Source organism: Streptomyces sp. NPDC104367, from assembly GCF_055583825.1.
Genome location: NZ_JBVJND010000052.1, coordinates 1 through 51175, shown reverse-complemented (window position 1 = coordinate 51175; position 51175 = coordinate 1). Strand labels below are relative to the sequence as shown.

Here is a 51175-nt window from a genome sequence, read left to right as displayed (position 1 = left end):
GCCGGCCCGTTCCTGCTTGAGTTCCCGCGGGGCGTCCTTGGCTGCGGCGGCTGTCCGGAGATGCTTGCTCATGATCCCTCTTCCGTACGGTTCGGCGGTGCCTGGTGCGCATGTCCGCACCCTTGCAAGATACCTCTGCGAAGGTATATTTTCACATCGTGCCACCACGGTATTCCGAACCTGATGGGGGAGAGACCATGGATCAGTTGTACGAACTGTCGACCAGGGTCCCAGGCGGGACGGGCACCGCAGCGGGGGATGTCTCTCTGAACTTTCTCCAGCCGGTCTCCCGGCAGCTGGTCCACCGGGCCGCCGTCGCGGAGGTCTTCATCACGGACGCCCTGCAAGCGGGCGAGGGCCGGTTCCTCGTGGGAGCCCAGTGGCCTCGGGACCACGCGCTGTACTATCCCGACGCTCAGGGCATGTCCGACCCGCTGCTGCTGACCGAGACGGTGCGTCAGGCCCTGGTCTATCTGGCGCACGAGTACTGCGGGATCCCGCTGGGACACCGCTTCGTCGGCAGCGACACCCACTTCGAGATCACGGACCACGAGGCGCTTGTGGTCGGCGACACCCCGTTGCACGTCACCCTGGACGCCCGGTGGTCGTGGGTGACGAACAGGCCGCCCCGGCGCTTCGGTATGCGGGTGGACGCGGTGGTGTCCGTGGCCGGGCGCGAGTGCGCCCGGGCCGGGCTGAGCGTCTACGCCGTCGAGGAGAAGCTGTACCGGCGGCTCCGCTGGCCGGGGACGCGGGGGCAGGGGCGTGAGGAGGGCGCCCGCGTCAGGCGCTCCGCCGCAACTCGCCTGCCGGCGGCCGACGTCGGCCGCCTGCGGGCCAAGGACAGCGTGCTGGGCCGCACGGAGGCGGGGGAGTGGCGACTGCTGGTCGATCTTCACCACGCGGTGCTCTTCGACCACCCCGGGGACCACATACCGCTGATGGTCACCCTGGAAGGCGCCCGTCAGCTGGGCCACCGCCTGGTCCACCGCCGCCACGGCGCTCCCGCGGGAGCGGTACTGCGCGCCGTCCGGGCGGACTGCCCGGCCTTCGCCGACCTCGACGAACCGGTGCGGCTGTGCGCCGAGTTGCAGCCGCCGGCGACCGCGTCGGACGTCACGAGGCTGCGCGTCACGGCCGTACAGCGGGAGGACACCGTCGCCACGGTCACCATGGAGTGGCTGTCCCGGGTCCTGCCCGCCGCGCCCGAGAGGGCCGCCTTCTCCCGTGACGCGGTCGGCTCCGGCGCGGCGCTGTAGCGCTGGGCGCGGACCGGTGGGCCTTCCTCGGCCGCTGCCGTGGACTGCGAGGTACCGGGGAATCAAAGGCCCGCGGCGGCCCGTGGGCTGTGCGGACCGCGTCGGCCGGCCGGCGCCCGAACCCGAAGCGGCGTCGATCGGCGGGCCCTTCACGGCCCCGGGTGCCTCCCGTGCCGGGACGCGCGCCGACGCGTAGGTACGCAGGGAGCGTTCCTGCCCTCGCGGCATCCGCACCTCCGAGTAAGAAACCGTTAAGAAAGTATTTTTCCACATCCCTGTCCAGCTCGACAAGGAGCTGACCGATGCTCGATCAGGCTGAGCCGCAAGAGAAGCAGCGATCCCGCCTTCCCCTTCCGGAGCGAACAGGCGGCGCGCCCGCCCAGGACGCCGCACTGCGTGCCGCCCGGGCGGCAGGGTGTGCCGCCCGGGCGGCGGACCGGGACCGGCGGCTGGCTCCCGAGGTCGTGACCGCGCTCAAAGAGGCGGGTTTCGCACGTCACTTCGTGCCCCGCCGATGGGGCGGCCGGGAAGGCGGCTTTGCCGACCTGATCACCGCCACGGTGCTGATCGCCGAACAGTGCCCCTCGGCCGCCTGGTGCGGCATGCTCTGGGCCGCGCACGGGCGGTACGCAGCCAGGCTGCCCGAAGAAGGACAGCGTGAGCTATGGGGCAGGGGCCCCGACACGCTGCTCGCCGCGGCCCTGGCTCCGCCCGCCGGAACGGCCCGCCCGGTACCGGGCGGCTGGCTGCTGGACGGCCGCTGGGACTGTGTCAGCGGCGTGGACTCATCCCACTGGGTCCTGCTCGCGGCCCCGGTCGACGACACCCCGGTCGAGGCCGGTGCCGCCCCCGCCGGTCCGGCGCGGGCCGCGGCACGGGTCCTGGCGGTGCCGCGCTCCGAGGTGATCGTGCGCGACACCTGGCACAGCACCGGGCTGCGCGGCACCGGCAGTAACTCCGTCGACGTACGCGGGGTGTTCGTCCCCGACCGGCGCGCCTGCCCGCTGGGCGACGTGCTCGCCGCCGTGGTCGAGCCCGGCGCCTCACAGGCACGCCAGGCACCCGCGCATCTGGCCGGCAGCCCGATGCTGTGCGCGCCGGCGCTCGGCGCGGCCCGGCTCGCCCTGCGGTCCTTCACACGCTGGGCGACGACCCCGCCCGCCGGGCGCCCGGCGGGCCTGGGCGACCCGGCCGTCCAGCGGGTGCTGGCGCGCTCCGCCAGCGAGATCGACGCCGTGGCCCTGCTGCTGGACCGGGCCGGAGCCAGCGCCGACGCCGAGCCCACCGCGCCACGCGTCGAGGCGGTCAACCGGCGCGACGCCGCGGTGGCGGCCGAGCTGCTGGTGGAGGCCGTCGAACGGCTGTTCAGGACGGGCGGTGTCCATGCCCGGGACGACACCAGCGAGATCCAGCGGGCCTGGCGGGACACACACACGGTGGCGGCACACGGCGCCCTGCGGCTGGACGCCGCGGCCGGCGCGTACGCCGCCTGGGGCCAGGGCGAGTGGCCGGCGCCGATGCCGTGGGGGCCGCGGTGAGCCGGCCGGCCCGCCTGGTGTTCAGCGACGTCGACGAGACACTCATCGCAGGGAAGTCGATGTTCGACTTCCTCGCGTACTACTTCCGCGGCACCCGCGGAACTCCGGGCGCCCGCCACGCGTCGGACGTCCGCCGGGACCTGTCCCGTCGGACGTCCGCCGGCGCTCCCCGGGAAGCCGTGAACCGCCTGTACTACCGCACCTGGGCGGGCGAGCCCGCCGCCCGGGTCGCGGAGCTGGCCGAGGCCTGGTACGCCGAGAGGTCGGGGGCTCCCGGCTTCTACCTGGCCTCCACGCGCCGGGCGCTGGAACTGCACCGCGACGCAGAAGACACGGTGATCCTGGTGTCCGGATCGTTCCCTGCGGTCCTCGCGCCCATCGCCGCCGAGGTGGGGGCGGCGCGCCTGCTGTGCTCGGTCCCCGGGATCCATGACGGAGTGCTGACCGGCCGGCTCGTGGGCGATCCCTGTATCGGAGAGGCGAAGCGCGCGGCGGTCCGCGACATGCTGCGCAGCCGGCCGGCCGTGGACCCGGCGCAGTGCTACGCGTACGGGGACCACGTCTCGGACCTGCCGATGCTGGCGGAGGTGGGCAACCCGGTCATCGTCGGCGGATCGGCGCAGCTGCGGGCGCGGCTGCCGCGGGCGCGGGTGCTGCACCCGCAGGCCGTGGACGACGTCCCCGCCCTCCTGCGCCCCACGCGGGAGCGGCGCGGGGAGGAGTCCCGCAGGGCCGGTGCCTGACCGGCCCTGCGCGCGGGCGGAGGTCCTGGGCACGCGCCCGCTCCCCTCGGCGCGGCGGGGGAGGGATCCGCCGGCGCCGGTCAGCCCGGCGCCGGCGCGGACACGGTCGCCCACAGGTCGTCGAACCGCCGCGCCGCGTCGGCGTCGTCGCCGGGCACGGGATGGGGGATCCCGAGGAAGACCGACATCAGCAGGCGGGCCACGGCCTGCGGGGGCAGTCCGTCCGGGCCCCCGTCGTCGGCCTGCGTCTGCGCGACGGCACGGGCCAGCGGCAGGCAGATCCGCTCCACCAGCCCGTGGTCGTTGCGGTCCAGACAGGGGACCTCCACGGCGAGCCGCAACGCGGACCGGGCCCGCGCGTCCTGGCGCAGGTGCCGGGCCAGGTCGAGGACGGTCTCGCGCAGCGTGTCGACCGCTGCAGGTCCCGGCTGGCCGGCCCGCGCCGCACGCAGGCTCAGCTCGGCTCCGGCCTCCTCGACCAGCGCCGCCGCCAGCTCCTGCTTGGAGGAGAAATGACCGTACAGCGCGCCCTTGGTCATGCCGGTGCGCTTGACCACATCGAGCAGCGTCGTGCCCGTGTAGCCGTACGCGGCGAACTCCTCAGCCGCCGCGTCGAGCACCTGCTGCCGTGTACGCACTGCACGCTTCTGAACCATGCTGGACCTCCCCGAATGAAAACCTTTCCAAAGGTATGTTCTATGGCGGCGGGCAGCCGAACGCATGGGCGTGATCCTATCCAGGTGTCACCGGAGCGCGGCGGTATCCCGCCATTGCCGCGCTCCGGGCGGCCCGGCCACCGCAGGCCGGGGCGGGCGCGGAGTCCGGCGCCCGCGTCCTGCCCGGGCGGCAGTGCTCCGGTCGGGCCCGGCGGCGGACTCCCGCAGGGGCCCGCGCACTGCGCCGGCGCCTGCGGGAGTCCGCCGCTCCGGGAAGCGGCGCACCGTCACTGCCCGGGGCGGACGGGTTCTACGAGATCAGGCCCAGGTGCCGCAGGTCCGCCACATACTTCTCGATCAGCGGCCGGGACAGGTGCGGGATGTCCTGCCCGGCGCCGATGCCGGCGGTGCGCACCGCCGCGCGGAACCGCTCGGCGGGCAGCGCCGACGTCGTGCGAGGGGTGAGCGGCTCCCGCCAGGCGGCTATCAGCGGCAGCAGGGAGTACGGGCGCTGCACCTGAGGCAGCGTCTGCAGCGCGGCCTCGAACTGCTCGCGCCACTCCCGGTGGCCGCCGACCCGGCGGAGGGTGGTTCCGCTGTCGACCAGCCAGTCGACCACGGTGTCCAGCGAGACTCCGTCGTCGTGCGGGTTGACCACGTTGAATGTCCGGAATTCGGCGTTCCGGTAGCCCAGGGCGGCCACGGCGGCGGCGACGAAGTCCCCCGGCAGCCCGTCGTAGTGTGCCCGCGGGCGCCGGCCGTCCTCCGCGCCGCTGTAGAACGACTCGGGCGCGATCCCCGTGGCGATCAGACTCAGCAACAGGCGGGTGAAGGTGTCCGGCACGTTGAGCTGCCCGGCATACCGGGCGTGCGCCAGGATCATGCCGCAGCGGAACACGGTCACCGGCAGCCCGCACAGGTCGTGGGCCTCGCGCAGCAGCACCTCGCCGGCCCACTTGCTGGTGGCGTAGCCGCCCGCCTGCCGGTCGTCGATCGCGCGCTCCGGGCTGTCCTGCCTGATGTCGGTGGCCTCGGCCGCGGCGGCGGTGCCGTGTGCGGCCAGGGCCACGGTGGACACATACACGACCGGCTTCAGCCGGGCGGTCAGGGCGGCGCGGACGACCTCGGCGGTGCCGGCCACATTGGGTTCGAACAGCTCCCGATACGGCAGCACGTGGTTGACCAGCGCCGCCGGGTGCACGATGAGGTCCGCCGTGGCGGTCAGCTCCTGCCAGTCCCGCTCGCCCAGGCCCAGGCACGGTGCGCCGATGTCGCCCGCCAGCACGCGCAGCGCGCCGTCGGCCGTCAGTTCGGCGAAGCGGCTCTTGAGCGCGGTGTCCCCGCTGTCCAGGGCCTCCTCCAGACGCCGCCGGGCGGCGCTGTCGTCGGCGGCACGCACCAGGCAGAGCAGCGTGCCGCCCACCGGGGCCAGGCGCTCGAGCCATTCCAGGCACAGCAGACGGCCGAGGTAGCCGTTGGCCCCGGTCAGCAGCACCGTGCGCGGCTCGCCGGCCGGCCGGGGGAGTGCCCTGCTCGCGGTGAGGGTCGCAGCGTCGATGAACTTGTCCAGAGTGAGGTCCCCGGTACGCACCGAGGCGGCGTGCTCGCCATGCACGGCGGCGAAGGTGGCCCGCCGTGCCCCGGCGGCGCCGCGCAGCCGCTCCACACGGGCGGCGATCTCGCCCAGGGTGTTGGCCGGTCCCAGGACGGTTCCGGCCGAGACCTCGACGCCGAAGACCTCCCGCAGGAGGTTCGCGAACGACAGCGCCGACAGCGAGTCCCCGCCCAGATCGGTGAAGCGCTGCTCCGGGTCCGGCTCGGCATCGAGCCCCGGCAGCAGCGCCTGCGCGGCGCGGGCGACCGTCTCGGCCACCGGGCGGTCGTGGTCCTGCCACACCGCGCGCAGCTCCGCGGCCTGACCCGCGGCGAGTTCGGCGTAGCGCTGTTCGAGCCGTTCGCCGTACCGCTCCTTCAGCCGCGGACGCAGCTGCTTGGTCGAGTCGGTCAGCAGACCGTTGTCCTGGCTGAACGGCACGGTCTCGACGATCAGGTCGCGCGGGACCTCGTACGGTGCCAGTCCGGCCTGCGCGGCGACGCTGTGCAGCGACCGGCTGACCGCCGCCTTCAGCGCCGCCTCGTCGCCCGCCTGCGCGATCGCCTCGGGGGCGGGCACCACCACGGCGAGCAGGTACGCACGGGAGCTGTTGCCGTACACGAAGATCTGCCGCACCAGCGGGCTGGCGACGAGCGCCGCCTCCACCTTGGACAGCGCGACGAACTCGCCCTGGGAGAGCTTGAGTACGTTCTTGCGCCGGTCGACGTAGACCAGTTCGCCGGGCGCGGTCTCGGCCATGATGTCGCCGGTGCGGTAGTAGCCGTCCTGGTCGAACACCTCGGCGGTGTCGTCGGGGCGCCGGTAGTAACCGGGGGTGATGAGGGCGGTCTTCACCAGCAGTTCGCCGCGCGGATGGGGAGAGTCGGCGGTGGAGTAGCCCAGCTCGGGTACGTCCACGAGCCTGTAGCCGAGCACCGGGGGGCTCTGCACGCGGTGGTCCAGCATGACCAGGCCGGTTTCGGTGGTGCCGTAGCTGTTCAGGAGCGGGACGTCGAGGGCGTCGCGGAGGAAGGCGGCCAGCTCCGGGGCGAGCGGGGCGGACCCGCAAGGGGCGTGGATGACGCGCCCGCCCAGCACGTGGTCGCGCAGGTGCGCGATCACCTCGGCACGGTCGTTCTCGTCCGGCTCGCCGTGCGCCGCGCGCCGGCTGAGCTGGGCGTGGTAGCTCTCGAAGAGCAGCTCGCACACCCGCGGCACCATGGCGATCTCGGTCGGCCGGATCAGTGCCAGGTCCTCCAGGAGGGGGGACAGGTCGCTGCGGGCCACGAAGTGCGCGGTGCCGCCGGTGGCCAGCGTCTTGATCACCAGCCTCCTGGCGACCAGGTGGCTCTGCGGCAGGAAGTTGGCGGTGATCAGCGGGTACTGGTGGTCGGGTCCCGCGGGCGGCCGCCACATGAGGGACACCGTCGACTCCGGGAACATCACACCCTTGGGCGTGCCGGTGCTGCCCGAGGTGTAGATCAGGGCCGACAGCGCGCCGTCCGCGCTCTCGTCCGGCGGCAGTTCGGGCACCGGCGGCAGCGAGCCGGCCCGGCCGACCACGTCCGCCAGCAGCTCCAGCGACATCGGGGCATCCGCCGCGGCCGGCAGCCGCTCGGCGTTCGCCAGCGCCTGCCGGTGCTCGGCGAGCTCGGGGTGGTGGTCGAAGACGAGGATGCGGCGGACGCTGCTTTGCCCGGCCAGCGCTTCCAGCACGGTCGCCAGCCGGTCGGTGCTGGTGGCGAAGACCCGCGGGGCGGCCTCCGCCACCAGGTGGCGGATGTGGTCGACCGAGGCGTTGGTGTGCAGGGGCACGGCGACGGCCCCTACCTGACCGCACGCCAGGTCGACCGTGGTGTAGTCGGTGCCGGCGAAGCCCAGGATCGCGACGAAGTCGCCCTCGCGCAGCGGGTGGTGCGGGTGGTGGTACCAGTCGGCGGCGAGGGCGCTCAGCCGTGACCACAGCTCGCCGTAGGAGACGGTGTCGAACCGGGGCAGCAGCCGTGCGGTGACGCGGCCGTCCACGCTGACGTACTGCCGGGCGCGCTCGCCGAGGGCGGGCCGGTCGGCGTACGCCGCGAGGGCGCGCCGGACGATCCCGGACAGGCGCGGCCCGCGTCCGGCCCGCTCCTCGAAGAGGCCGGCCACCGGCATGCTGTCGGCCAGTTCCGGTTCGGCCCGGAACAATTCGGCAATGCGCTCCTTCCGGGTTTTTCCTGCGGAAGCGCGCACGGTGGTGCCTGGTGAGTCATTACCCATGACCACGCCTTTCGGTGACCGCGAATTCTTTCCGGCACATGAGCCCGGCTGAAAGCCGAAGAGGACCACCACGGGCCGGGCCGGCGCAGGGGAGCAGAGGGCTCCGGTGGCCAAGGCGCGGTCAGCTTAGCGCGCGGAGAGAAATGGACGCCAGGTTGCCGCAGGGCGGTGGGGAAGGTGTGGAGAATTGCGTCGGCGGCGGCCGTTCGGAATTTCTCTCGTGCGGGCGGACGTGACCATTGCCGGGAAATCTCCGTCACCGAGTCCGGGGCGGTGCGCCCGCGTCACCGCATCCCGGACACGGGCGGGGAGCGTGCCCTCGCGTCGCCGCACCGCACCGCACTGCATGCACCGCACCGCGGGCGGGCTCCGACTGCGCCTCCCGGCGCTCCTCGCCCGCCCCCGCCGGGCCTCCGTCCCTGCCCGCCGGCACGGCCCCCGCCGCCGGGCGGTGTGCAACCGCGGATTTCCCCGGTTGCACACCGCCCGGGGGAGGTGCCGGCGACCGCTATAAAAGATACCTTGGCGAAGGTATTCTTGTGCTGGGTCCGCCGGAGTGCACACAGGGCTCCGCGGCCCCTGGCCGGCAGCGGCAGGTGTGGCTGAGGAGTGGTCGAACGTGGCAGAAAGCGAAGCAGTGCTCCAGCGACGGGACGCGCGCATCCACCCCCCGGACCGCGGGGACGCCCAGGCGCGCCCCGCGGGACAGGACGCCGGCGCGGAAACGGAATGGATACCGATCACGGACCTCGACCTGTCCCACTCGCCGCGCTCCGCGGGGGAGAACGGCGAGCACGTACGGGTCCTGGCGGAATCACAGGCCGATCTGCCGCCCATCGTCGTGCAGCGCGGCACCAACCGGGTCGTCGATGGCGTGCACCGGGTCCGCGCGGCCCGGCTGCGCGGGCAGGAGGCCATCCGGGCGCGCTGGTTCGACGGCGACGACGCGAGCGCCTTCGTGCTGGCGGTCCGGCTGAACGTACGGCACGGGCTGCCGCTCTCGCTGGCCGACAGGAAGGCGGCGGGCAGGCGCATCCTGTACGAGCAGGAAGGGTGGTCCAACCGCGCCATCGCGTCGGCCGTCGGGCTCTCGCCCAAGACGATCGCCGCCCTGCGCGAGGCGACCGGGCGGCCCGGCGGGCAGACCAGGCTTGGCAGGGACGGCCGCATGCGGCCGGTCAGCACCGCCGCCGGGCGGGAGTGCGCCAAGGAGATGCTCCTGCGGGACCCCTCCTCCTCCCTGCGGGCGGTGAGCGCGGTGGCCGGCGTGTCCCCGGGCACCGTCCGCGACGTGCGCGACCAGCTGAACCGGGAGACCAGAGCCGTCATCCCCGAACAGCGCCGCCTGCCGCCCGCGCGCCAGGTGAAGGCCGGCCGCGCCCGGGCCGCGCCCTCGCCGCAGGGCAAGCTCGACCGGTCCACCGCGCTGCTGCGCTCCCTGCGCACCGACCCCTCCCTGCGGTTCAACCAGTCCGGCCGCCTGCTGCTGAGCATCCTCGCGGTGGCCGCCATCGACCCGCAGGCACAGGAGGGACTCGTCCTGGACCTGCCCGACCACTGTCTGGACTTCGTCGCCGAACTCGCGCAGGCGAGCGTGCAGGCATGGCAGGACCTTGCCGCCCGCGTGTCGCAGCGCCGGGCGCAGCCGCCCGAGCAGAAGTAGCCCGTGCCAAACCCCGAAAAGCGAGAAAAATGCGGGGCTTGACGAGCCGGAGAACTCCTTGGTTTGGTCGTTGCGGCAACACCGGAAACACCGCAGAGAAACTTCCGAAGAAAGCGCACCGAATGCGCACCGGACAACTGATCTGGTCATCTGGGTTTGGGACAGGGTGTTGATAAAAATGACCGATGCATACGGCTGGAGCGGTAAGGACCGCCGGGTCCGGCGAATGGTCCACCCGGCTTCCGGGACGACGTTCCTGGTTCCGCTCGACCACTCGCTGGCCGACGGCCCGGTGGCTTCCGCTGCCGGATTCGCGACCCTCGTCGAGGAAATGGCCGCCAACGAGGTGGACGGGATCATCGTCCACAAGGGGCGCGTCAGGTTCCTGCCGGCCGACGCGCTCGGCCGGATGGCACTGATCGTCCACCTCAACGGCAGCACCCAGCACGCCCCCGACAAGGACGCCAAGATCCTGGTGGGCGCCGTGGAAGAGGCCGTCGCCCTGGGCGCCGACGGCGTCAGCGTGCACATCAACCTCGGGTCGGACACCGAGGCCGCCCAGCTCACCGACCTCGGCGCGGTCGCCGGCCAGTGCGCACGCTACGGCCTGCCGCTGCTGGCGATGGTCTATCCGCGCGGCCCCCGCATCACCGACCCCAGGGACCCGGTCCTGCTGGCCCACGCCGCGAACGTCGCCGCCGACCTCGGCGCCGACATCGTCAAGCTGCCCTACACCGGCTCGCCCCTGACGATGTGCGAGGTCGTCGAGGCCAGCCCGATCCCGGTCGTCACCGCCGGCGGCGGCGTCCTGGAGGACACCGGGCAGTTCCTCGACCTCATCGACAGCACGATGGAGTCCGGCGTGCTCGGCGTCGCCGTCGGACGCAACGTCTTCCAGGCACCCGACCCGGGCGGACTGGCCCGCCTGGTGGCCCGCCGGGTCCACGCCGGGCCCCGCTCGCTGGAGGACCTGGCCGTCCTTGGCCAGCAACTGTCCGAGGCGACCCTCTGACACACCCCCCACCCGGCCGTCCCCACCGAGCCGGCCGCCTCCACCCCGTACACCGCGACGACCCGTCACCGACAGCCAGGCGCGACCACGACAGCAAGCCACCCACAATCAAAGGTGCGAACATGAAATCCGCTTGGATCGACCTCCGCGGCACCGCTTGCGAACTCGCCACCGCCATCGTCGAGGAAAGCACCCACATCGGCGTCGAGACCGTGGTGCTGGACGACCCCGAACTGGCCGGCAAGGTCCCGCCGAACGTGCAGAAGGCCGCCGTGGTCACCGGCGAGACGCCCACCACCCTCATCGACCAGCTCGTCGACGTCGTCGACCTCCTCATCGCCGACCACAGCATCGCCGAGAAGTTCCAGGGCCTGCGTCCCGGCCTGCGCTCCGGTGTCCTGATCAAGGTGCTGGACGAGCAGAGCCTCGACCTCGCCTGCCGGATCGCCAACGAGGCCGAGCTGACCCTCGTGGAGTTCCGCCAGGACCCCAGCAAGATCCCGCTGGAGATCCTGCTGGCGGCGGCCGACAAGGCCAAGGGCTCCATCGTCACCGTCGTCGAGGACGTCGAGGACGCGGCCACCACCCTCGGCGTGCTGGAGCGCGGCTCGGACGCGGTGCTGCTCGCCCCCAAGCGGGTCGGCGACGCCACCGAGCTGATGCAGGTCACCCGCGGCGAGGCCGCCTCCCTGGAGATGGAGGAGCTGGAGATCGTCCAGCTCACCCACCTCGGCCTGGGCGACCGGGTCTGCGTCGACACCTGCTCCCACCTGCGGCCCAACGAAGGCATCCTCGTCGGCTCGTACTCCACCGGCCTGGTCCTGGTCAGCAGCGAGACCCACCCGCTGCCGTACATGCCCACCCGCCCGTTCCGGGTGAACGCCGCCGCCCTGTCCTCCTACACCCTCACGCCCGGCAACCGCACCCAGTACCTGTCCGAGCTGCACTGCGGCTCGGAGATCCTGGCCGTCAGCACCGACGGCAGCGTGCGCACCGTGGTCGTGGGCCGGATCAAGATGGAGTCCCGCCCCATGCTGCGGATCGAGGCCCGTACCCGCAGCGGCCAGCTCGTGGACATGGTCGGCCAGGACGACTGGCACGTGCGGGCGCTCGGCCCCGGCGGCAGCGTGCACAACTTCACCGAGCTGCGGCCCGGCGACATCATCCTCGGCCACACCATGACCGACCAGCGTCACGTCGGCTACGCGATCCGGGAGTTCCTCCACGAGCAGTGAAAAGCCCGCGCCCTCACACGACCGCCCACGGGACGCGGCGGTCACCGCGGCGCCCGGGCCACGTCCTCCACGGTCCACGGATTTGAAGGAAGAGAGTGCGTGAGATGGCGCTCATAGTGCAGAAATACGGCGGAACGTCGGTCGCCACACCTGAAAAGGTCATCGAAGCCGCACGGCAGATCCGGGCGGCGCGCGAGGACGGCAACCAGGTCGTCGTGGTCGTGTCCGCCATGGGCGGGGCCACCGACGAACTGCTGCGCCTGGCGTCGGCGGTGACCGCCCGGCCCGACGCACGCGAACTCGACGCCCTGCTGTGCACGGGCGAGGCCGCGTCCGCCGGGCTGCTCTCGCTGGCCCTGGGCCACCAGGGCGTCGCCAGCCGCTCGTTCAGCGGTCCCGAGGCGGGCATCCGCACCGACCACCGTCACGGCCGGGCCACGATCGTGGAGGTGGACCCGCGCCGGCTGCGCGAGGAACTCGCCCGCGGAGCCGTCCCCGTCGTCGCGGGATTCCAGGGAGAGTCGATCGCCACCGGGGCCCGCACCACCCTGGGCCGCGGCGGCTCCGACACCACCGGTGTCGCCCTGGCCGCCGCGCTCGGCGCGGACCACTGCGAGATCGTCACCGACGTCGCCGGCGTCTACACGGCCGACCCCCGCACGGTCGCCGGCGCCCGCCGCCACACCTCCCTGCTGTACGAGGAGATGGCCGAACTGGCCGTCAGCGGCGCCAAGGTGCTCGCCTCCGACTCGGTCGACTACGCGCGCACCCACGGCGTCGATCTGAAGGTGCGCTCCAACAGCACCGCGATCGGCCCGCAGACCTGGGTGGGCGACGGCCGGCGCGCCGCCCGGGCCGCGCCGGGGGAGTTCTGGACGCCCGCCGGCCGCCTGCACGCAATCGCCGGGGTCGCCGGGCGCTCCGGCCTGGTGCGCTGCGTGCTGCGGCGGATCGCCTCCGACCACGTCCTGCGCCTGCTCGGCGAACTCGTCGAGCGCGAGACCGAGGTCGAACTGCGCCGCTACGGCAACCTCGGCACCGAGGACGCCGGCGACATCGCGCTCACCCTGCCCGAGGACAGCGTGGAGGAGATACGGGACCTGCTCGCCGACGCCGACCGCGGCATCCGCCTGGACGAGGCGCACTGGACGTCGAACCTGGCCCGCCTCTCCGTCGTCGGCCTGGGCATCGGCCGCCAGCCGTACGCACCGCTGCGCCTGCTGGAAGCCCTGCGCTCGGTCGGCGCCGCACGCACCGACCTGCACGTCACCTCCAACCGGCTCAGCGTGCTGACCGGCCGCAGCGACCTGGCCGCGGCCACCCAGATCGTCCACGACACCTTCCTGTCCGAGCCGGTGACGCCCCTGGTCCACCCGGCGGACACCGACCACGCCCGCGCCGCCTGGCCGCTGGCCGCCGGGCCGGAACAGCACGACGTGGCGATGCCCGCCCTGGCCGCCGCCGAGTGACACCGGCCCCACACCACGAGGGAGAACACCGATGTCCGTCATCCCACTCGACCCCGGGCGTCCGGGCGGCCCGGGGTACCCGGCCGGGGCCGAAGGGCCTTCGACGACCGCCACACCGACCTTCGACCCCACCTGCGACGAGCAACTGGCCGACCCCTACCCCGTCTACGCACAGATGCGCGCCCAGTGCCCGGTGCTCCACGACGCGGGCCGGGACATCTGGATCCTCACCCGCCACGAGGACGTGGCGCGCGTCGTCCACGACCCCGAGGCCTTCTCCTCCCAGAGCGCGGTGCGCATCACCGCGGGACCCGAGCCCGACGAGGTCAAGCAGGTCCTGGCGGAAGGCTGGGCGCTGACGCCGAACCTGACCGAGAGCGACGGCGAGGAGCACACCCGGCTGCGCCTGGCCGTCAACCGCGTCTTCACCCCGCGGCGCGTGGCCGCGCTGGAGCCCTTCGTCCGGGACACCGCCGAGGAACTGATCGACCGGTTCGCCGCGGACGGCCGGGCCGACATCATCGAGGGCTACGCCTGGCCCCTGCCACTGATCGTCATGGCACGGATCCTGGGCATGCCGCCCGGGGACGTGCCGCTGCTGCGGCAGTGGAGCTCCAACTGGCTGAAGCTGTCCGTGGGCACCGGCGAGCCCGCCGAACGCGCCGAGTGGGCCCGCGACGTCGTCACCATGCAGCACTACGTGACGGGTCTGCTGGACGACACCGGCCGGGCCGGCGAGGACTCCCTCGTCTCCGCACTGGCGCGGTACGGCACCGAGCACGGGCTCGACGACGTGGAACTGATGCGCATCGTGATGAACCTGATCATCGCCGGGCACGTCACGGTCACCCGCGCCATCGGCAACGGCCTGGTCACCCTGCTGGAGCACCCCGACCAGCTCGCCGCCCTGCGCGAGGGCGAGGCGTCCGCCGAGGCGATGGTCGAGGAGATCCTGCGCTTCGAGTCCCCGGTGCAGGGCCTGTTCCGCACCGTGACCCGCGAGACGGAACTGGGCGGCAGACGCCTCGTGCCCGGCGACCGCGTGATGGTCCACTGGGGCTCCGCCAACCGGGACGGCTGCGTCTTCGACAACCCCGACGACTTCGCCCTCACCGACCGCCCCCGCCGGCACCAGATGGCCTTCGGCCGCGGCGTCCACGCCTGCCTCGGCGCCTCCCTTGCACGGCTGCAACTGCGCGTCGCCATCCCGCTGCTCTTCGACCGCCTGCCCGGACTGCGCCTGGGCCCCGCCGGCTCCCGTACCCGCGAACGCCTCGTCATCGCCCGCGGATTCGAGGAACTGCAGCTGCACTGGAACCTCCCGTCCCGGCGGGAGGCCGCATCATGACCGCACCAGCACCCGGCCCGCGCCACCCGGCCGGCCGGCCCCGGACCGAGTAGGCGGCCGCCATGACCTACGACGTGATCGTGATCGGCGGCGGATCCGCCGGCTGCGTCCTGGCCAACCGGCTCAGCGCCGACCCGCGGCGCTCGGTCCTCCTGCTGGAGGCGGGCCCCGACTTCGCCACCACCGACGACACACCGCCGGACATCAAGGACGCCACCTACGCCCCCTACACCTACGACTGGGGCTACCACTCCGCCCCGGACGCCTTCGGCAACCAGGTGCCCGTGCCGCGGGGCCGCGTCATCGGCGGCAGCTCGGCCGTCAACGTCTGCGTCGCCATGCGGGCCCGCCCCGCCGACCACGACGCGTGGGCCGCCGCGGCCGGCGACGCCTGGGGCTACGAACGGATGCTCCCCCTGTACCGGCGGATGGAGCACTATCCCTACGGCGAGGAGAAGTACCACGGCCTGGGCGGCCCCTACCGCATGACGCTGCCCGCCCCCGAGGACCTGGGCGAGCACGCCGCCGCCGCCGAACAGGCGGGCCTGCGCCTGGGGCATGCGCAGGTCTCCGACCTCAACGCGCCCGGGGTGCCCGGCTTCGCCCGCACCCCGCTCAGCGCGGCCGACGGCATACGGCTGAGCACCGCCATCGGCTACCTCAACCCCGTGCGCGAGCGGCCCAACCTCCAGGTGCGCGGCGACACGCTCGTCGACCGGGTACTGCTCCGCGGCACCCGGGCCCGGGGCGTGCGGCTGGCCACCGGGGAGGAGATCCCCGCCCGGCACGTGGTGCTCGCGGCCGGCGCCTACAACTCGCCCGCCATCGCCCTGCGGTCGGGCATCGGCGACCACGGCGAGCTGACCGCACTCGGCATCGACGTGGTGGCCGACCTGCCCGGGGTGGGACGCAACCTCACCGAGCACCCCGCCTACTGGAACGTCCACGCGGCCAAGCCCCCCCGGGCCGAGGCCCGCTCGGTGTTCGGCAGCGTCCTCAGCGTCGCCACCGGCCAGGGCGAGCCCGACTTCGACGTCCAGATCCTGCCCTCCGCCGCGGTACCGGCCGGCAGCCTGCCCGAACAGTTCGTGCCACGGGCGGAAAACCACCCCACCGGCTGGGACATGGTCTTCTTCGTCTCCTGCGTCCAGCCCCGCTCCCGCGGCAGCGTACGGCTGGCCTCGCGCGACCCCGGGCACGCGCCGGCCATCGACCTCGGCCTGTACACCGCCGCCGACGACGCCGAACGGGTCGCCGACGGGGTCCGTCTGGCCCGCCGTCTGGCCCGCACCCGCCCGCTGGCCGACCTGCTGGCCGACGAACGGATACCGGGTACGGACATCAGCGACCGCGAACTGGCCGAGGCCGTGCGCCGCGCCCCGGCGCACTACAACCACGCCAGCGCCACGATGCGCATGGGCCGCTGCGACGACCCGGGCGCCGTGGTCGACGCCGACGGCGCCGTGCACGGCGTGGAGGGCCTGAGCGTCGCGGACGCCTCGGTGTTCCCCGCGATGCCCCGCGTCGCCACGAACGTCCCCGCCGTCGTGGTCGCCGAGCGGATCGCCAAGGCACTGTGCGAACGACTGGCCCCGCACACCTGATCCCCACCACCACCAGACCGAGCCGGCGACGCCGGCGCCCTACCAGGAGGAACCCCGTGTCCACGACCGCCGAAGCCGTACAAGTCCTGAGCACCCGCTGGTCGTCCCAGAACGAGGCCGACCGCTTCACCGTGGACGACCCGGCCACCGGCCGGCCCCTGACGGTCATCCAGGGGGCCGACGCGGACCGGGTGGACCAGGCGGTCAGGACCGCCCACGAGGCCCACTACGCGTGGAAGGCCCGCACCCCGCGCGAGCGAGGCCGCTGGCTGTACAAGGTCGCCCAGGTCATCCGCGAGCACGCCGACGAGATCGCGGCCCTGGAGTCCAGCGACAACGGCAAGCCGTTCACCCAGGCGCGCCAGTTCGACCTGGAGGGCGCGGTCACCATCTTCGAGATGTTCGCCGGCCTGTGCGAGGCGATGCCCGGCCAGGTACGGGACGCGGGCAGCATGCTCGACGTCACGGTGCGCGAGCCGTTCGGCGTGGTGGGCGCGATCGTGCCGTTCAACTGGCCCCCGCTGCACACCGCCGGCAAGCTCGCCCCCGCCCTGGCTGCGGGCAACGCCGTGGTCATGAAGCCGCCGGAGCAGGCACCCCTGTCGGTGCTGCGCATCGCCGAACTGGTCCAGTCGGTGCTGCCGGACGACGTCGTGCACATCGTGCCCGGCGGCGGCGAGGTCGGCGCCCACCTGGCCGGCCACCACCTGGTCGGCAAGATCTCCTTCACCGGCGCGCCCACCACGGGCCGGGCCGTGATCAGGACGGCCGCCGACAACCTGACGCCGACGCTGCTGGAGCTCGGCGGCAAGAACGCCCTGATGATCTTCGACGACGCGGACGTGGACTCGGCGCTGCGCTGGGCCGTCGAGGGCGGCTACTTCAACCAGGGCGAGGCCTGCACCGCTTCCTCCCGCGTCCTGGTCCACGCCGACCTGCACGACGAGGTGGCCCGCCGCCTCGCCTCCGCCGTCGCACGGCTGAAGGTCGGCGCCGGCTCCGACGCCGCCACCCACGTCGGCCCCCTGGTCAGCCCCGCACAGCGGCAGCGGGTCCTGGACTACCTCGACATCGGCGTCCGCGAAGGCGCGACCATCGCCGCGCAGGCACCCCTGCCCACCGACCCCGAACTGGCCGACGGCTACTACGTACCGCCGACCCTGTTCACCGCCGTCAGCCCCGACATGCGCATCGCACAGGAGGAGATCTTCGGGCCCGTCGTGTGCCTGATCCCCTTCCGCGACGAGGCCGAGGCCGTCCGCATCGCCAACGGCACCGAGTTCGGCCTGGTCGCCGGCGTGTTCACCCGCGACTCCGAGCGCGCCCTGCGGGTCAGCCGCGAACTGAAGGCCGGCATCGTGTTCGTCAACCACTACAACCGCGCCTTCACCGGCACCCCGTTCGGCGGCGTCGGCGCCAGCGGATACGGCCGCGAACACGCCCTGGAGACCCTGCAGGAGTACAGCTTCAGCCGCAGCCTGCGCCTGCCCTCCGGCCGCGAGGAGATCCCCCGCTGGGCCCCCTCCCTCGACGTCGTCGACGAAGCCTGACCGCAAACCGGACATCAGCAAGGTGGTTGCCTCATGAAGACGACGATGCGCGCGGCGGTCTGCGTGCGGGCGGGCGGTCCGCAGGTCCTGCAGATCCGCGACCTGCCCGTCCCCGAGGTCCGCGAGGGCTGGAGCCTGGTACGCGTGGAGGGCGCGGGCCTGAACCGCTCCGAACTGCGGACCCGTCAGGGACATTCCCCGGGCGTCTCCTTCCCCCGCGTGCTCGGCATCGAGTGCGTGGGCACCGTGGCCGACTCCACCGACCCCGGGCTGCCGGCGGGCACGACGGTGGCCGCGCTCATGGGGGAGATGGGCCGCCGGTTCGACGGCGGCTACGCGCAGTACGCGCTGCTGCCCAACGCCCTGCTGATGCCGGTGACCACCACTCTGCCGTGGGAGGTCCTGGCCGCACTGCCCGAGACCTACCTGACCGCGCACGGCGCCCTGGACGCCCTGGGCGTCCTGCCCGGCGGGGGACGGCTGCTGATCCGCGGCGGCACCTCCTCGGTGGGGCTGGCCGCGCTGCAGATCGCCGCCGCCCACGGCATCGAGACCGCGGCGACCACCCGCAACCAGAGCAAGACAGACGCACTGAAAGCGGCCGGCGCCGACCACGTCCTGCTCGACGACGGCCGGCCCCCGGCCGACGCCCTGCACGCGCTGTGGCCCGACGGACCGGACCACGTCCTGGACCTGGTGGGCACCCACACCGTGCCCGACTCGCTGCGGCTGGTGCGCCGCGGCGGGACGGTGTGCGTGGCGGGTTCGCTCAGCGGCTGGCTGATCCCCGACTTCGAACCGATCGCCATGATCCCCACCGGAACCCGCCTCACCGCCTTCCACAGCGACACCCTCAAGGGCGCCGGCGGCCAGGGCCTGCTGCAGCGCATCGTCGACGCCGTCCAGGCCGGCCGCTACCGCCCCCGCCTCGATGCCGTCTTCGCCCTGGACGACATCGAGGCGGCCCACCGCCGCATGGAGGCCGACCAGGCCACCGGCAAGACGGTCGTACTGCCCTGGGCCGACGCCACCGGCGGGGACGCCGGCCCATGACGCACCACCGCGCCAGCACACACCACACCCCAAGCGGACCAGGAGCGCAGCCATGATGACCGAGTTCGTCGAGACCGCCGTCGTCGGAGGGGGCCAGCAAGGCTGCTCGGTCGCGGGCTGCCTTGCCCGCCTCGGCTACCGGGCGGCGGTCTTCGAGCGCGGAGAGATCGGCCAGACCTGGGCGAAGGAGCGCTGGGAGAGCCTGCGCGTCAACACGCCCAACCGGACCGTCACCTTCCCCGGCATGCCCTACGACGGCGACGACCCCGAGGGCTACATGCCCGCCCGCGAGGTCGCCGCACGGCTGCGGCGCTACGTGGCCCAGGCGGGCATCGACGTGCGCGAGCACACCCCCGTGCGGTCCGTCGCCTCACCTCTCGACACGCCCGACCACCCCGACGCACGCTTCCGCCTCCACCTGGAAAACGGCCGAACCGTCGAGGCCCGCAACGTCGTCGCCGCCCTCGGCGGCTACTGCGCACCGCGCCTGCCCGAACTGACCGCCCGGATCGACCCGTCGATCACCCAGCTGCACACCCGCTACTACCGCACCCCCCAGTCGCTGCCACCCGGCGCGGTCCTCGTCGTCGGCTCGGGCAACAGCGGCCAGCAGATCGCCGAGGACCTCAGCGACGCCGGCCGGCAGGTGTACCTGGCCGTCGGCCGCCACAAGACCTCGCCGCGCCGCTACCGCGGCGCCCAGGTCCTGGACTGGCTGCAACTGCTGCCGCTGGAGGGCAACCTGGAGTCCGCCTCCGGCGGGCGCGGCAACTCGCCGGTCCTGCCCGGCGTGTCGGTGCTCACCGGCAAGGCCGGCGGCCGCGACCTCAACCTCGGGGTGCTGGCCCGCAAGGGCGTCACCCTCGTCGGCACCGTCCGCGGCGCACAGGGCGACGTCCTGCACCTGCAGGACAACGTCCGCGCCGTCGCGTGGGCCGCGGCCCACGCCGAGTCCGAGCTCCTGGCGGCCATCGACACCGCGATAGCGCGGCACGGCCTGGTCGTGCCCGGCCGCACGCCCGCAGCCCCCTTCGACGACGCGCTGTTCACGGACTACGGGGACAGGCTGGACCTGACCGCCCACACCATCACGTCCATCGTCTGGGCCACGGGATTCGTACCCGACTACCGCATCCTGCCGCCCGCCGCCCTGAACGACACCGGCATGCCGGTGCACCGCGCGGGCGCGGGCACCCTGCCGGGGCTGTACTACGCGGGCCTGCCCGAGGGCGGTTCGGTGATGCCGCTGCTCATCGCCTCCACCCGGACCCAGGCGGAGCGGGTCGCGCACGGCATCCACCTCGACAACACACTGCGCCACCGCTCGCCGGCGGCGCTCGGCCCGCTCTGGGCCTGAACCGCAGCCGCCTTCGGCACCCGGCACGACGCGGGCAGGCAGCGGCGCCCGGCGGGAGGTCCCGCCGGGCGCCGCCGTGCTGCCCGGGCGCCCGCACCGCAACGGCCCTCCCGGCCCGCTGCGTCGACGGCGTGCAGGGAGCGGTCGACGTGCCCGGCTCCACGCCCCCGGTGGCCCTACCGGCCGGGAGGGGCGAACGGCGCCGGCCGGGACGTGATCCCGGCCGGCGCCGTGGGGGAGCGGCCCCGGCCATCGGGCGATGCGGCCGCGGACACACCCCGGCGCCGCCCCGGGGTTCCCGGCAGGCGGCGCCGGGGCGGCGCGGGGCCCCTCAGGCCGGTCGCAGGACGACGTCCAGGCGCCGGGGTCCGTTGATGATGAAGGACTCCACGCGCGGGGGCTGCTGGCCGGGGTGGGCCAGGGCGAGCTCGGGCAGCCGGCCGAAGAGCGTGCTCAGGGCGACGTCCGCCTCGAGGCGGGCGAGGTGCGCGCCGAGGCAGAAGTGGGGGCCGTGGCCGAACGCGAGGTGCTCCTTGCTGGCCCGCGCGGGGTCGAAGCGTTCGGGGCACTGCGGGTGCAGGTGCGGGTCGCGTCCGGCGGCCGCGAAGGCGACCGTGATCGCATCGCCCTTGCGGATGACGACGCCTTCGCCCAGGTCGATGTCCTCCAGCGCGCAGCGCATCGGTATGTGCATGATCGGGCCCTCGATACGCAGCGTCTCCTCGATGACGTCCTTCCAGCCGATGGTCCCCCCGCGGATCAGAGCGAGGGTCTCGGGATGGCCGAGCACGGCGTGGACGGCGCTGGTGATGAGGTTGACGGTGGTCTCGTAACCGGCGCCGATCATCAGGAACAGCGTGCCCAGCAGCACGTCCTCCGACAGCGGCTCCTGGCCGGGGCCGGCAGGCAGCAGCAGGTCGCTGGTCAGGTCGGCGGCCGGGTACTGGCGCTTGTAGCGCAGCAGTTCGCCGAGCCGCTCGTACAGGGTGTCGTTGGCGGCCTGCGCCTCCTTCGGGCCGAGGGAGGAGTTCAGCACCGCGTCGATCCCGGTGCCGATCGTGGTGCGCAGGTGGCCGGGGACGCCGAACAGGTCGCAGATGACGGTGATGGTCAGGGGCAGCGCGAGGGCCTGGCGGATGTCGGCGACGGACCCCGGGGGCAGTGCGGCCAGGGCGTCGATCAGCCGGTCGGCGGTCGCCTGGACCTGCGGGCGCATGCGTTCGACCTGCCGCGGTGAGAACGTGGGGGCGACCCGGCGCCGGGAGGTGCGGTGCTGCTCGCCGTAGAAGTTGAAGAAGCTCTGCTGCAGGGCGAGGGCGGCCAGCGGCCAGCCGTCGGGCATGCGGGCGAGGTCGGGCCAGTGCCGCCGTATGTCGCGCGAGACACGCGGGTCGTTGGTGAGCGACTGGATCACGCTGTGCCGGGTGACCGCCCAGGCGCGGACGGGTCCCGGAAGCTCCACCAGCACGGCGGGTGCCTCGCGCAGCGAGGTGGCTTCCGCGTGCATCGCCCGGCCGGTGGGGTCGAGGACGGGGCAGCGGGTGACGGACAGGGCTGTCATGGAGGACTTCCTGACTTCGGATCGGACGGGGAGGGCTGCGCCGGCCTCCGCTCAGCTGCCGGCGGTGGCGACGTCGGCGGGCGCGGCCACCGGCCGTACGGCAGTGGCGGGTCGGGCGGGTGAGCCGGCGGGCCGCTCGCGCAGGAACAGCGACGCGGCCAGGCCGATGACACCGGTCGCGGCCATGTACAGGGCGATCGGTATCCAGCTGTGGTAGGTACCGAGCAGGGAGGTGGCGATGAGCGGGCTGACGGCGCCGCCGAGCAGACCGCCCACGTTGTAGCTGATGGACATCCCGGAGTAGCGCAGCGCCGTGGGGAACAGCTGCGGGTAGAAGGCGCCCTGCACGCCGTAGTTCGCGGCGAACCCGGCGAACAGGACCAGGAAGCCCAGCGCCATCAGGGGCAGGGACCTGGTCTGAAGCAGCGGGAACCAGGCGAAGGGGGCCACCGTCATGACGGCGATGCCGCCGACGAAGAACCCTTTGCGGCCTCGGCGGTCCCCGAGCCGGCCGAAGAACGGCATGGCCACGATCAGGAAGACGCACGACCCGGCGAGCAGCGTCAGCATCTGCGCGCGGCCGGCGTGGATGCTCGCGGCGTATTTGAGCGAGAACACCGACCCGAGGTAGAAGACCAGGAACATCGGCAGCGCCGACAACGACGCGCACAGGGTGAGCAGACCGTGCCGCCCGACGATCTCCAGCGCCGGCACGGTCCTGACGCCGCCTTCGGACTTGACCTGCTCGAACTCGGGGGTCTCCGCCAGCCGCAGCCGCACCCGCAGCGCGAAGGCCACGAGCACCGCGCTGAACAGGAACGGCAGCCGCCACCCCCACGACAGCACCTGACGGTCCGGCAGCAGGGTGACCAGCAGCAGCACCCCGTTGGCCAGCAGCAGCCCCCAGGCGTTGCCGGTGCCGACGACGGCCGTGAGCAGGCCCCGCCTGCCGGGCCGGGCGTTCTCCAGCGCCATCAGGAAGCCGCCGCTGGACTCCCCGCCGAGCGAGCATCCCTGGACGAACCGCAGGACGGTCAGCAGGACCGGGGCGGCGACCCCGATCGTGCGGTAGGTGGGCAGCAGGCCGATCAGAACCGTCGCACCGCCCATCACGGTGAGCGTGGTGACCAGCGTCGTCCTGCGGCCCAGCCGGTCCCCCAGGTGCCCGAAGACGACCGCGCCGAGCGGCCTGCCCACGAACGCGACCGCGAACGTCGACAGCGACAGCAGGGTTGCGGTGGCGGGCGCGAAGGAGGGGAAGAACAGGGTGCCGAAGTACAAGGAGGAGAAGGAGCCGTAGATGAGGAACTCGTAGAACTCGATGCTGTTGCCGATGAGGCTGCTCAATACGGCCTGGGTGCGCTGCCTTGCGGGGGCGGGGCCGGGTGTCATGGTGTCTCCGAGGCTCAGTGGGCGAGGGTGCCGGTGAGGTGGTGCGGCCCGGGGGGCGGTACAGGCGGGCGGGCGGCGCCGATGGCACGGCGCGGCCCGCTCACCGGCCGGATGAAGGGCGCCCGTGGCACGGCGCGAACACCGCCCCCGGACAGCCGCACCCGGGGAGCGGGGCGCTAGCCGGAAAAGTCCTCCTCCCACCACTCCTGCGGAGAGCGCGTGCGCCGCTGCTCCTCGCGCCTGCGCAGCTCGGCCCGCTGGGTCTTGCCGGAGACGGTCTTGGGCAGCTCGGCGAACTCGATCCGGCGTATCCGCTTGTAGGGGGCGAGGTGCTCGCGGGCGTGCGCGAGGATCTGCTGCGCGGTCCGCGCCTCCGGCTCGTAGTCGGCGGCCAGGGCGATGTAGGCCTTGGGTACGGCCAGGCGCAGCGGCTCGGGTGAGGGCACCACCGCGGCGTCGGCGACGGCCGCGTGCCGCAGCAGCACGCTCTCCAGTTCGAAGGGGGAGATGCGGTAGTCGGACGCCTTGAAGACGTCGTCGCCGCGTCCCAGGTAACGGAAGAGGCCCTCGGCGTCGCGGGTGGCGAAGTCGCCGGTGTGGTAGAGGCCGCCGTGCAGGGCGCGCGCGGTCGCCTCGGGATCGCCGAGGTAGCCGCTCATCAGGCCCAGGGGCCGGCCGGCCAGCGGCAGGCAGATCTCGCCTTCTGCCGCCCCGTCGAGGAGGGGGGTGTTGGTCCGCGCGTCCAGCAGGGCCATGTCGTAGCCCGGCAGCGCCCAGCCCAGCGCGCCCTCCACGGCCGGCATCCCCGGCGGGGTGCCGATCTGGGCGGTCGTCTCGGTCTGCCCGTAGCCGTCCCGTACCGTGACGCCCCAGGCGTCGCGGACGCGGTGCACGACCTCCGCGTTGAGCGGTTCCCCGGCGGCCACCGCCTCGCGCAGCCGGATCGGCCACCGGGTCAGGTCCTCCTGGATGAGGCTGCGCCACACGGTGGGCGGCGCGCAGAAGGAGGTGGCCGCGTAGCGCGACATCATCTCAAGCAGCGGACGGGCCGCGAACCGGGGCTGGTTGACGACCAGGACCGACGCCTGCGCGTTCCAGGGGGCGAACAGACAGCTCCAGGCGTGTTTGGCCCACCCGGGCGAGGAGATGTTCAGGTGCACGTCACCGGGGCGCAGACCGAGCCAGTACATGGTCGACAGGTGACCGACCGGATAGCTCAGCCCGGTGTGCCCGACCATCTTGGGACGGGCCGTGGTGCCGGAGGTGAAGTAGATGAGCGAGGGGTCCTCGGGCCGGGGCCGTACCGCCTCCCGCAGCGGTGCGGCGGTGTAGGCCTGCTGGTAGTCCTGCCAGCCCGCCACCGGGCCTCCGACGGCGACGCGTGTCCAACCGCCGTGCAGGCCCTCCAGCCTGGGGGTGAGGTCGGCCTGGGCGATGACGTGGCGCACCGCGCCGCGCTCCAGCCGTTCGGCCAGGTCCTCGGGGGTGAGCTGGACGGCCGCGGGGATGACCGCGGCGCCCAGCCGGAACGCGGCCAGCACGCACTCCCACAGCTCCACCCGGTTGCCGAGCATGAGCAGGATGCGCTCCCCGCGCCGCACGCCGATCGAGTGCAGCCAGCCGGCCACGCGCCGGGAGCGTCCGGCCAGTTCGGAGAAGCTCAGCGCGGTGTCGGCGAGGACCGCGCCCTGCCGGTCGAGGTCGACCACGCGCAGTGCGGTGGCGTCGTTGCCGTCGGCGATGACGTCGAACCAGTCCGCGACCCAGCTGAACGTCTCGCCGAGTGCGGGCCGGGGGAAGGCGCGGGCGCGCGGCAGGTCCCCGTAGGAGGACAGCAGGTGGTCGCGGGCGCGCCGGAACGCTTCGGTCGCTTCACGCATGACGGCTACCTCCCGTTGAAGGCGGCGCGGCCGGGCCCCTCGGCGGCGAAGGTCCGCATGCCGGTGAGCCGGTCCTCGGTGGCGAACAGGGCGGCGAACACCGCCCGTTCGATGGCCAGACCGCAGGCCAGGTCGGTCGCAAGACCCTGGTCCACGGCCGTCTTGGCGGCGTGCAGGGCCAGCGCGGGGCCCTTGGCGAAGCGCCGCGCCCAGCGCAGTGCGCTGGGCAGCACCTGGTCGGTCGGCACGACCTGGTCCACCAGGCCCAGCTGCAGGGCCTCGTCCGCACCGACCTGGCGGCCGGTGAAGATGAGTTCCTTGGCCTTGGCCGGGCCGATCAGCCGGGGCAGCCGCTGGGTGCCGCCGGCTCCGGGGACGACGCCGAGCAGGACCTCGGGCAGCCCCAGGCGTGCCTCGGTACCGCAGATGCGGGCGTCCGCGGTCAGCGCCAGCTCGCAACCGCCGCCGAGGGCGGGCCCGTTGATCGCGGCCACCACCGGTTTGGGGATGGCGGCCACCGCGTCGAAGGCGCCCTGGAGGACGGGCGCGTGCCGCACCATCTCGGCGTGCGTCATCGCGGCCATCTCCTTGATGTCGCCGCCGGCCGAGAAGGCCGTGGGCCCGCCGTACAGGACCACCGTGCGGATCCGCTCGTCGCCGGCGGCCTGCTCGGCCGCGGCGCGCAGCGCCGACTGCGCCGCACGGTCGAGCACGTTCAGCGGCGGCCGGTCCAGGCGCAGGATGCCCACCGCTCCGTCGAGGTCCAGGTACGCGGAAAGGCGTTCCACCGTCGGTGCACTGGTCATGACCACAGCAGGCCTCCGTTGACTTCGAGGACGTGGCCGTTGACGTAGCTGGATTCGGGACCGGCCAGGAAGACGGCCGCGTCGGCGGCCTCGTCGGCGCCGCCGGGCCGGCCGAGCGAAAGCCGGGTCTTGTAGCGCGCCCAGATCCTGTCGTTCTCGGTGAGCTGCCGGCCCATGCCCTCGTCGAGGATGCCGGGGGCCAGGGAGTTGACCAGGATGCCGCGGGGGCCGAGCTCGATGGCGCTGACGCGGGTGAACATCTCCACCGCGGCCTTGGTGGCGCAGTATCCGGCCGCTCCGACGGCGACCCGGGTGGCCATGCTGGAGGAGACGTTGACGATCCGGGGGGCCTGGCTGCGTTCCAGGTAGGGGATCGCGGCCTGGGTGCACAGGAACACCCCGGTCAGGTTGGTGGCCACCATGTCCTGCCAGTCGGTGACCGGCAGCCGCTCCACCCGCCCGTCCCGGCTCACCCCGGCGTTGGCGACCAGGATGTCCACGCCGCCGAAGAGGCCGGCGGTCTCGGCCATCAGCGCGGTGACCGAGTCGGGGCTGGTGACGTCGACCGGGACGTAGGCGCCGCGGCCGGGGGAGAGGTCGAGGACCTCCTTGATGTCGTAGGGGTTGCGGGCGGCGCACACCACCTGCGCGCCCTCGAGCAGATAGCGTTCGGCGATCGCGCGGCCCAGTCCCCGGGAGCCCCCGGTGATCACGGCCGTCTTTCCGGCGAGCCTCATCATGATCCTCCTTGCCTGACGTCGGGGACCGGGAGCACGGCGCGGCAGCCGGCCGTACCGATCACATCGAAGGGCGATCCGCAGCCGCGGCAGTCGTAGGGCACCTTGCAGACCGCGCCGCCGAAGCGGCCTGCGCGGACGACGTCCTCGCCGGCGCAGTAGGGGCAGCGGGGCGTGCTGCCCGCCACGCGGTAGCCGGCGCTGCGCAGGGCGTCGTGCCCGGCGGCGGTCACCGCGGCGGGCTGCCATGTGCCGCGCTCCCACACGATCTCGACGGCGTGCCCGGGTGCGGCGTCGGTGAGGGCGGTGCGCACCCGCCGGGCGATCTCCCCGCGGGCGGGGCAGCCGAGCCGGGTGGGGGCGAGGCGGACCACGATCCGGCCGTCGGTGCGGGAGAGCGAGCGCACCACTCCGAGGTCGCCCAGGGTGACGTCGATCTCGGGATCGAGCACGTCGTAGACGACGGCGGTGAGCGGGTCGGGGGCCGGGGTGGCCGTGGGGGCGTTCACAGGAACACCTCCGGGGCGTAGTGCTCGCGCACGAGGCGGCCGCGTGCGAGGCAGCCGGCCAGGACGCTGCCGCCCCGGCCGGCGGCCCGTGGCACCGGCTGGTGCGGCAGGCGGGAGCCGGGGACGCCGCTGTCGCCGATGCGTGCGGCCAGACGCGCGTGCAGCGTTTGCGTCGGGGCGTTGTGCGGGTCGGCGCCGAACAGGTCGCCGGCGCAGTGCGTCACGTCGGCGTAGGCCTGTGCGAACTCCTGTTCCGTCTCGGGCCAGGCGGCCAGCGCACGTGCCCAGCGCCGCCAGTGCTCCAGGTGGACCAGCTGTTCGTCGCGGATGGCGGCGAACGCGGGCTCATCGGCGGCGCGTTCCTCGGCGAGCACGCTGACGGCCGCGGCGAGCACCAGCCCGCACGCCACGGTGGACGGCCAGTCGGTAAGCAGCCCGATGACACGGGAGACCCGCCACTGCTCCTGCGGCCGCTCGAAGAGGTGGGCGTCGGCGGCGGAGGCGTCGAATCCGTGCAGCGTCAGGATCGTCTCGGCATGCGCGAGCGCCTCCTGGCCGATCGAGCCGACCGCCAGCGACTCCTCCAGGTCGATGTAGTCGACGATGCGCTCGCCCAGCCGGTTGCCCAGCACGAACAGGTCCTCGGCGAGCGCCGGCCACAACCGGCTCGGGCCGGGGCCGGTGGCCCCGCGCTGATCGCCGGACCCGGCGGACGCGGGTTCCTGCTGCGGCGGGGCAGCGGTGTCCGGGGTGGTGGAGCGGTCGCGGCGGCGGGTGGTGGGGAAGCCGGGCTGGCGGTGCGGCATCCGGGTCTTGGCCGCGAGCAGGCCGCGGTCGCCGGCGCTGGAGACGATCAGGTCGGTGCGCCGTACCACCCAGAGCCGGAAGAGGTCGTCGCGGCGCCCGTAGGTCTCCTTGGCCAGGTGCCAGGCGGCGTCCCGGCGCGGCGCCACCAGGGAGCCGACGTGGTGCAGCGGCGAGCCGCTGCCGGTCTGCGCGAACACCTCGTAGACGTCGGTGTCGGTGGGAACGTGCGGCATCACGCCACCCCCCGCAGTGCGCGCCGGTAGCGCGCGTTGCGGTCCAGGGCGCCGCGCACCCACTCCAGCCGGCGCTGCGAGGCGGGGCCGCCGCCCGCGATGACCTTCTTCACCTCGGCCCAGTCGGGCATCGCGAACTCCCATTTATCCGAGGGCAGCCGGCGGGCCAGCGCGGGGTCCACGTGCACGCCGAGCTTCTCGAACACCGGGATGATCTTGCTGAGCCAGGCCTGGCGCAGCTCGTCGTTGCCGTCGGGCTTCAGGCCGATCTGGTGCATGCGGTTGGCGTGCAGGGTGTCGGTGTCCGGCGGGCCGAGGTAGGCCAGCACCCGCGGCAGCCACGTCTCGAAGCCCTCCTGCACGCGGCGGCGCTGGTCGGCGTCCCCGTGCGTGAGCACCTCGTGGGTCAGGTCCAGGGCGTGCTGGTAGTGGAAGGACTCCTCGCGCTCGATCTTGCGCAGCGCCCGGCCGTAGGGCAGGTAGACGCCCTTCATCAGCGACCGGAACTGGAAGATCGCCGCCGAGTTCATCAGCAGCAGCCCGGGGCCGAACTCCTCCCAGGAGGCGAAGGAGTAGTGGAAGATGTTGTGCACCTTCGAGCGGCCCTCCAGGTAGTCCACCAGGATCCGCTCGCGGGGCATGCCCAGGTCCTCGGCGACCCGCGCGGCCACGTGCCCGTGGCCCACCTCGTCCTGGACCTTGGCCATCAGCATCTGGCGCCGGGTGCAGCTGGGCGCGCGGTCCAGCCACTCGGCGAACGGCAGCACGCCCACCAGCTCGTTGAGCGCCTGGACGGTGGCGAACCGCCGGGCGCCTTCGCGCACTTCGTCGGGCATCGGGTCCCACAGTTCGTAGCAGCGCAGTCCCGCCGCTGTCGCAGTCGGCATGTCTGGTTCCTTTCGCAGCGCTTGCATGGCTGGCAGCGGTGTTCACCGGGGGAGGGCTCAGTGCCAGCGGACGACCACGGCCCCCGCGGTCATGCCGCCGCCCACTCCGGCCAGCACCAGGTGCTCGCCCCGGCGCAAGGGCCGCCGCTCGTTCTCCGCGCGCAGGGTGAGGGGGATGGAGGCGGTGGCGGTGTTGCCGAACCGCGGTGCGGTCAGCGGCACCCGGTCCGGATCGACGCCCAGTTCGCGCGTACAGGCCTCGACCAAGCGGGTGTTGGCCTGGTGCAGGATGAAGCGGTCCACGTCCTGCAACCGCACCCCGGCCGAGTCCAGCGCCTCGCCGACGACCTTGGGCAGCACGCCGAGCGCGTACTCGCGCACCTCGCGGCCCCGCATGCGGAACAGGTGCTCGCCGGCCTCCCGGCTGCGGGCGTCCAGCGGCGTACGGGTGCCGCCGGCGGGCACCTCGACCAGCTCGCGGTGCTCGCCGTGGGCGACCAGCCGCCAGCCCAGCACCCCGTACCCGTCGGGCACCGGACCGAGCAGCACCGCGCCGGCCCCGTCGCCGAAGAGGCTGACGGTGCGCCGGTCGGTGCGGTTCATCAGCGAGGAGTACATGTCCGTGCCGACCACCAGGGCGTGGTCGCCGCCCTGGCCGGCCAGCCGTGCCGACAGCATCGAGTCGGCGACCGCCAGCGCGTAGAGGAAGCCCGAACACACCGCGTTGACGTCGAACGCCGGGACCTCGGACAGACCGAGCTTGTTCTGCAGGATGGCCCCGGTGGAGGGCTGCGGCTGGTCCGGGGTGGAGGTGGCCACGACCATCACACCCAGCCGGGCCGCCGCCTCCGGCACCGCCTCCAGCGCCTCGCGCGCGGCGTGCAGCGCCAGGTCGGAGGTGGCGGTGCCGGGCTCGCGGTAGCGGCGCTCCAGAATGCCGGTCCGCTCGACGATCCAGCTCTCCTCCGCGCCCGTCCACCGGGCGACCTGCGCGTTGTCGATGACCCGCGGCGGCACGTGGCCGCCCAGGCCGAGGAATCCGTAGCCCATCACACGCCCTTCGCCAAGGCCCGGTCCTGCGACGGGCCGTCCGGTACCTGCACGACGGCGCAGGCCCAGGTCCAGGCCGCCCCGCCGCTGATCACCAGCGCTACATCGCCCGACTCCAGCGGCACCCGGTCGCGCATGTCGGCGAGGTTGGCGAAGAAGTCGCCGCACCCGAGGTGGCCGGTGGCGGAGCCGAACCGCAGGGCCTCGGCCTTGAGCAGCTCGTCGAGCACGGGGCCGTAGATGGAGTCCAGCAGGCTCGCCCCGAGCCGGGGCAGCGCGATGTACCTGATCCGCGGGTCGCCGGGCTCCAGCCCCGCGTCGTGCAGGCTGTCGGTGATCACCTTGCGGATGTTGCGGCCGGCGATGGTCTCGAACTTCTCCTTGCCGTACGCCGCCATGTAGGACTTCTTCGGAGTGCGCAGGTCGATGAAGCCGTCGTGCCACATGGGAGCCGGGCTGAAGTCGTTGCCGTGCCGCATCATCAGCTCGAACCGGGCGTCGGTTGCGGTGGCCAGGGACAGCAGGGCGTAGTCGTCGGGTTCCGCGTCGCCCCGGTGCACCAGGGCCGCGGTGCCCGCGTCGCCGAAGCCGAGCCCGTAGTCGGAGGTCCATCGGTCCATGCCCGGAGGACAGAACCGGTCGCCCGTGGTGACGAGCACGGCATCCAGCCCCGGGTCCGCGTCCAGGTGCATCCCGGCCAGCTGCAGGGCCAGAGAGCCGGCGTTGCAGCCCTGTTGGACGCCGTAGGGGGTGGCGGTGCCGGCACCGACCGCCTGGGCCACGTAGTGCGGCGGCGACCACATGTCATGGCCCTGGTGGTAGATCCAGGTGTGCAGGACCAGGCCGACGGCAGACGGGCTCCAGCCCGCCCTGCCCAGTGCGGCGCGGCCGGCCTCCGCGGCCATCTCGGGAGCGGACAGGGCGGCCGAGAACGGCAGGTGGCTGACGCCGAGCCGCTCCGCGTCCGGACCGGTCAGCTTCCCGGCCGCCACGGCGTCCTCGACGTTCTCGCGGTCCGGTGGGAACCACGAGGTCACGGTCTTGATCCGCAGATCGTCTCCGAATTTCATGCAGGCTCCTTCGAAAGCTCGGGATCCGTGGCGCGTGCGGGTCGCCGGCCGACGAGCGGGGCCGGGTGAGCCTCGGCGGTTCGTCCGGCCGGGGAAGAGGGGGAACGCCGCTTTCGCGGGCGCAGCGCGGTACGCGGGCCCTCGACCACCGGGGGTCGTCGCGCACCGGGCCGCCAGTGGCTTCCGGCCCACAATCCCATACCTTCGCAGAGGTATGTAACTGTGCCGGGGCCCGGCCTCCGCGAGCGTGCACCGCACCGCACCGCACCCGCGGGCGCCACCCGCGGTGCCTGCACCGTCGTGCGCCGCCGGCGCCGCGCGACGGCGCCCGCCCGTGTGCAAGTGAGGACCGTCCCCACTTGCACACGGGCAGGGTCTCGGCCCCTCCCGGCCCCGCCGCGGCCGGGACGGCCTGCATCAACTGCGCGGTCGCGGGGTGAAGTTGGCCGGTCCTGGCCCCCGTCTCAGATTTACATACCTTCACGAAGGGATTATTCTCGATGGCGGAACCCCCTCGGGCGGCCCCCGCCCCGCTCACCCCGAAGGAAAAGGAAGAAGCCACCCCATGGCCACCACAGACTCCCGATCGCCACGGTGGGCCGGGTACACCCTCGCCCTGCTGGCGTTCACCCAGTTCATCGTCACCATCGACTACAACATCGTCTACGTGGCACTGCCGGACATCGGCAGCCGGCTCGGCTTCTCCGCGCAGTCGCTGCAGTGGGTCGTCAGCGCCTACGCGGTCGCGCTCGGCGGACTGCTGCTCTTCGGCGGCCGCGCGGCCGACCGGATCGGCCCGCGCCGCATGCTGGTGACCGGTCTCGTCATCTACGCGCTGTCCTCCCTCACCGGCGGCCTCGCGCAGAACGCCGGTCTCCTGGTGGCCGCCCGCGCGCTCCAGGGTGTGGGCGGTGCGCTGCTGACGCCGGCGACGCTGATGCTCATCTTCACCACCTTCGCCCCCGGTCCGGAGCGCAACCGGGCCACGTCCGTGTGGGGCGCCGTCGGCAGCGCGGGCCTGGCGGCGGGCTCGCTGTTCGGCGGAGTGCTGACCAGTGCCTTCGGCTGGAGCTGGGTCTTCTTCGTCAACGTTCCCCTCGCGCTGATCGCGGCGTTCGCCGCCACCCGCGTCCTGCCGCCCGACCGCCCGCTCGGCACCGGCCGCAGCTTCGACGCCCTCGGCGCCGCGGTCGCCACCGTCGGTTCGACGCTGCTGGTGTTCGGCCTGGTCAGCGGCCCGGACAAGGGCTGGGGCTCGGTGCAGGGCCTCGGCGCCCTGACGGCCGGCGCCCTGCTGCTGGCCGTCTTCGTCCTGATCGAGAAGCGCTCCGCCGACCCCCTGGTCCCCCTGAAGCTGTTCCGCCTGCGCGGCCTGAACATCCCCATGCTGGCGCTGATCGTCTTCCAGGCGTCTCTGGGCGGCACCTACTACCTGCTCACCACCTACCTGCAGTCCGCGCTGAACTACAGCCCGTTCGCCGCCGGCATCGCCTTCCTGCCGCCGACCGTGATCTGCATGGCGGTCGCGATGAAGCTCAACGCCCGGGTCCTGGGCCTGCTGGGAGTGCGCACCACGCTCTTCCTCGGCACCACCGCCACCGCCGTCGGACTGGCCGCCATCATCGCCGGCATGTCCGCCCACGGCTCCTACTGGGCCCTGGTGCCGGGCATCGCCATCTGGGGCGCCGGCGGCGGCTTCGCCTTCCCCACGCTCTTCGTCGCGGTGGCCTCCTCCGGGGCCGAACCCGCCCAGCAGGGCGTCGCCTCGGCGCTCGCCTCCACCTGCCGCCAGATCGGCGGCGCCCTCGGCCTCGCCGCCCTGGTCGCCGTCGCCAACGCCCACGCCGGCCACAACCCCGACCCGCACGCGCTGGTCGGCGGCCTGCGCACGGCAGGGTGGGTCGCCGCCGTCGGCACCCTCGGCGGCGCCTTCATCGGCCTCGGCCTGAAGAAGCAGCCCCGGCCCACCCCCACGCCCGCCACCACCCCCGCAACGGCCCCCGAGGCCACCGACGCCGCCACACAGGCGGGCTGACGCTAAGAAGCCGTTGTCGTACCGATCTTGATGGACGTGGGTTCGGCGGTGGGAACTCGGTCGGGTGGTCTTGCTGCATGCCGAGCATGAAGACAGGGCCTCTGGTGCAGCTCGGGGTTGTCGAGACCTTGAGCGCGGCGGGAGGCCCTGTTGTCGCAGTTGTACGCCCTCGCGCCAGTCGGTTCCAACTCGGCAGCCCGGGAGTGTGATTGTCTCGCCCACCGGTTCGGGAACGCCGGGAACAACCCGCACAGGCGTCCGAGATACCCCTCGGACATGACGGACGCGGAATGGGCCGTCGTGCGGGACGCGATGCCCGTGCCGTCCTGGCTGGAGGACCGCGGTGGACAGCCGGAGGGCTACTGCCCCCGCCAGCTGGTCGACGCGGTGCGCTACCTGGTAGCGGGTGGCATCACCTGGAGGGCGATGCCGGCGGACTTCCCCGCCTGGGACCGCGTCTACGCGTTCTTCCGGCGCTGGCGGGACAAGGGCCTGGTCGCCGAGTTCCACGACCGGTTGCGGGATCGGATCCGCGAGGCGGCGGGCCGCGATCCGGAGCCGACCGCGGGCGTCATCGACGCCCAGTCGGTGAAGGCGGCGGGCGTCGGTGCCGGCCGCAAGCCGGGGCTTCGACGGCGGGAAGAAGGTGAACGGCCGCAAGGGGTCTGTACGGTGAGTGGTGTAACTCCCGAGCTGGAAGCGACAGTTGATGACTGACGTGACGAGTGACACCGAGGCCGGGAAGGCCGCTGTGAGTGGGACAGGCGCCGTGGATGACGGGCTGGTCGCCGAGTTGGTGGCCCGGGCTCAGGCCGGTGGGGTGAAGCTCACCGGGGAGGGCGGCCTGCTGCAGCAGATGGCCAAGCGGGTGCTGGAGTCTGCTCTGGAGGGCGAGCTCACTGATCACCTGGGGCACGAGCCCGGTGAGCGGGCCGAGGGTGGCCGGGTGTGAAGTGCTGTCTCACTGTCGGTGGCCTTATGTCATTTCCCTGCCATCGTCGGATCCGTTGGATCTGCCCTTTGACCTGGTGTAACTGGGATCGTTCTACTGGCTCTAGTGGCATTAGGGCACTGGCAGGTGGTGGCATCAGTCCAGGACATCCTGGCGACACTTCCTATGGGGCATGACTAGCTGATCGATTCCGATTGAGGAGCCTTGTAGACGTGGGACGGCTACACGGCGACGCACGGGAGGCGGAGCGACTCAGATGTGTGCTGTCTGCTGCGCCATGCGGGCGGGCCAGGGGCGAGGGCGTCAGCGGGCCGCGGGCTTGACAAGGCGGAGTGCGTCGAGGAGCGAGAAGTCGAGGCCCACGAGTACGTCTTTGAGATCAGCGTCGGTGCGGTCGGCCATGTGGTCGCGCAGGTTGTCCCAGAAGTCGGGCCAGTCCGTGAACAGGTCGGGCCCAACCCCATCGGTGCGCCATCCCGTGAGCAGCACCAGGTTGTAAGGCCACTCGTCGTCTTCGACGGCCGCGAGGCGGAACCGGTACAGCTGTTCGACGAGTTCCATGATGCGTTCGGTGGGCACGCCCATGCGGTCGGCGACCTCAGCGATGCCCACGGGGAGCTGCTGAGCGACACGCCAGGCGAGCAGTTGCCGGGCAGGCAGGGAGAGCCCACGCACGATCTCCGCCAGCGCGTTGACCTTCGGGACGAAGTATTCGGGGTCCTCCTGCGTCCAGTCGGTCGGACCGATGGCCGCGAGCGTGGAGCACTGGATGACGACGTTGGCCTCCGTCAGGTCGCCGATCTCTTGCTCGACCCGCGTGAGCGCGCGTCGAAAACGCGCCTCGTGGTCGCGCTTCATGCCCTGCATTGTTTCCACCGAATAGAACTCGCGGCCGTTGGCGCCGTCGACCTTGCCGTGGTGTTCGGGGCACAGCAGCAGCAGGTTCTCGACGGCCCGCTTCGCCTCGGCACTCATGTGTTCCTTGTAGCGCGCCGACGTGGGCTTGACCCCGTAGATGTGGGCGATCTCGCCCTGCCAGTCATCGTGTTCGTTCAGCAGCCGCTTGTGGCACTGAGGGAAGGCGCACTCGTTGCCGGACAGCAGCCACAGCTCCCGGGAAACCTCAACTCGCGGTTCCAGCCGGTCGTTCTTGTCATGCTCCGTGACCTGGTGTGCCATGACCCTCCCCTTCCTCAAGACCCGGTTGCCGGGCGTCAGGGACATCAGTTACGCCCCGGCCGCGACCGTAGAGTCGACAGGACATACGGTCAAGATCGCTCGTCTTGGGACGGTGACCACGGGCCTTTCGTCCCAGACTGCCGGCCGGACCATGTTCCTGTGGGGTGGCGGTTCATCTGACACGAAGTACGGGGCTGCCGCTGGGGAGATCGTCCTGGGCATTCTTCGCTCGGCCTCCGGTCAGCTGTTCATGGTCAAGGAAGTTGCTGAGGAGCTTGGAAAGGCTCATCCCGGTCGGGTGTGACGTTCGTTCAGACAGTGCGCAACGCTCTGGACGTGCTTGTCACGAAGAACCTCGTGGACAAGAGTCGTTAGAGGGGCGCACGGCGTACACCGCACGGGATAACGCTGCTTCCGGCGCGGTGCCTGCCGTTGCTGCGGGCGAGGTCGCAGACGGAGAGGACGGGCAGGCTGCCGAGCCGGTGGCGGCCGAAAAGGTTCTGTCAGAGGTCTAGCGCCTGTCTCTGATGATCGCGTGGTCGGGACCGTGTCCGTCCGTCCCACTGCCCTGGGCCAGCTGGGTGGCGGGTGAGGAAGCCGGCACTGCGGTGGTGCGGTGGGCCCGGACGGGGGTGCGCATGCGGCCGGATCTGAAAGTGCCCGCCCTGAGAAGGCTACGTCGTCTACCGGTACGCCAACCCGTTCGAGACGTGGCCGGCGCCCGCCCGCCAATCCCGAAGTGGCCTATGAGAGGCAGGAGTTGGCGAGCCGGATGATGGTGTGGGGCGGTCTATGACACGCAGCCCGCCCCACACCATCACTCAAGGCTGCCGTTGCCGGCCACCGGACTGCGTAGTTGTGCCATGCCGTCTGCTTTTGCAGCAGGCTCCCCGGACGGGTTCTCGATGACCGGGACACGCCCCCCGGTTCATGTCTGCGCTCCTACGAAGGACCGGCCGTTGGATCCAGTTCGGCGACCAGCCATCAGGCCGAGGTGGCTCCGTCAGCGGCTGATCCAGGAGATGATCCATGGAAGGAACCAGCCGCCTGCTGCGGTGCCGATTCCGTAAGCTACGCCGAAGGCGGCCCTGCGGAGATACTTCCGCGACCATCGCCATCGGTCCACTCGTGGTTGCGGGAAACGGCTCATCCACCGCCGCTGGCCTGCGTTCTGGGTAACCTTCAACATAGGTGCTCCCGCGCTTTGTTTTTCTGATGGGCGGCGCCTGCATGAGGCCTCCTCGAACCGTGAGTGCTCGCCAAAGCTGGTTCGAGGAGGCCTTTTCTGCGCGCATGCTGCGAAGGTTCGTCCATCCGCAGGTAGTTGACCCTGCGGATGCCGACTCCGTCCCGAGAAGCTTCTCGCAGCCAGGTCTGAGAAGTCGTCATTTCAGTGCTTTCCCCTGAGGGTTGACGCTGGATCCACAGGACGCCCACCGCACGGACACTCGTGTGAGCACGCGTTTGGCCGTACGTGGGCGAAGCGCCAGCCCACCGGTTGTCAGCTCAGGGTGGGGACTGACCTGACGGACGTCATCAAGGCGACATAGCTACGCACCTTGGAATAGGTCGTCGCACGTCCGTGGAACGGGGCGCCCGGGTGCGAATTTCGCTGCCGTCCTGCTGAACGCCACGCGTTACGTGCGGCCGAGTTCGTGGTCGAGAGGGCGAGCACCTGGGCCCGACCGTTCGCCAGCTGCTCGGCCAGCCCGCGGCGGGCGGTGAGGTGTTCTGGCAGTGCCGGGCGACGTCGATGATGGCGCCGCCGAGCGAGCCCCGGACCTGCACGATTCCGGGCCTCTTTCACCAACAGGGCTAGGTGTCTGCGGTGTTTGGGTGACGGCGGCGAGCCCGGTGCAACTGCGGCCTGTGCCAGCCCGGGTCAGCGGCGCCGGACTGGTTCCTTCACGGAACGGAGCTGGGCGGCGGGGTCGTCGTAGGGGAGCAGGGAGCTCTGCTCGACGAATGAGGTGATGACCGGCCACAGACTCTCGGCTACGGGGGAGGGGTTGCCCTGGTGACGTTCGGTGACGGCCGCGGCCGCGCCAGCCAGGAGGTCCGCGAGCTGGATTGAGGGGTGATCGACGGAGGAGCCACGGACGACGGCGGCGATGTCGGCACCCCGTTCCCGCGTCAGCAGGGTCATGCCGACCGGAGCACAGGCGTACTCCCGCACGGTTCGCAGCGCGTAGTCGGTGAGCATGGGCTGTTCGTCGGTGAGGAGGCTGACACGGCCGACGCGGCGCTCCCACCCACGGGCGGTCTGGGCGACTGCGGGTATGAGCATCTCCAGCTGCGGAAACTCCGCAAGCGCCGGGTCCTTGTGGAGGGCTGCGGCGTAGCTGCGGGTCAGGCGGAGACGGGCCAGCAGTTCGGTGACGGCTTTCCTCGTGGAGGCTGCCCACGCCCTGTCGAGGGCGGTAGCGAACACGCTGAGTGCTTCCTCCTGACGGCTTGTGCCGCGCCGGGAGGCCAGCAGCACGAACGCGGACATCAGCTCCTGGAAGAGGGTGTCGCGCAGGGCACGGGGTCCTTCGAGCGCGAGCGTGCGGGCCAGTCGGCGGGCTTGCCCGCGGTCATACAGGTTCGTGCCCTCGGCGTGTTCCTTCTCTTCCAGCAGCAGGTCGATCACTTTCGCCGCTGCGGCGTACTCCTTGTCGACCACATACACCGAGCACCTGCCGTGGAGCGCACCGCCTGGCTCCCACAGCTGCTGCAGCAGCGACCACCGGTTCGCGCGGTCCTTGAACAGGCCGAACTTCAGTTCCCCGGCCTGCCGGATCGAGGCCTGGTCGCGCAGTTGCTGTATGAGCGGGGCTGCTTCTGCGTCATCGACGGCGACCGAGGCGTAGACCAGGAATCGGCGTGCGCGGCCGACGAGCTGCTCCCCGTCGCAGCCGGACTCGTCGCAGGCGATCCACCGCCCGCCGTCGGCAGCGTCGACGGTGGACTCGGGCTGGTTGAGCTGGGCGTACTTCTCTCCGGTCAGCGGCACGACCGTATTGTCCCCGCCGACTGGGACGCCGCTACAACCGGGGCTCCCTCTGTCAGCACCGCCCTGGGCCCGGGCGGGGCCGTCAGTGCAGGACACGGCCAGAGCGGGTCCAGGCCGGTGAGGTGGCCGAGTGTTTTGAGCCGGTCGGCCACCGCCCGCAGCCGCCTGCGCCCCGCGTGAGTTCGCCGGATCCGCGCGGGTAGAGGCGCCTCCCTGCCGGCAGTCCTCCCTCGGAAACAGCGTCGAGGCGTGCGCCGGCCGACGACCTGAGGGGCGGGCCAAGAGAGGATCGGTGGACGCGGCGGATACTGCTCTGGGCCCTGGCTGCGGTGGGTATCGGACGGTCACCACACTGTGCGGACCCCTTTGTCAGATCTGCCCGCTACACGGGGAAGAGGTCTTCCTGCACGTAGTCGGCGATGGTGCGCAGCGGGTAGGCCAGGCCGAGCAGCATGAAGGTGCGGGGGCGGGCGGCGATGTTGCCGACGAAGGCGTGGACCGCGCGGTCGGCGGTGAACATGCGGGTCAGCCAGCGTTCGTAGAGCTTGTCCCGCACCTGAACGGGGCCGTAGATGCGCAGATATTTGCGGTACGACTCGCCGGCCTCCCAGTCCTTGAGGTGCATGTCGTGGCCAGGACAGCCGGCATCCGAGCAGGTGAAGGTGTAGCGCAGTTGCACCGGCACCCATTCCAGGCGCTGCAGGTCCTGCTCGAACAGGTCCATCTGGTCGGCCAGGGCGGCCTTCGAGTCCGGCCACGGCTCGGCATCGGTCAGCTTCAGCCGAGGGACGGAGGAGAGTCGGAAGAGCCCCAGTGAGGTGTTGCGGAGCTCTTGGTCGCGGCGTATCGCGCACAGTGACGGCGCCACCAGAGGCCGCAGGTGCTGCCACCGCCGGCCCCAGCCGTCCGCGGAGGAGAGCCGGTCGGTGACCTCCAGTGTGTCGAGGATGGGACGCAGGCTCTCGGGACGCCGGTCGTGCCGGTGGGACTCGACGTCGACTTCGATGACGGAGTACTTTGCGAACTGCGCGTCATGCTCCAGGAGCCGGAAGGGGACGGGGAACAGACGCACGTGCTGTGGCTGACCGAGATCGAGGCGGACGCCGGCCACGCAGCTGGTCTCTTTGTACTTCGTGGAGAGCTCCGGATACGTCTTGACCGTGATCATTATGCGGGCCCGCTGCCGTCTGCTGTCCACCATCGCCTCCCCAGCCCGATGTGACACCTGACGGCTAGATTGGACGCAACCACGACGTTTGTTAAGAGGGCGCGGGCCCCAGTCGGCCGGCTCAGGCCAGTGCAGCGACTTTCACGTCGCAGCGCCGCCGGATCTCCTCAATGATCACGGTGCGATGGCAGCGCCGGGCATCCTGCTCGAAACAGAGCACAGTCACCCGCGATGTGCCTGCGAGCCCGGCGAGCTGCGTGAGCTCGGCTTGGGCCGCCTCGGCACCCAGCAGGCTCCGGAACCGAGCCCGGCCCTCCTCCAGTCGCCCCTCCCAGAACGGGGCACGGTTGTCCTTGGGATTGCCCAGGGCCCGCAGATGCAGGTACTCGACCTCCGCCGCGTCCAAGGCATCCCGCAGACGGGTCTTGCTGAAGCCCGGCTTGCGGCTGATCGGCGTCAGACGCACATCCACCACGGCGTCGATCTGAGCCTCCCGCACGGAGGCGACGAACGAGTCAATGTCCCGGCCCTCATAGCCGGCCGACCAGATCCCCCCAGGGCGCGCGGCACCGTGGAAAAGATCGTCCAGGCTCACCTCGAGCGCCGTCGCCAGCAAACCGACGGTGAAGAACCCAGGCTGGACCGGGCCTTCGCTCTCCAGGCGCACCAGCGTGCGGGTGTGCAGGCCCGCCTCCTTCGCCAAGCGGTCCCGCGTCCATCCGCGCGCCTCGCGCAAGGCCCGGATCCTCCGGGCCAGTTCCTGGGCTCGCGCTCGTTCCTGACGACTTGCTGCCGGTCGACCTGCCATGGCCTGTGATCCTAACTTCCATTTGAATGGAAGTGCGAACCGGTGCCCTCACCATTGGCGTCGGCCCCCGCGACCGGCTCACCCGCTGCCTCGCCCGCGGGCTGTGACGGAAGTAGGTCTCGCAGAAGGCCGCGTCCATCACAACGCCTGCGCCCCCGGCGGCGTTACGGGTATTGCAGCAGGCGCGAGTTCAAGGCGATGCGCGTGATCCGGAATTTGGCAGGGCGACTGTCCTCCTCGTGAGCGGGGATGCGGAGGAGGGCCGCCAGATCAGCCGGCCATCCGTGCCGGGACACCGGCGATCGGTTGTGGCTGCAGGCAGAGCCTGCAGCCACTCTCGACCCGGCTCAGTCCAACTGGTCGAACAGTGACTGCTGGAGAGCGCGCGCCGAGCGGGAGCGGGGGAGCAGGAGGGAGAGGTCCGGGGGAGGAAGTGGCCTGCCGTGCCTGCCGTCGGTCAGCGCGTGACGGCACGCGTCCCGCAGGGCTGGCAACTCGTGCCGGGCACCGAGCAGGCCGAGGAAGTCTTCGACGCTCCAGTCGATGAGCGCGCCCTGGCGTGAGAGGTACAGCGCAACGGTGGAGATGGCGTGTGTGTCGCTGTGGTCGAGCAGCAGGTATCCGGCGAGCTGGTAGATCGCTCCGCGGTCGATGCGTTCCGGGCGGATGGTCGCCTTGCAGTCGATCAGTGCGCCGTCGAGGATGAAGTCGGCGTCCGCCCCACCGACTTGGGGGCTGCCGTCGAAGACGGGGCCACAGATGGGCGCTGGCGGGTAGAAGCCGCAGAGTCTCGAAGGGGCCCGGACGGGCGGCGAGTTGCATCTGCGTGCGGACGTCATCGACCACGTGGTCCGCCACCGCATTGAGGAGATCGTCCAGGGATGCCTCCGCAGTACACAGGCCGAGGCTGTTCCCGCGCATCCACCCGCCGTGCCGGAAGATCGCCTCGAAACTGGAGGCGACATGGCACAACCGGATGAGCCGGTCTTCGTCGGCAGCAGCCAGACACAGAGGCTGCCCCGCATCGCTTTCGTACCGGGCCAGCTCCTGCACCATGCGGTCGCCGGCCATCTGTACCGCGAGGATCACCTCCCGGCTGGGCCAGCCGTCGTCGTCGAGAACGGCCCGCACGATGCCCCCCTTGATGGGGGAACCAGTCGGGGCTCCCAGAGAGATGAGCAGACGGTGGTCGATGGTGTGCCCGAGCATCCGGTACTGGGGCCGCCGACCGGCTCCCGCCCGCGGCCGTACCGGAGCGGGAAAGCGGGCTAAACGTTTGCGGTAGTCGGCCAGTAGGGCCGTGGTGCTGGGTAGCTGCTCCGCCAGAAAACATGAAATCGCGGAGCGGGGATCTTTGAGCTGTGAGGTGAGACTCATGCGGGCATCCTGGAGGACGGCTCGGACAATGCCCCCGAGCTGAAACCTTCCTGCGATCGCTGTCGAAGAGCGCATCACGCCACGCTCGATATTTCGCTCAGGTGTGGTGCACCTTCCACTAGTGATGACGGAGCTGGCCGCCTTCTGGAAAGGGCCACCAGACGGCGACATCAGGCCAATTACCGCCCGATCGGCGGACGCTGAGTAAATGGATTGGGAACTCATTGTCAGACCCCGCCGCTAGAGTATCCGCCACTCCAGTAAGAATGTCGTGGACATGATTAATAGGTCGACATGACAAATTACTCGCGAGTGGGAAAGGTGCACCTCCGGCATGTGCCCTGCTGCGGCTGAAAAGCGGACGTGTCACAGGGGGGCGGCCTGCGTGTTCACGTCCTCGGTAGCGGAGGTGGGGCCCGCGGTGCCTGGACTCGCCGACCTCCCTGCTGTCGTGGGGGTCGCTCGGGGCCGCCTTCGGTCATCGTGCTTGGTTCCGTGTGTCGTGTGGTCGACCGGATGATGGAGATGGCTCGGAGGCGCGAAGTGTCTGAAATGTACTACCGCTTCGATGTCGACCTGAACTCGTTTCGCGGGGCGTGCGGCCATCCTAGGGTGCCGTGCACCGAAGCCGAACCGGCTTCCCTCTGACTCTCAACTTGACTACAAAAAAGGCCTGTTGAACGTTCACCGATGCTCGAGTCGCACCGTGGCACACAGCCCACCTAGCGAAGAGGGCACGCACCCGCCGACCCTGCCACCCGTACTTGGCGGGCGCCCACCACAGGAACACATGAGCTTCGGAGAAGACTGCAGATGGGATTCGGACGGCTAGGAGCCCAGGGCATACCCGGGGCGGTGGCCCTCACCACCACACTCGACGAGCTCGCCCAGGTCACCCACCCCTACCGGACACCGCCATCGGAGCGTCTGAGACGGAACCTGCTCTACCTGACCCGCTCCCGCACGGGCTACACCTACATGCAGGACTGCGGCATCCGCATGGACCGACACATGATCACTGCCTGGCTCGCCGAGGAACGCCTCCCGGCAGCCGATCAGCAGCGACGCGTGGAAAACGCCTTCCGCCTGCTGCGGCGCCGCAACATGGCGTCCAGCATGACGCGTCGGCTCAACGCCGACGGCGGGACCCGTGTGGAGATCTACCCCGTCGACCAGAACGAAGTGGACCCCAAGCACCAGCGCGAGGCCCGGTGGAGGCACAAGAACATCTACCACTGGGACGGCATCGTCGAGGCGTGGTCCCGCAGCGACCTGCTCGACCTCACCCACCGGTGGCAGTACGTCATCAGCGACCTGGATTCCGACTGGCGCCAGTACGAGTACGTCACCCACCTCGGCTTCTGGGCCTGACCCCTGCCCCCGGCACACACAAAAGGACCGCCCCGATGGAGCCCCCGGGCCCCGACGACCTCACCGACGAAGACCTGGCCCGCCGGCAGCAAGCACGCCGGGAACTCATGGGCCCAGCCGTACATGCCCTACTGGCGTTGTCGCAGCGGGGCGAGCTGACCACCGCCCATGTCCGTCTGTCCGCCCACACCCTCGGCGTCCACGTCAGAACGGTGTGGCGCAACCTGGCCCGCGCCCGGCTCGGTGAACCCCTGCGCCGCAGCCGGGACCGTTTTGAAATCACCGACCACATCCGCACGCTGCTGGCCTACCATCGCGGCAACGTCAAAGCCGTCCACAAAGAACTCGCCCAGGACGCCATGAAGACCGGCGCCACGCCGGTGAGCCTGTCCACACTGCACCGGGCGGTCAAACGCGACCTGACCCCCGGTGACCGGGCCGGACTGAAGGGCGGAATCCCGGCTGCCCGCGGCCACGACCCACACCTGCGCCGCCCGCCTACTGCACGCAACGAGGAGTGGGAAGGTGACCACAAGCAAGCCCCCGTCTGGGTATGGGCCGACGGACGGCTGGTCAAACCGTGGGTGACCTGGTTCTGCGACTGCCACACCGGCATGATCATGGGCTGGGCCGTCACCCCCCACTTCCCGCACCGTGGCTCCGTCCTGGCCGCCCTCAGATCCTGCATCCTGCGGGAGGGCTCCTACGGCCCGGCCGGTGGACTGCCCACCCGGATCCGTATCGACCGCGGCAGGGACTTCCTTTCCAGGGCCGTGCAGGAGGCCCTCGGCGTCTTCGCCGTCCAGGTCGATGTCCTACCCGCGTACACCCCGCACCTCAAAGGCAGCATCGAGAACCTTAACCGCGCCGCCACCAGCATGTTCTTCTCCATCTTGCCCCGCTATGTCCATGCCCAGAAACTCGACGCCTGCCGCCGCTCGGGGGAGAAGGACCCGGCGCTGACCTTCGAGGGCTTCGTCGAACTGTTCGCGAAGTGGGCTCGCACCCGTAACGCCGAACACAAGATGGCCGACTACGGCGACCTGACCCCGCTGGAATGGTGGAACAGCGATGCCACTCCGATCCGCTACGTTCCCACCGAGGACCTGCACGCCTTCCTCCTGGAAGGCGACCGCTCCACCCGCGTCATCCACGGCCACGGCATCCGCTGGAACGGCCGCGACTACATGGCCGGCTGGATGACCGGCCGCTCCGGCACCCGCGTCCACATCCGCTTCCAGCCCCACCACGTCCAGGAGATCGAGGTTTTCGACGCCGACAACCGCCAGCACCTGGGTACCGCCTACCTTGCCGACGAGGCCAGCGAAGAGCAGATCGAAGAGGTCTACCAGGCGCGCGCCGACCGTGCCCGCCAACTGCGCCGCGACCTGCGCAACGCCGAAGCCCTGCGCAGGCGCCGCTTCAAGGCCCTCACCACGGCCGGCCCTGCGGTGGCGGAAGGGGCCATGACCCGGAAACAAGCCGCCAAGGAACTGCGCAGCCTGCGCTCCCGCCGCCGAGCCGATGAGCTGCCTGCCGACTACATGCCTCGCCGCATTAACCCCTCCAGCAAATGGGCCGTACCCGACATCCCTGCCTCCTCGTCTGCGGAGAATGCATGACCGCCCCAACCCGCCCCCCGGCCGGGCCAGCCGGATCCTCCACGGCCACGGCATCCGCTACAACGGCCGCACCTACACGGCTGCCTGGATAGCCGCTCACGACGAGCGCACCGCTCGCATCCACACCCGCGGCCCCGACACCGTCGACGTGTCCGATGCCGCAACCGGCCACCTCCTGGGAACCGCCCAGGCCCAGCAATCCGCTGGCCCCTCGAGTCCCGCCCTGCCGACAGCAAAGGACACCGACATGAGTACAACCCCCCAGGCGACGCCGACCCGCCCGGACGAAGACGAGGTCGTCGGCGAGCCTGACTTCTACCTCAACCTCGCCGACGCCCGCATCGTCGCCACCGAAGCCCTCCTGGAAGCCAGCGAGAACATCGCCGACACCATCGAAGCCCGCGCGATGTCCTGTATCTACGGAGACGCCGGCCTCGGCAAGACCTTCTCCGTGCTGGCCGCCCTGAAGGAAGTCGCCGCCGAACGCGTCCTGCTCCTGCAGTTCCGCTCCCGCCCCACCCCCCGCGACATCCGCCAGGAACTGTTCACAGAACTCCGCCTCGAAGGCGAACCCCCCTCTCATCCCAGCGAGTTCGACCGCCTCCTCAAGCGGAACCTGGCCCGCAAGCCCTACGTCCTCGTCTGCGACGAAGCCCAGCAATTCAGCCGTGAATGCTTCGAATTCGTCCGCCACCTGTGGGACACCGGCAAAGGAACAAACCGCCCCGCCGTCCTCTTCGTCGGCGGCGAAGAGGCCTACAAGACCCTCTACAGCGAACCCGCCCTCGCCTCCCGCATCTACATCTGGCAGGAATTCGCACCGATGGAAGCCGACGAGGTCCAGCGGAACATCCCCCTCTTCCACCCCCTGTGGGCGGACGCCTCACCCGAACTCATCGACTACGTCTACGAAGAGGGCGCCGGCGGCACCTTCCGCGTCTGGTCCAAGATCACCTATCACATCCTCGAAGGCATGAAGCGCCGCGGCCTCAGCAAGGTCGACGAGTCCATCGCTCGCTGGGCCATCCGACGGGCAGTGCCCCACCGCCGCAAGAGCCGCCGCTCCCAGCAGGACGCCGGGTGACCCACCCCGCCGGCCCCCCGAGCGCGCCCCACTATCTCAACCTTCCCGGCGCCCGCACCGTCACCACCCAGGCGGTGCGGGCCGCCGCCCGCACCCTGGATGAGGCCCTGCACCAGCAGAGCATGATCTGCCTGACCGCCGATGCCGGCGTCGGTAAGACCTTCACCCTGTACCTGCTGTGCGAGACACGGCCCGCCCTGCCTGTGCTGCGGCTGCTACCGCGGCCCCAAGCCCGCCCCGACGACCTGCGCAGCAGCCTCTACCGCGCCCTCAACCTGCCCGGCACCCCGCCGCAGGACCCCGGCATCTGCGACGACTACCTGCGCCATGCACTCCGCCAGCCGCTCCGCCTCATCGCGGTCGACGAAGCCCACCAGCTGTCCTCCTCCTGCGTCGAATACCTGCGCTACCTCCACGACGACCCCACCCCACAGGTCACCGTTCTGCTGCTCGCCGCCCGACCTCGCCTCAAAGCCCTGCGCTCCCAGCAGACCCTGATCAGCCGGGTCACCACCTGGCACCACCTGGAACCGCTCGAGACGGACGAACTCCTCACCGTCCTGCCCGCCTTCCACTCCCTGTGGCAGGACATCCCCGCCCGCGTCATCGGCCGCCTGGACGCCCTGTGGGCCCACGGCAACTTCCGCCGCTGGGCTGCCCTGACCCACCAGCTGCACACCACCATCCGCCGTCACCCCCACCAACAGGCCGACCCTGTAACCCTCCTGCACCGCCTGAAGCCCAGGACCCACACCGCATGACCTCACTCGCCACCGCACCGGACGACAACCTCCGCACGTGGGCGCCCCAGTGGTCACCCGACCACACCGACCCCGGCCTGCCGCCGATCACCCTCATCACCGACCCACACGACCAGCCCGCCCACACCAGAAGCGCCCTCGCCGCCCACCAGCCCGAACTCGGCCGTATCGCAGTCCACCCCACCCCCCTGGCCACCGCGCCCGCCTACCTCGCCCACGACCTCATCCGCGCCCTGGGCAAGCACCTGCCGTCCCCCGACACCGACTCGCCCTGGTGGACCAGCAACGCCGACGAGTCCTGGCGCATAGCCGTGGCATGGACCCAGGCCCTCGGTATCAGCCACTACATCGTCTGCCGCGCCCACCGCATCACCAGCCGTCATCTCGAACACCTCATGGCCCTGCGCGAACGCACCCGCATCCGCCTCACCCTCATCGCCAGCGGCCCGCCACCAGCCGCCCTCGCCGACATCCTCAACGCTGTCGCCCACCGCCAACTCGACACCCTCGAAGCAGCCCAGCACCACCTGAACACGGCCCACGACACCACACCGCCGCCCGCCGACCGCTACCCCTGGTGGCAGCCCGCCCCATTCCCCCGCCCCGACGACGAGCCGTGGTACCAGCTGCCCCCGCGCCCACGCCGCCCGGCCGGACAGCCCGACGAAACCACCATTAGCACCCGCGGCACACCCACCCGCCTTCCCTCACCGGACAACGCGCCGCCCGCCACTGTTCTCAGCCCCGCAGACCACAATGTCGTGGCACAGCGCATTCACACGCGAATCGCCCACCCCGTCCACGCCGCCGCCGTCGCCGTTCGCGCCTTGACGGGTTACGGCATCGACCAACTGCCCCAGCTCACCGTCCCCACCCCGCACCGCCCGCACGCGGATCTGCCGGCCGATCTGCCCGGATGGGCCCGCCTCCTGCAAGACGCCTCCCGCCTCCATACGGACCTGCAGCACCACACCCGCCCCGACCTGCCCGCCCATCTCACGGGCGACGACAGAGCCTTCCCGCTGCCGGCCTGGGAGAAGAACGATGTAGCCCACGCCACCGAAACCTGCCGCCTGATCGCCGCCCCCACCCGCCGCCCCCATCCGCCCAAGAGGAAACGACGATGAGCAACTTCCCCGCCATCGATGCCCTTTTCGCCGCCCACACTTCGTTACCCTCGCCCGCCGAACGCGGTCTCCTGCGCCGCCGCCTCGGCCTCACCGCCGACGAAGTCGCCCAGGCGATCGGTGTGGACACCGTGACACTGCACGCATGGGAAGAGGGACTGAGCGAACCGGAACGACACCTTCACGCCGCCTATGCCTACCTCCTCGCCCGCGCCCGCACCGCCGCCGACGACCGCTCCCAGGCCCTCGCCCAGGAGCACGCCACCGATGTCGAAACACTGCCCGAGCCCGCGCCCTGCGTCCTGTGCGGCAGGCCGGCCACCCAGCAAGTCCTCGGCTATCCGCAGCATCTCAATCCCGCCGAATGCACCACCCCGCCCCAACCCACCCCCTCCATCCCGCAGCCGACGCCAGCGACCACCGGCCGCTCACACGTACCCCGTCCCGTCCGACCCCGGCCTATGCCCGAGGTGGACAAGCACCCGATAGCCGCCGCGGTCGCTGAGGCCCTCCGCGCCCACGCCGAGAACCTTGATGCGGCCGTCAATGCCCTCATCGGCCAGGCGATCCCAGACGCCATGCGCCTGTTCAACGCCTGCAGAGTCGGCGGCCGCTACGACGTGGTGAGCCACCCCGCGCTGCCGGACATCCTGCGCAAGCCATCGCCCAGGGCACCAAGCCTCATTTGGGAAGCCCGCCCCAACTGGCAGCACCCTCACCCTCTCGCCAGCAACGAGCCAATCACCGCCCTGGACATCAACGGCGCCTACCTCTCCGCCCTCAAGACGCACCTACCGATAGGCCACCTCCAGCCCACCAGCCCCACCCCCCACGACCGGCACCGCGCCGGAGTCCACCTCGTCACCCCACCCGTGTGGGAGCACGACAACCTGCCCAATCCCCTGGGCGCACGACAGGAACCGGGACCCCTATGGATCACCGAACCCACCCTGCGCCTGCTGCTGCGCCTGTCCAGCCCCCGGCATGCCCTCTGCGAGCCGCCCGTCGTCCACGAGTCCTACACCTCCGGGGCCACGGAGAACCTCCTGGAGAAATTCCGAACCGTCCTGCGCGACGCCCGTACCCACGCCCTCGAAGAGAATGACACCGTGACCTTGGAGTACGTCAAAGCCATGTACTCCAAGTTCGTCGCCACGCTGGGCGAGTCGTCCTACAACAAAGAACTCCGCAGGCCCGATTGGATGCACCTCATCCGCTCACAAGCCTTCACCAACCTCTGGTCCAAGGCCTACAAAGCGCACATCGAAGGAGCGACGGTCGTTCGGGTCTGCGGAACCGATGAGCTGCATCTCCAAGGCGACTGGCGCCGCGTCTTCCCCGAAGGCAGAGAACTCGCCGAGGTCAAAGTCAAGGACACCTATGCGGCCGACAGGCTCCTCACACCGCGCTCGACGGGTACCAGCTGATCACAGTGGCAGGCCAGCAGGAAACGAACCTGCGGGAACATCTCGACCCGCGTGAGCTGGCTCTACTCCGAACGGGTGGGCCTGCAGGCCGCGATGGTGCCGCCGATGATCGTCGTGGGCTTGTGGCCGCCTCGTCGGTGTGGCCAGCACCCTGGGCGGTGACGGGCACCAGCCGGATGCGGCCCCAGTGGTCCCAGGTGCGGCCCTCGGGCGGCCTCAGGCCCTGGTTCTGCCCGCAATTTCGTGAATGATCTTCGACCTCTGGCTTGGCCTGCCAAGCTTTTGCCCCGCTCGGATGACGACGGTACTCAGAGGTAGCAGAGTTGGCCGCCTCATCAGTGTCCGGCCGGGGCTCCCCGTCAAGGGCGCCTTCGGCCTCGCTCACGCAATGGGTTTCGCCCCCGTGCTGTCAGTGCCGCCTCCTACAGTGCTTCCATGTCTGACAACGAACGGCCACCGAACCGCAGGCTGGTGGAGGCCGTGTATCCCGCTGACACCCACCTCGACTGCTCCCGTGCCTCCTCCAACGGGATGCGCGGCAACGTACGCGACGACCGGGACAACTCGCTCATTGGCCAAGCCGAGCTCTTCGACGCTCCCGACCGGTACGCCGACGGCTACAACGACGGCTACGACCACCGATCCCACGACGACGAGTTCCGCCGTTACGTCGTAGATCGCCTCGTCCGCGAGGTGTCCCTCCTCTTGGTGGACCTCGCTTATGCCGCCGCGGCCCGCGGCATCGCCGCCGCCTGGCCTCACGTCAACGCCTGGGTGCACCAACGAGTGGACAAGCTGCGCAGCCGCGTACCGAAGGTCACTGCAGCCGCTCTCTCCGAGCCCGCGGAGGAAACCGGTCCCGAGCACGCACCGCCGCGACCGGCCACCGCTACCGCGGGCTACCTCCAGGTGGATCCGGTGCTGCGCACCGACCAGGGCGATGCCTGCGCGAACGCCGCCCTGGAGCGAATCAGAGCTCGGGCGGCCGAGGTCCACGGGATGGCCGCGCACTACGCCGCTGACCTGCCCGCGTCCGACGCCGCCGATGTGGCGATGCGCCAGGCTGTGGCCGCGGCTGCGCCCGGACTAGCCGCCGCCGCTCTCCAACTCATCGCCTCTGACGAGGCGCTGGGCCTGACCCCTGAGCAGCAGATGTACATGTGGGAGCGGGCCGCCGAACTCGACCCCGCCGTGGTCGAAGTCCTCACCGGCGCCCACACCGTGCCGGCAGAGGACGTCGCGCTGCAGCGCCTTGGTGCGCGAGGGGCTGGAGGCTCGACCAGCGGACCGACTCAGTTCTGATCGTTCTCAAGGAATGAGGAAACGACCGGTCGGTTCTCCGCGTCCGGCACTGCGCCCGCGTTGTTGAGCGTAGCCTCCGCTTCCTCAGCCTCGACCTGCTCCTCGACGGATCTAGTAGCCCGGGCAGATCAGGCCGACCAGGACACTGATAGACCTCCTTGAAAATGGCACTGCCGCGATTCCGTGAATGATCGTGCTCATCCCTTTCGGCGCCGCAGCCCTTCGGTCGCGAGCAGGCGCGTGATGCCCCGGGCCAGCGGATCCGGAGATCATTCAAGGAATTGCGGTCAGAACCCAGGCTCTAGCCGGCTTCGCCCTCGAAGCAGAGCCAGGCGCTCAAGTCAGCCACCCTCCTTTTACGAGGGGCCACTGCTCGTCCTTCCAGACGGCGATTTTCGCCTCGTCCCGCTCGGCGGCCTTGCGGGACGGCACCTGCACACTCCAGCCGATGCGGTGCAGCAGCGGGTCCAGCCCGGCCAGGGCGTATTCCACACCGAACCAGCGACGCACGATCTCGGCGATCCTCGATAACGTCCAGCACTGGTCGGACTAGCCGGAAGCGGCCGGTCCGGCATCCAATACAGCTACCAGGAAACAGAGGGGCCTTGACCCCGGAGTTTGAACACGTCTATGCGGCTCGGGCCAGGGTAGTTGGTGTTGGGTGGACGGTGATCTCGTAGGTGATCGGGGCTCGC

The 51175-nt window shown here is 71.4% G+C and carries 39 protein-coding genes and 2 pseudogenes; 23 read left to right on the top strand and 18 right to left on the bottom strand.

Annotated features, from left to right (window positions below; all coding sequences use genetic code 11):
• The first annotated feature begins 197 nt into the window (after positions 1 to 197).
• The 3 genes from ACZ619_RS43180 (at position 198) to ACZ619_RS43170 (ending at position 3540) form a co-directional block, all read left to right on the top strand.
• Complete coding sequence (locus ACZ619_RS43180) at positions 198 to 1259, top strand: ScbA/BarX family gamma-butyrolactone biosynthesis protein (RefSeq protein ID WP_469611418.1); 1062 nt, start codon at positions 198 to 200, stop codon at positions 1257 to 1259.
• A gap of 302 nt (positions 1260 to 1561) precedes the next feature.
• The gene (locus ACZ619_RS43175; RefSeq protein ID WP_469611416.1) at positions 1562 to 2797 is read left to right on the top strand and encodes an acyl-CoA dehydrogenase family protein; all 1236 of its coding nucleotides are present in this window, start codon (positions 1562 to 1564) and stop codon (positions 2795 to 2797) included.
• Positions 2794 to 3540: an HAD family hydrolase gene (locus tag ACZ619_RS43170; RefSeq protein WP_469611414.1), complete on the top strand. Its 747-nt coding sequence runs from the start codon at positions 2794 to 2796 to the stop codon at positions 3538 to 3540. The genes ACZ619_RS43175 and ACZ619_RS43170 overlap by 4 nt, the downstream gene beginning before the upstream one ends.
• 80 nt (positions 3541 to 3620) lie before the next feature.
• On the opposite strand, the gene ACZ619_RS43165 is transcribed toward ACZ619_RS43170, so the two are convergent.
• Together ACZ619_RS43165 and car are read right to left on the bottom strand one after the other, a co-directional pair.
• Positions 3621 to 4196, bottom strand: coding sequence for a TetR family transcriptional regulator (locus tag ACZ619_RS43165; RefSeq protein ID WP_469611412.1), 576 nt, complete (start codon positions 4194 to 4196; stop codon positions 3621 to 3623).
• A gap of 310 nt (positions 4197 to 4506) precedes the next feature.
• Positions 4507 to 8022 (bottom strand): carboxylic acid reductase, encoded by a 3516-nt coding sequence (gene car, locus ACZ619_RS43160; RefSeq protein ID WP_469611410.1) that lies wholly within the window; start codon positions 8020 to 8022, stop codon positions 4507 to 4509.
• A 646-nt stretch (positions 8023 to 8668) separates the two neighbouring features.
• Between car and ACZ619_RS43155 the strand changes: the two genes are divergently transcribed.
• From ACZ619_RS43155 to ACZ619_RS43115, 9 genes are all read left to right on the top strand, one after another.
• Positions 8669 to 9712: a ParB/RepB/Spo0J family partition protein gene (locus ACZ619_RS43155; RefSeq protein ID WP_469611409.1), complete on the top strand. Its 1044-nt coding sequence runs from the start codon at positions 8669 to 8671 to the stop codon at positions 9710 to 9712.
• 178 nt (positions 9713 to 9890) lie between these two features.
• Positions 9891 to 10724, top strand: coding sequence for a 2-amino-3,7-dideoxy-D-threo-hept-6-ulosonate synthase (locus ACZ619_RS43150; RefSeq protein ID WP_469611407.1), 834 nt, complete (start codon positions 9891 to 9893; stop codon positions 10722 to 10724).
• Between the two features lie 122 nt (positions 10725 to 10846).
• Positions 10847 to 11959, top strand: a complete 1113-nt coding sequence (locus ACZ619_RS43145; protein WP_469611405.1) for a 3-dehydroquinate synthase II family protein — start codon at positions 10847 to 10849, stop codon at positions 11957 to 11959.
• Positions 11960 to 12063: 104 nt separating this feature from the next.
• Positions 12064 to 13428, top strand: a complete 1365-nt coding sequence (locus ACZ619_RS43140) for an aspartate kinase (protein ID WP_469611403.1) — start codon at positions 12064 to 12066, stop codon at positions 13426 to 13428.
• Positions 13429 to 13459: 31 nt separating this feature from the next.
• A complete protein-coding gene (locus ACZ619_RS43135) occupies positions 13460 to 14776 on the top strand; it encodes a cytochrome P450 (protein ID WP_469611401.1) in 1317 nt (438 codons plus the stop codon).
• 62 nt (positions 14777 to 14838) lie between these two features.
• Positions 14839 to 16380 carry a GMC family oxidoreductase gene (locus tag ACZ619_RS43130; RefSeq protein WP_469611399.1) on the top strand — a complete coding sequence of 514 codons (1542 nt, stop codon included), beginning with the start codon at positions 14839 to 14841 and terminating at the stop codon, positions 16378 to 16380.
• A gap of 56 nt (positions 16381 to 16436) precedes the next feature.
• Positions 16437 to 17930: an aldehyde dehydrogenase family protein gene (locus ACZ619_RS43125; RefSeq protein WP_469611397.1), complete on the top strand. Its 1494-nt coding sequence runs from the start codon at positions 16437 to 16439 to the stop codon at positions 17928 to 17930.
• A gap of 33 nt (positions 17931 to 17963) precedes the next feature.
• Positions 17964 to 18983 (top strand): zinc-binding dehydrogenase, encoded by a 1020-nt coding sequence (locus tag ACZ619_RS43120; protein ID WP_469611395.1) that lies wholly within the window; start codon positions 17964 to 17966, stop codon positions 18981 to 18983.
• 52 nt (positions 18984 to 19035) lie between these two features.
• Positions 19036 to 20340: a flavin-containing monooxygenase gene (locus tag ACZ619_RS43115; protein ID WP_469611393.1), complete on the top strand. Its 1305-nt coding sequence runs from the start codon at positions 19036 to 19038 to the stop codon at positions 20338 to 20340.
• Between the two features lie 331 nt (positions 20341 to 20671).
• On the opposite strand, the gene ACZ619_RS43110 is transcribed toward ACZ619_RS43115, so the two are convergent.
• The 10 genes from ACZ619_RS43110 to ACZ619_RS43065 all read right to left on the bottom strand — a co-directional run bounded on the left by ACZ619_RS43110 (position 20672) and on the right by ACZ619_RS43065 (position 31272).
• The gene (locus ACZ619_RS43110) at positions 20672 to 21901 is read right to left on the bottom strand and encodes a cytochrome P450 family protein (RefSeq protein ID WP_469611391.1); all 1230 of its coding nucleotides are present in this window, start codon (positions 21899 to 21901) and stop codon (positions 20672 to 20674) included.
• 51 nt (positions 21902 to 21952) lie between these two features.
• Positions 21953 to 23293, bottom strand: a complete 1341-nt coding sequence (locus ACZ619_RS43105; protein WP_469611389.1) for an MFS transporter — start codon at positions 23291 to 23293, stop codon at positions 21953 to 21955.
• A 176-nt stretch (positions 23294 to 23469) separates the two neighbouring features.
• Positions 23470 to 25173, bottom strand: coding sequence for an AMP-binding protein (locus ACZ619_RS43100; protein ID WP_469611387.1), 1704 nt, complete (start codon positions 25171 to 25173; stop codon positions 23470 to 23472).
• A 5-nt stretch (positions 25174 to 25178) separates the two neighbouring features.
• Positions 25179 to 25979, bottom strand: a complete 801-nt coding sequence (locus ACZ619_RS43095) for an enoyl-CoA hydratase/isomerase family protein (protein ID WP_469611385.1) — start codon at positions 25977 to 25979, stop codon at positions 25179 to 25181.
• Positions 25976 to 26719, bottom strand: coding sequence for an SDR family NAD(P)-dependent oxidoreductase (locus tag ACZ619_RS43090; protein WP_469611383.1), 744 nt, complete (start codon positions 26717 to 26719; stop codon positions 25976 to 25978). Before ACZ619_RS43090 ends, ACZ619_RS43095 begins: the two co-directional genes overlap by 4 nt.
• A complete protein-coding gene (locus ACZ619_RS43085) occupies positions 26716 to 27225 on the bottom strand; it encodes an iron-sulfur cluster assembly protein (protein ID WP_469611381.1) in 510 nt (169 codons plus the stop codon). Before ACZ619_RS43085 ends, ACZ619_RS43090 begins: the two co-directional genes overlap by 4 nt.
• Positions 27222 to 28265 (bottom strand): Phenylacetic acid catabolic protein, encoded by a 1044-nt coding sequence (locus ACZ619_RS43080; protein ID WP_469611379.1) that lies wholly within the window; start codon positions 28263 to 28265, stop codon positions 27222 to 27224. The genes ACZ619_RS43085 and ACZ619_RS43080 overlap by 4 nt, the downstream gene beginning before the upstream one ends.
• Complete coding sequence (locus tag ACZ619_RS43075; protein WP_469611377.1) at positions 28265 to 29152, bottom strand: Phenylacetic acid catabolic protein; 888 nt, start codon at positions 29150 to 29152, stop codon at positions 28265 to 28267. The genes ACZ619_RS43080 and ACZ619_RS43075 overlap by 1 nt, the downstream gene beginning before the upstream one ends.
• A gap of 57 nt (positions 29153 to 29209) precedes the next feature.
• On the bottom strand, positions 29210 to 30202 hold the full coding sequence (locus tag ACZ619_RS43070) for a 3-oxoacyl-ACP synthase III family protein (RefSeq protein WP_469611375.1): 993 nt from the start codon (positions 30200 to 30202) through the stop codon (positions 29210 to 29212).
• Positions 30202 to 31272, bottom strand: a complete 1071-nt coding sequence (locus tag ACZ619_RS43065; RefSeq protein ID WP_469611373.1) for a ketoacyl-ACP synthase III family protein — start codon at positions 31270 to 31272, stop codon at positions 30202 to 30204. Before ACZ619_RS43065 ends, ACZ619_RS43070 begins: the two co-directional genes overlap by 1 nt.
• Positions 31273 to 31837: 565 nt before the next feature.
• Here ACZ619_RS43065 and ACZ619_RS43060 point away from each other — a divergent pair.
• From ACZ619_RS43060 to ACZ619_RS43050, 3 genes and pseudogenes are all read left to right on the top strand, one after another.
• Positions 31838 to 33307: an MFS transporter gene (locus tag ACZ619_RS43060; RefSeq protein ID WP_469611371.1), complete on the top strand. Its 1470-nt coding sequence runs from the start codon at positions 31838 to 31840 to the stop codon at positions 33305 to 33307.
• 276 nt (positions 33308 to 33583) lie between these two features.
• Complete coding sequence (locus ACZ619_RS43055) at positions 33584 to 34024, top strand: transposase (RefSeq protein ID WP_469611370.1); 441 nt, start codon at positions 33584 to 33586, stop codon at positions 34022 to 34024.
• A pseudogene (locus tag ACZ619_RS43050) lies at positions 34017 to 34241 on the top strand (IS256 family transposase); the annotation flags it as partial. The gene ACZ619_RS43055 and the pseudogene ACZ619_RS43050, both read left to right, overlap by 8 nt.
• 321 nt (positions 34242 to 34562) lie before the next feature.
• Here the strand turns inward: ACZ619_RS43050 and ACZ619_RS43045 are convergent.
• Positions 34563 to 35438, bottom strand: a complete 876-nt coding sequence (locus ACZ619_RS43045; RefSeq protein ID WP_469611368.1) for a hypothetical protein — start codon at positions 35436 to 35438, stop codon at positions 34563 to 34565.
• Between ACZ619_RS43045 and ACZ619_RS43040 the strand changes: the two genes are divergently transcribed.
• Complete coding sequence (locus tag ACZ619_RS43040) at positions 35437 to 35742, top strand: hypothetical protein (protein WP_469611366.1); 306 nt, start codon at positions 35437 to 35439, stop codon at positions 35740 to 35742. The two genes, ACZ619_RS43045 and ACZ619_RS43040, sit on opposite strands and share 2 nt — an antisense overlap.
• A gap of 1578 nt (positions 35743 to 37320) precedes the next feature.
• On the opposite strand, the gene ACZ619_RS43035 is transcribed toward ACZ619_RS43040, so the two are convergent.
• The 4 genes from ACZ619_RS43035 to ACZ619_RS43020 all read right to left on the bottom strand — a co-directional run bounded on the left by ACZ619_RS43035 (position 37321) and on the right by ACZ619_RS43020 (position 41248).
• On the bottom strand, positions 37321 to 38433 hold the full coding sequence (locus ACZ619_RS43035; protein ID WP_469611364.1) for a hypothetical protein: 1113 nt from the start codon (positions 38431 to 38433) through the stop codon (positions 37321 to 37323).
• 382 nt (positions 38434 to 38815) lie between these two features.
• Positions 38816 to 39634: a hypothetical protein gene (locus tag ACZ619_RS43030; RefSeq protein ID WP_469611362.1), complete on the bottom strand. Its 819-nt coding sequence runs from the start codon at positions 39632 to 39634 to the stop codon at positions 38816 to 38818.
• 88 nt (positions 39635 to 39722) lie between these two features.
• A complete protein-coding gene (locus tag ACZ619_RS43025; RefSeq protein ID WP_469611360.1) occupies positions 39723 to 40409 on the bottom strand; it encodes a DUF488 family protein, N3 subclade in 687 nt (228 codons plus the stop codon).
• A 347-nt stretch (positions 40410 to 40756) separates the two neighbouring features.
• Positions 40757 to 41248, bottom strand: a complete 492-nt coding sequence (locus tag ACZ619_RS43020) for a hypothetical protein (RefSeq protein ID WP_469611358.1) — start codon at positions 41246 to 41248, stop codon at positions 40757 to 40759.
• A gap of 1351 nt (positions 41249 to 42599) precedes the next feature.
• Here ACZ619_RS43020 and ACZ619_RS43015 point away from each other — a divergent pair.
• The 7 genes from ACZ619_RS43015 to ACZ619_RS42985 all read left to right on the top strand — a co-directional run bounded on the left by ACZ619_RS43015 (position 42600) and on the right by ACZ619_RS42985 (position 50480).
• On the top strand, positions 42600 to 43157 hold the full coding sequence (locus tag ACZ619_RS43015) for a transcriptional regulator (RefSeq protein WP_469611356.1): 558 nt from the start codon (positions 42600 to 42602) through the stop codon (positions 43155 to 43157).
• Positions 43158 to 43192: 35 nt separating this feature from the next.
• Complete coding sequence (locus ACZ619_RS43010) at positions 43193 to 44779, top strand: Mu transposase C-terminal domain-containing protein (protein ID WP_469611355.1); 1587 nt, start codon at positions 43193 to 43195, stop codon at positions 44777 to 44779.
• The gene (locus ACZ619_RS43005; protein WP_469611353.1) at positions 44772 to 45863 is read left to right on the top strand and encodes an AAA family ATPase; all 1092 of its coding nucleotides are present in this window, start codon (positions 44772 to 44774) and stop codon (positions 45861 to 45863) included. The genes ACZ619_RS43010 and ACZ619_RS43005 overlap by 8 nt, the downstream gene beginning before the upstream one ends.
• Entirely contained in the window at positions 45860 to 46624 is a 765-nt protein-coding gene (locus ACZ619_RS43000; protein WP_469611351.1) for an AAA family ATPase, read from the top strand. The genes ACZ619_RS43005 and ACZ619_RS43000 overlap by 4 nt, the downstream gene beginning before the upstream one ends.
• Positions 46621 to 47751, top strand: a complete 1131-nt coding sequence (locus ACZ619_RS42995; protein WP_469611349.1) for a hypothetical protein — start codon at positions 46621 to 46623, stop codon at positions 47749 to 47751. Before ACZ619_RS43000 ends, ACZ619_RS42995 begins: the two co-directional genes overlap by 4 nt.
• On the top strand, positions 47748 to 49178 hold the full coding sequence (locus ACZ619_RS42990; protein WP_469611347.1) for a transcriptional regulator: 1431 nt from the start codon (positions 47748 to 47750) through the stop codon (positions 49176 to 49178). The genes ACZ619_RS42995 and ACZ619_RS42990 overlap by 4 nt, the downstream gene beginning before the upstream one ends.
• A gap of 435 nt (positions 49179 to 49613) precedes the next feature.
• Complete coding sequence (locus ACZ619_RS42985; RefSeq protein WP_469611345.1) at positions 49614 to 50480, top strand: hypothetical protein; 867 nt, start codon at positions 49614 to 49616, stop codon at positions 50478 to 50480.
• Between the two features lie 304 nt (positions 50481 to 50784).
• On the opposite strand, the pseudogene ACZ619_RS42980 reads toward ACZ619_RS42985, so the two are convergent.
• Positions 50785 to 51080 (bottom strand): annotated as a pseudogene (locus ACZ619_RS42980) (helix-turn-helix domain-containing protein); the annotation flags it as partial.
• Between the last annotated feature and the right edge of the window lie 95 nt (positions 51081 to 51175).

Coding starts and splice junctions, on each gene's coding strand:
- ACZ619_RS43175 (WP_469611416.1), top strand. CDS start 1,562: ATGCTCGATCAGGCTGAGCCGCAAGAGAAGCAGCGATCCCGCCTTCCC.
- ACZ619_RS43010 (WP_469611355.1), top strand. CDS start 43,193: ATGGAGCCCCCGGGCCCCGACGACCTCACCGACGAAGACCTGGCCCGC.
- ACZ619_RS43055 (WP_469611370.1), top strand. CDS start 33,584: ATGACGGACGCGGAATGGGCCGTCGTGCGGGACGCGATGCCCGTGCCG.
- ACZ619_RS43080 (WP_469611379.1), bottom strand. CDS start 28,265: ATGCCGCACGTTCCCACCGACACCGACGTCTACGAGGTGTTCGCGCAG.
- ACZ619_RS43110 (WP_469611391.1), bottom strand. CDS start 21,901: ATGACAGCCCTGTCCGTCACCCGCTGCCCCGTCCTCGACCCCACCGGC.
- ACZ619_RS43020 (WP_469611358.1), bottom strand. CDS start 41,248: ATGACGTCCGCACGCAGATGCAACTCGCCGCCCGTCCGGGCCCCTTCG.
- ACZ619_RS43005 (WP_469611353.1), top strand. CDS start 44,772: ATGCATGACCGCCCCAACCCGCCCCCCGGCCGGGCCAGCCGGATCCTC.
- ACZ619_RS43075 (WP_469611377.1), bottom strand. CDS start 29,152: ATGCCGACTGCGACAGCGGCGGGACTGCGCTGCTACGAACTGTGGGAC.
- ACZ619_RS43115 (WP_469611393.1), top strand. CDS start 19,036: ATGATGACCGAGTTCGTCGAGACCGCCGTCGTCGGAGGGGGCCAGCAA.
- ACZ619_RS43095 (WP_469611385.1), bottom strand. CDS start 25,979: ATGACCAGTGCACCGACGGTGGAACGCCTTTCCGCGTACCTGGACCTC.
- ACZ619_RS42985 (WP_469611345.1), top strand. CDS start 49,614: ATGTCTGACAACGAACGGCCACCGAACCGCAGGCTGGTGGAGGCCGTG.
- ACZ619_RS43150 (WP_469611407.1), top strand. CDS start 9,891: ATGACCGATGCATACGGCTGGAGCGGTAAGGACCGCCGGGTCCGGCGA.
- ACZ619_RS43015 (WP_469611356.1), top strand. CDS start 42,600: ATGGGATTCGGACGGCTAGGAGCCCAGGGCATACCCGGGGCGGTGGCC.
- ACZ619_RS43060 (WP_469611371.1), top strand. CDS start 31,838: ATGGCCACCACAGACTCCCGATCGCCACGGTGGGCCGGGTACACCCTC.
- ACZ619_RS43180 (WP_469611418.1), top strand. CDS start 198: ATGGATCAGTTGTACGAACTGTCGACCAGGGTCCCAGGCGGGACGGGC.
- ACZ619_RS42995 (WP_469611349.1), top strand. CDS start 46,621: ATGACCTCACTCGCCACCGCACCGGACGACAACCTCCGCACGTGGGCG.
- ACZ619_RS43070 (WP_469611375.1), bottom strand. CDS start 30,202: ATGGGCTACGGATTCCTCGGCCTGGGCGGCCACGTGCCGCCGCGGGTC.
- ACZ619_RS42990 (WP_469611347.1), top strand. CDS start 47,748: ATGAGCAACTTCCCCGCCATCGATGCCCTTTTCGCCGCCCACACTTCG.
- ACZ619_RS43130 (WP_469611399.1), top strand. CDS start 14,839: ATGACCTACGACGTGATCGTGATCGGCGGCGGATCCGCCGGCTGCGTC.
- ACZ619_RS43045 (WP_469611368.1), bottom strand. CDS start 35,438: ATGGCACACCAGGTCACGGAGCATGACAAGAACGACCGGCTGGAACCG.
- ACZ619_RS43165 (WP_469611412.1), bottom strand. CDS start 4,196: ATGGTTCAGAAGCGTGCAGTGCGTACACGGCAGCAGGTGCTCGACGCG.
- ACZ619_RS43030 (WP_469611362.1), bottom strand. CDS start 39,634: ATGGTGGACAGCAGACGGCAGCGGGCCCGCATAATGATCACGGTCAAG.
- ACZ619_RS43100 (WP_469611387.1), bottom strand. CDS start 25,173: ATGCGTGAAGCGACCGAAGCGTTCCGGCGCGCCCGCGACCACCTGCTG.
- ACZ619_RS43025 (WP_469611360.1), bottom strand. CDS start 40,409: ATGGCAGGTCGACCGGCAGCAAGTCGTCAGGAACGAGCGCGAGCCCAG.
- ACZ619_RS43140 (WP_469611403.1), top strand. CDS start 12,064: ATGGCGCTCATAGTGCAGAAATACGGCGGAACGTCGGTCGCCACACCT.
- ACZ619_RS43105 (WP_469611389.1), bottom strand. CDS start 23,293: ATGACACCCGGCCCCGCCCCCGCAAGGCAGCGCACCCAGGCCGTATTG.
- ACZ619_RS43135 (WP_469611401.1), top strand. CDS start 13,460: ATGTCCGTCATCCCACTCGACCCCGGGCGTCCGGGCGGCCCGGGGTAC.
- ACZ619_RS43040 (WP_469611366.1), top strand. CDS start 35,437: ATGACCCTCCCCTTCCTCAAGACCCGGTTGCCGGGCGTCAGGGACATC.
- ACZ619_RS43120 (WP_469611395.1), top strand. CDS start 17,964: ATGAAGACGACGATGCGCGCGGCGGTCTGCGTGCGGGCGGGCGGTCCG.
- ACZ619_RS43065 (WP_469611373.1), bottom strand. CDS start 31,272: ATGAAATTCGGAGACGATCTGCGGATCAAGACCGTGACCTCGTGGTTC.
- ACZ619_RS43090 (WP_469611383.1), bottom strand. CDS start 26,719: ATGATGAGGCTCGCCGGAAAGACGGCCGTGATCACCGGGGGCTCCCGG.
- ACZ619_RS43145 (WP_469611405.1), top strand. CDS start 10,847: ATGAAATCCGCTTGGATCGACCTCCGCGGCACCGCTTGCGAACTCGCC.